At 69.5% G+C, this 56,218-nt stretch carries 55 protein-coding genes (1 of these 55 cut by a window edge); 10 read left to right on the forward strand and 45 right to left on the reverse strand.

Going from position 1 to position 56,218, the window contains the following annotated elements; genetic code table 11:
* Positions 1–369: 369 nt before the first annotated feature.
* Positions 370–2,265, reverse strand: coding sequence for an outer membrane protein assembly factor BamB family protein (locus tag QRN19_RS04795; protein WP_285025576.1), 1,896 nt, complete (start codon positions 2,263–2,265; stop codon positions 370–372).
* Positions 2,266–2,308: 43 nt separating this feature from the next.
* A complete protein-coding gene (gene tyrS, locus QRN19_RS04800) occupies positions 2,309–3,619 on the reverse strand; it encodes a tyrosine--tRNA ligase (RefSeq protein WP_285025578.1) in 1,311 nt (436 codons plus the stop codon).
* Positions 3,620–3,788: 169 nt separating this feature from the next.
* On the opposite strand from tyrS, the gene QRN19_RS04805 reads away from it, so the two are divergent.
* Positions 3,789–4,421 carry a DNA-binding protein gene (locus QRN19_RS04805; protein WP_285025580.1) on the forward strand — a complete coding sequence of 211 codons (633 nt, stop codon included), beginning with the start codon at positions 3,789–3,791 and terminating at the stop codon, positions 4,419–4,421.
* Positions 4,418–5,017 carry a hypothetical protein gene (locus tag QRN19_RS04810; RefSeq protein WP_285025582.1) on the forward strand — a complete coding sequence of 200 codons (600 nt, stop codon included), beginning with the start codon at positions 4,418–4,420 and terminating at the stop codon, positions 5,015–5,017. Before QRN19_RS04805 ends, QRN19_RS04810 begins: the two co-directional genes overlap by 4 nt.
* A gap of 9 nt (positions 5,018–5,026) precedes the next feature.
* On the opposite strand, the gene QRN19_RS04815 is transcribed toward QRN19_RS04810, so the two are convergent.
* The 9 genes from QRN19_RS04815 to QRN19_RS04855 form a co-directional block, all read right to left on the reverse strand.
* Positions 5,027–5,644 carry a DNA-3-methyladenine glycosylase gene (locus QRN19_RS04815; protein WP_285025584.1) on the reverse strand — a complete coding sequence of 206 codons (618 nt, stop codon included), beginning with the start codon at positions 5,642–5,644 and terminating at the stop codon, positions 5,027–5,029.
* Positions 5,645–5,659: 15 nt separating this feature from the next.
* Entirely contained in the window at positions 5,660–7,090 is a 1,431-nt protein-coding gene (gene argH / locus QRN19_RS04820; protein WP_285025585.1) for an argininosuccinate lyase, read from the reverse strand.
* A 69-nt stretch (positions 7,091–7,159) separates the two neighbouring features.
* Positions 7,160–8,101, reverse strand: a complete 942-nt coding sequence (gene argF, locus QRN19_RS04825; RefSeq protein WP_285025587.1) for an ornithine carbamoyltransferase — start codon at positions 8,099–8,101, stop codon at positions 7,160–7,162.
* Between the two features lie 35 nt (positions 8,102–8,136).
* Positions 8,137–9,321 carry an acetylornithine transaminase gene (locus tag QRN19_RS04830; protein ID WP_285025589.1) on the reverse strand — a complete coding sequence of 395 codons (1,185 nt, stop codon included), beginning with the start codon at positions 9,319–9,321 and terminating at the stop codon, positions 8,137–8,139.
* Positions 9,318–10,223 (reverse strand): acetylglutamate kinase, encoded by a 906-nt coding sequence (gene argB / locus QRN19_RS04835; protein WP_285025591.1) that lies wholly within the window; start codon positions 10,221–10,223, stop codon positions 9,318–9,320. The genes QRN19_RS04830 and argB overlap by 4 nt, the downstream gene beginning before the upstream one ends.
* Positions 10,224–10,225: 2 nt before the next feature.
* The gene (gene argJ / locus QRN19_RS04840; protein ID WP_285025592.1) at positions 10,226–11,395 is read right to left on the reverse strand and encodes a bifunctional glutamate N-acetyltransferase/amino-acid acetyltransferase ArgJ; all 1,170 of its coding nucleotides are present in this window, start codon (positions 11,393–11,395) and stop codon (positions 10,226–10,228) included.
* On the reverse strand, positions 11,392–12,435 hold the full coding sequence (gene argC, locus QRN19_RS04845; protein WP_285025595.1) for an N-acetyl-gamma-glutamyl-phosphate reductase: 1,044 nt from the start codon (positions 12,433–12,435) through the stop codon (positions 11,392–11,394). The genes argJ and argC overlap by 4 nt, the downstream gene beginning before the upstream one ends.
* Before the next feature lie 201 nt (positions 12,436–12,636).
* Positions 12,637–13,326 (reverse strand): response regulator, encoded by a 690-nt coding sequence (locus QRN19_RS04850; RefSeq protein ID WP_229939654.1) that lies wholly within the window; start codon positions 13,324–13,326, stop codon positions 12,637–12,639.
* Complete coding sequence (locus QRN19_RS04855) at positions 13,323–14,606, reverse strand: sensor histidine kinase (RefSeq protein ID WP_285025600.1); 1,284 nt, start codon at positions 14,604–14,606, stop codon at positions 13,323–13,325. The genes QRN19_RS04850 and QRN19_RS04855 overlap by 4 nt, the downstream gene beginning before the upstream one ends.
* A 140-nt stretch (positions 14,607–14,746) precedes the next feature.
* Here QRN19_RS04855 and QRN19_RS04860 point away from each other — a divergent pair, with 140 nt between their 5' ends.
* Together QRN19_RS04860 and QRN19_RS04865 are read left to right on the forward strand one after the other, a co-directional pair.
* Positions 14,747–15,394: a hypothetical protein gene (locus QRN19_RS04860; protein ID WP_285025602.1), complete on the forward strand. Its 648-nt coding sequence runs from the start codon at positions 14,747–14,749 to the stop codon at positions 15,392–15,394.
* Between the two features lie 36 nt (positions 15,395–15,430).
* Positions 15,431–16,990: a helix-turn-helix domain-containing protein gene (locus tag QRN19_RS04865; RefSeq protein ID WP_285025604.1), complete on the forward strand. Its 1,560-nt coding sequence runs from the start codon at positions 15,431–15,433 to the stop codon at positions 16,988–16,990.
* A gap of 73 nt (positions 16,991–17,063) precedes the next feature.
* Here QRN19_RS04865 and pheT read toward each other — a convergent pair whose 3' ends face one another.
* From pheT to infC, 10 genes are all read right to left on the reverse strand, one after another.
* A complete protein-coding gene (pheT, locus tag QRN19_RS04870; protein ID WP_285025606.1) occupies positions 17,064–19,577 on the reverse strand; it encodes a phenylalanine--tRNA ligase subunit beta in 2,514 nt (837 codons plus the stop codon).
* Between the two features lie 2 nt (positions 19,578–19,579).
* On the reverse strand, positions 19,580–20,620 hold the full coding sequence (gene pheS, locus QRN19_RS04875) for a phenylalanine--tRNA ligase subunit alpha (protein WP_064294511.1): 1,041 nt from the start codon (positions 20,618–20,620) through the stop codon (positions 19,580–19,582).
* A 91-nt stretch (positions 20,621–20,711) separates the two neighbouring features.
* A complete protein-coding gene (locus QRN19_RS04880) occupies positions 20,712–21,611 on the reverse strand; it encodes an amino acid ABC transporter permease (protein WP_086473860.1) in 900 nt (299 codons plus the stop codon).
* Entirely contained in the window at positions 21,608–22,255 is a 648-nt protein-coding gene (locus tag QRN19_RS04885; protein WP_079707378.1) for an amino acid ABC transporter permease, read from the reverse strand. The genes QRN19_RS04880 and QRN19_RS04885 overlap by 4 nt, the downstream gene beginning before the upstream one ends.
* A gap of 107 nt (positions 22,256–22,362) precedes the next feature.
* Entirely contained in the window at positions 22,363–23,259 is an 897-nt protein-coding gene (locus tag QRN19_RS04890) for a glutamate ABC transporter substrate-binding protein (RefSeq protein WP_137243216.1), read from the reverse strand.
* A gap of 91 nt (positions 23,260–23,350) precedes the next feature.
* A complete protein-coding gene (locus tag QRN19_RS04895) occupies positions 23,351–24,070 on the reverse strand; it encodes an amino acid ABC transporter ATP-binding protein (protein WP_079707380.1) in 720 nt (239 codons plus the stop codon).
* A gap of 221 nt (positions 24,071–24,291) precedes the next feature.
* A complete protein-coding gene (locus tag QRN19_RS04900) occupies positions 24,292–25,092 on the reverse strand; it encodes a TrmH family RNA methyltransferase (RefSeq protein WP_285025619.1) in 801 nt (266 codons plus the stop codon).
* 102 nt (positions 25,093–25,194) lie between these two features.
* A complete protein-coding gene (rplT, locus tag QRN19_RS04905) occupies positions 25,195–25,581 on the reverse strand; it encodes a 50S ribosomal protein L20 (protein ID WP_064294422.1) in 387 nt (128 codons plus the stop codon).
* A gap of 27 nt (positions 25,582–25,608) precedes the next feature.
* A complete protein-coding gene (rpmI, locus tag QRN19_RS04910; protein ID WP_056012069.1) occupies positions 25,609–25,803 on the reverse strand; it encodes a 50S ribosomal protein L35 in 195 nt (64 codons plus the stop codon).
* A gap of 15 nt (positions 25,804–25,818) precedes the next feature.
* Positions 25,819–26,484, reverse strand: coding sequence for a translation initiation factor IF-3 (gene infC / locus QRN19_RS04915; RefSeq protein ID WP_350224032.1), 666 nt, complete (start codon positions 26,482–26,484; stop codon positions 25,819–25,821).
* A gap of 230 nt (positions 26,485–26,714) precedes the next feature.
* Between infC and QRN19_RS04920 the strand changes: the two genes are divergently transcribed.
* Positions 26,715–27,086 carry a DUF1844 domain-containing protein gene (locus QRN19_RS04920; RefSeq protein ID WP_056012072.1) on the forward strand — a complete coding sequence of 124 codons (372 nt, stop codon included), beginning with the start codon at positions 26,715–26,717 and terminating at the stop codon, positions 27,084–27,086.
* 27 nt (positions 27,087–27,113) lie between these two features.
* On the opposite strand, the gene QRN19_RS04925 is transcribed toward QRN19_RS04920, so the two are convergent.
* The 4 genes from QRN19_RS04925 to hisB all read right to left on the reverse strand — a co-directional run bounded on the left by QRN19_RS04925 (position 27,114) and on the right by hisB (position 29,997).
* Positions 27,114–27,941 (reverse strand): SseB family protein, encoded by an 828-nt coding sequence (locus QRN19_RS04925; RefSeq protein ID WP_285025626.1) that lies wholly within the window; start codon positions 27,939–27,941, stop codon positions 27,114–27,116.
* A complete protein-coding gene (gene priA, locus QRN19_RS04930; protein ID WP_285025628.1) occupies positions 27,925–28,671 on the reverse strand; it encodes a bifunctional 1-(5-phosphoribosyl)-5-((5-phosphoribosylamino)methylideneamino)imidazole-4-carboxamide isomerase/phosphoribosylanthranilate isomerase PriA in 747 nt (248 codons plus the stop codon). The genes QRN19_RS04925 and priA overlap by 17 nt, the downstream gene beginning before the upstream one ends.
* 85 nt (positions 28,672–28,756) lie before the next feature.
* Entirely contained in the window at positions 28,757–29,392 is a 636-nt protein-coding gene (hisH, locus tag QRN19_RS04935; protein WP_137243219.1) for an imidazole glycerol phosphate synthase subunit HisH, read from the reverse strand.
* Positions 29,389–29,997 carry an imidazoleglycerol-phosphate dehydratase HisB gene (hisB, locus tag QRN19_RS04940; RefSeq protein WP_064294427.1) on the reverse strand — a complete coding sequence of 203 codons (609 nt, stop codon included), beginning with the start codon at positions 29,995–29,997 and terminating at the stop codon, positions 29,389–29,391. The genes hisH and hisB overlap by 4 nt, the downstream gene beginning before the upstream one ends.
* 110 nt (positions 29,998–30,107) lie before the next feature.
* Between hisB and QRN19_RS04945 the strand changes: the two genes are divergently transcribed.
* Positions 30,108–31,415 (forward strand): SufS family cysteine desulfurase, encoded by a 1,308-nt coding sequence (locus QRN19_RS04945; protein WP_285025631.1) that lies wholly within the window; start codon positions 30,108–30,110, stop codon positions 31,413–31,415.
* Positions 31,412–31,849 carry a Fe-S cluster assembly sulfur transfer protein SufU gene (sufU, locus tag QRN19_RS04950; RefSeq protein ID WP_191941341.1) on the forward strand — a complete coding sequence of 146 codons (438 nt, stop codon included), beginning with the start codon at positions 31,412–31,414 and terminating at the stop codon, positions 31,847–31,849. The genes QRN19_RS04945 and sufU overlap by 4 nt, the downstream gene beginning before the upstream one ends.
* A gap of 35 nt (positions 31,850–31,884) precedes the next feature.
* Here the strand turns inward: sufU and QRN19_RS04955 are convergent, their stop codons facing one another.
* From QRN19_RS04955 to QRN19_RS04965, 3 genes are all read right to left on the reverse strand, one after another.
* Positions 31,885–32,964 (reverse strand): histidinol-phosphate transaminase, encoded by a 1,080-nt coding sequence (locus QRN19_RS04955; RefSeq protein WP_285025634.1) that lies wholly within the window; start codon positions 32,962–32,964, stop codon positions 31,885–31,887.
* 31 nt (positions 32,965–32,995) lie between these two features.
* A complete protein-coding gene (locus tag QRN19_RS04960) occupies positions 32,996–34,456 on the reverse strand; it encodes an amino acid permease (protein WP_285025636.1) in 1,461 nt (486 codons plus the stop codon).
* Between the two features lie 89 nt (positions 34,457–34,545).
* Positions 34,546–34,938 (reverse strand): LysM peptidoglycan-binding domain-containing protein, encoded by a 393-nt coding sequence (locus QRN19_RS04965; RefSeq protein ID WP_285025638.1) that lies wholly within the window; start codon positions 34,936–34,938, stop codon positions 34,546–34,548.
* 271 nt (positions 34,939–35,209) lie between these two features.
* Between QRN19_RS04965 and lexA the strand changes: the two genes are divergently transcribed.
* Positions 35,210–35,908, forward strand: a complete 699-nt coding sequence (gene lexA / locus QRN19_RS04970; RefSeq protein ID WP_285025639.1) for a transcriptional repressor LexA — start codon at positions 35,210–35,212, stop codon at positions 35,906–35,908.
* An 84-nt stretch (positions 35,909–35,992) separates the two neighbouring features.
* On the opposite strand, the gene metE is transcribed toward lexA, so the two are convergent.
* Both metE and QRN19_RS04980 read right to left on the reverse strand, forming a co-directional pair.
* Positions 35,993–38,320 (reverse strand): 5-methyltetrahydropteroyltriglutamate--homocysteine S-methyltransferase, encoded by a 2,328-nt coding sequence (gene metE / locus QRN19_RS04975; RefSeq protein WP_285025641.1) that lies wholly within the window; start codon positions 38,318–38,320, stop codon positions 35,993–35,995.
* Positions 38,317–39,315, reverse strand: a complete 999-nt coding sequence (locus QRN19_RS04980; RefSeq protein ID WP_285025643.1) for a methylenetetrahydrofolate reductase — start codon at positions 39,313–39,315, stop codon at positions 38,317–38,319. The genes metE and QRN19_RS04980 overlap by 4 nt, the downstream gene beginning before the upstream one ends.
* A 236-nt stretch (positions 39,316–39,551) precedes the next feature.
* Here QRN19_RS04980 and QRN19_RS04985 point away from each other — a divergent pair, with 236 nt between their 5' ends.
* Positions 39,552–40,466, forward strand: coding sequence for a hypothetical protein (locus tag QRN19_RS04985; RefSeq protein WP_285025645.1), 915 nt, complete (start codon positions 39,552–39,554; stop codon positions 40,464–40,466).
* Positions 40,467–40,475: 9 nt separating this feature from the next.
* On the opposite strand, the gene hflX is transcribed toward QRN19_RS04985, so the two are convergent.
* Positions 40,476–42,080 carry a GTPase HflX gene (hflX, locus tag QRN19_RS04990; RefSeq protein ID WP_285025647.1) on the reverse strand — a complete coding sequence of 535 codons (1,605 nt, stop codon included), beginning with the start codon at positions 42,078–42,080 and terminating at the stop codon, positions 40,476–40,478.
* Between the two features lie 41 nt (positions 42,081–42,121).
* Between hflX and QRN19_RS04995 the strand changes: the two genes are divergently transcribed.
* Positions 42,122–42,745: a class I SAM-dependent methyltransferase gene (locus QRN19_RS04995; protein WP_285025649.1), complete on the forward strand. Its 624-nt coding sequence runs from the start codon at positions 42,122–42,124 to the stop codon at positions 42,743–42,745.
* Positions 42,746–42,750: 5 nt separating this feature from the next.
* Here QRN19_RS04995 and dapF read toward each other — a convergent pair whose 3' ends face one another.
* The 14 genes from dapF to QRN19_RS05065 form a co-directional block, all read right to left on the reverse strand.
* Positions 42,751–43,632, reverse strand: coding sequence for a diaminopimelate epimerase (gene dapF / locus QRN19_RS05000; protein WP_285025651.1), 882 nt, complete (start codon positions 43,630–43,632; stop codon positions 42,751–42,753).
* A gap of 9 nt (positions 43,633–43,641) precedes the next feature.
* Entirely contained in the window at positions 43,642–44,556 is a 915-nt protein-coding gene (gene miaA, locus QRN19_RS05005) for a tRNA (adenosine(37)-N6)-dimethylallyltransferase MiaA (RefSeq protein WP_285025653.1), read from the reverse strand.
* On the reverse strand, positions 44,553–46,154 hold the full coding sequence (gene miaB / locus QRN19_RS05010; RefSeq protein ID WP_285025655.1) for a tRNA (N6-isopentenyl adenosine(37)-C2)-methylthiotransferase MiaB: 1,602 nt from the start codon (positions 46,152–46,154) through the stop codon (positions 44,553–44,555). The genes miaA and miaB overlap by 4 nt, the downstream gene beginning before the upstream one ends.
* 35 nt (positions 46,155–46,189) lie before the next feature.
* Positions 46,190–47,068 (reverse strand): regulatory protein RecX, encoded by an 879-nt coding sequence (locus QRN19_RS05015; protein ID WP_285025657.1) that lies wholly within the window; start codon positions 47,066–47,068, stop codon positions 46,190–46,192.
* A gap of 26 nt (positions 47,069–47,094) precedes the next feature.
* Positions 47,095–48,237 (reverse strand): recombinase RecA, encoded by a 1,143-nt coding sequence (gene recA / locus QRN19_RS05020; protein ID WP_079707085.1) that lies wholly within the window; start codon positions 48,235–48,237, stop codon positions 47,095–47,097.
* A gap of 281 nt (positions 48,238–48,518) precedes the next feature.
* Positions 48,519–48,743: a DUF3046 domain-containing protein gene (locus tag QRN19_RS05025; protein ID WP_079707086.1), complete on the reverse strand. Its 225-nt coding sequence runs from the start codon at positions 48,741–48,743 to the stop codon at positions 48,519–48,521.
* A 92-nt stretch (positions 48,744–48,835) separates the two neighbouring features.
* A complete protein-coding gene (locus QRN19_RS05030; RefSeq protein ID WP_056012120.1) occupies positions 48,836–49,144 on the reverse strand; it encodes a helix-turn-helix domain-containing protein in 309 nt (102 codons plus the stop codon).
* 219 nt (positions 49,145–49,363) lie between these two features.
* Entirely contained in the window at positions 49,364–49,879 is a 516-nt protein-coding gene (locus QRN19_RS05035) for a CinA family protein (protein ID WP_285025665.1), read from the reverse strand.
* Positions 49,876–50,484, reverse strand: a complete 609-nt coding sequence (gene pgsA / locus QRN19_RS05040) for a CDP-diacylglycerol--glycerol-3-phosphate 3-phosphatidyltransferase (RefSeq protein WP_285025667.1) — start codon at positions 50,482–50,484, stop codon at positions 49,876–49,878. The genes QRN19_RS05035 and pgsA overlap by 4 nt, the downstream gene beginning before the upstream one ends.
* A 2-nt stretch (positions 50,485–50,486) precedes the next feature.
* A complete protein-coding gene (locus tag QRN19_RS05045) occupies positions 50,487–53,384 on the reverse strand; it encodes an FtsK/SpoIIIE family DNA translocase (RefSeq protein ID WP_285025669.1) in 2,898 nt (965 codons plus the stop codon).
* Between the two features lie 77 nt (positions 53,385–53,461).
* Positions 53,462–53,953, reverse strand: a complete 492-nt coding sequence (locus QRN19_RS05050) for a GNAT family N-acetyltransferase (protein ID WP_285025671.1) — start codon at positions 53,951–53,953, stop codon at positions 53,462–53,464.
* A gap of 58 nt (positions 53,954–54,011) precedes the next feature.
* Complete coding sequence (locus QRN19_RS05055; protein ID WP_285025673.1) at positions 54,012–55,250, reverse strand: ABC transporter permease; 1,239 nt, start codon at positions 55,248–55,250, stop codon at positions 54,012–54,014.
* Positions 55,243–55,947 (reverse strand): ABC transporter ATP-binding protein, encoded by a 705-nt coding sequence (locus QRN19_RS05060; RefSeq protein WP_079707092.1) that lies wholly within the window; start codon positions 55,945–55,947, stop codon positions 55,243–55,245. The genes QRN19_RS05055 and QRN19_RS05060 overlap by 8 nt, the downstream gene beginning before the upstream one ends.
* On the reverse strand, positions 55,944–56,218 hold the final stretch of the coding sequence (locus tag QRN19_RS05065) for an efflux RND transporter periplasmic adaptor subunit (protein WP_285025677.1). 718 nt of this gene lie beyond the right edge of the window; only the last 275 of its 993 coding nucleotides appear in the window; its start codon lies beyond the right edge, outside the window; the stop codon is at positions 55,944–55,946. The genes QRN19_RS05060 and QRN19_RS05065 overlap by 4 nt, the downstream gene beginning before the upstream one ends.

The following is a 56,218-nucleotide window of genomic DNA, read 5'->3' on the forward strand; positions in this document are numbered from 1 at the left end:
GATCGGATGCTCCTGCCTTTGGCCATCACGACCGCCCTGCAGGGCAACTTCTCTAACTTACCACTTCTTCGGTTCTTGTCAAGTCGAACCAGGAGCTGATCTGAGTGGACCGGAGTCTGTCTGATCCTCACCGCTTCGATGACCCGAGAGCTGGGAAGTTCCAACCTAGTCTTGAAGTGAGACGGTCTCAAGTGTGAGTTTGACTCACGTGGAGATGCTCGGCTTTTGGCTGGGTATCAGTCCCACTTGAGGCCGGGAAGCTCTTCCGCTTCCCGCACCTTTGGGGTGACGAGTGATTACTTTACGCAGAGCGCCAGGGGCTGGCAAATCATCACTGCATCCCGGGCGTGTCGCCCGGATCCACGCGCTTCAGTCGCGATCGGCGTCACCGATGCCGAGGACGGCCACCGCGTCGGAACCGGCCGCGACGACCGTCGCGACGGCGAGTGGGCTTCCGCCCCAGGCGGTGAACGAATACTCGTCTCCGGCGGAGTCGACCGACCAACCGCGCTCGCCCGTGGTCGCGTCTATCCCGACGAGCGTGTCGTCCAGCGTGAGCAGGAGGGTCCGGTCGCTGTACCCGACGAGGCTGCCCTCGGCGTCCTGCTCCTCGTATCGGATCTCGCCGTCTCGAGCGCCGACCCCGGTGTATCCGCCTTCGCCGTCACCGAGCATGATCGTGTCGCCCACGGTGTAGGCGCCGTCCCAGGTGCTCGTCAGTCCGCTGCGCCACTCGACCTCGCCGGATCGCGGGTCGAGGCGGCGGACCCGCTCCCCCGACTGGTCGGCGACGACCAACAGCCCGCTCGCGTCGAGCACCACCGGCAGCGCCCCGGTCGCCTTCCAGCGCTCGGCGCCGGTGCGGTCGTCCACCCCACGGATCGTGGTGTCGTTGCCGGAGTAGTCGATCGCGACGAGATCGCCGCCCACCTGCTGGTAGTACCAGGAGAGGTCACCCTGCCAATCGATGGTCGATCCGTCGTCGAGCGAGTACACCGCACCGTCGTAGAAGAGCTTGTCGCCCGCGGTGGTCGCCCGCTCGCCGGCGTCACCGCTGACCTCCCAGACCGGGTCGGTCAGGTCCGTCGACCGATAGCGGCCGACCGTCCCGGTGCCGTCGGCCGTGGTCGAGGAGATGAGCAGGTCGCCCTCGAGCCCCGGGACGAACGCCGCCGGCGCGGCGAAGTCGGCGAAGCCGATCCCCTCGACACTCGAGTGCTCTTGCGACGTGGAGACCACGTGCCCGTCGCGACGGCTCACGGCGACCATGAGGTCACCCTGGCTGAGCACGATCGCGGCCGCATCCGGTGGGGAGACGACCACCGGTGCGTCGAAGCGGTCGAACTCCGGAGAGAGCTCGGTGACGCGACGGTCCCAGAGCGTGTGGCCGTTCGCCGTGTTCACCAGGGAGACCACCGTCTCGCCCGGAGCGTCGTCGAGGGTCGTCTGATCCAGTGGCCGGTCGGTCGACCACACGAGCAGCGCGGTGTTGGGGCTCGCGGTGTACCCGTTCAGGTAGAGCTCGTCGCCCGCGGGCACCTCGTCATCCAGCGGATGCGTGAGTTCCCACGTTCCGACGGCCGGCTTCGTCGGGAGGTCGCGGAGGAGCGCGAGCCCCTCGACGCGGTGGGGAACGGCTGCGACCACGATGAGCACGACCGCGACGATCGCAGCGACCACGGCGAGTGCGAGTCCGCCGAGGAGGAACCATCGTCGGCGCGAGGGGGTCCGCTTGACCGTGGTGGGCAACGAATCAGGGTGCCAGAGGGCGCGGCGCGCGGTCGGTTCCTCCCGTGCCTCCCCCGCGGCGGTTGCCGAGGCCGGTTCGGCCGCAGCGACTGTCGCCGGGTGCGGAGTCGACGCCTGCGCCGGCGCCGGGTCGGTGGATTCGGGATCCGGGACCGGTGTCGGCACCGCGCTCGGCGCGATCGACGTCGCGGTACCGGGGTTCGTGGGCTCAGTCGTGTCGACGTCCGGCGACGGCAGTCGATCGGCTTCCGCTGCTGGGGCACCGGTCTCGACGTGGGGTGCATCGGTCTCGACGAGGTCGCCGTCATCGGCCGTCGTCGGCTGATCGTCCGTCGACTCCGACTCGAGCTCGTCCGTCGACTCGTCCAATGACTCCTGCTCCGGCACGGCCGCCGTCTCCACCGTCGACAGCTCGCCCGTGCGCAGCGGCAGCATGGCCCCACAACTCGGGCACACACCGTCGCGACGGTCGACGATCTCGGTTCCGCACGCCTCGCAGAGCTGCACTCGGAGCATCCCCTTCAGGTTCGATGACGACGACGATGCCGTCGTCGGCGGATCAGGCGGGAGCGCCGTCGAGGGACAGCCCGGCGAGGGTGCGCTTGCCGCGGCGCAGCACGGCCACCCCGCCCGTGAGGAACCGGTCGTCCAGGGTCGCGTCGACGTCGTCGATCTTGCGGTTGTTCACCGAAACCCCTCCCTGGGCGACCGCGCGTCGAGCCTCACCGAGGCTTGCACACAGCTCCGTGTCGACGAGCGCCTGGATGACGAGCGTCTCCGCGGCCACCCGCGCATTCGGCAACTCCGTGACGGCTGACCGCAGCGTGTCCGCGTCGAGCGCCTCCAGATCCCCCTGCCCGAAGAGCGCGGCCGACGCGGCGATGGCCGCATCGGTCGCGGCCTCCCCGTGGACGAGCGCGGTGACGGCGTAGGCGAGGGTCTTCTGCGCCTCTCGCTTGAACGGTTCCGACTCGGTCGCGGCCGCCAGTCGCTCGATCTCCACCCGATCGAGGAACGTGAAGACCTTCAGCCGGGCGATGACGTCCGCATCGTCGGTGTTGACCCAGAACTGGTAGAACGCGTACGGACTCGTCATGCTCGGGTCGAGCCAGATCGCGTTGCCTTCGCTCTTCCCGAACTTCGTGCCGTCCGAGTTCGTGATCAGCGGGGTCCCGATCGCGTGGACGGTGGCCCGCTCGACCCGGTGGATGAGGTCGGTGCCGCTCGTGAGGTTGCCCCACTGGTCGCTCCCGCCGGTCTGCAGGACGCAGCCGTACTCGCGGTACAGCTCGAGGTAGTCCATCCCCTGGAGGATCTGGTAGCTGAACTCGGTGTAGCTGATCCCCGCCTCCGAGTTCAGGCGGGCACTGACCGCGTCCTTCTTCAGCATCGTGCCGACGCGGTAGTGCTTGCCGATCTCCCGCAGGAAGTCGATCGCCGAGAGCGGTGCGGTCCAATCGAGGTTGTTGACCATGCGCGCGGCGTTCTCGCCCTCGAAACTGAGGAAGCGTTCGATCTGTGCGCGGAGGGACTGCACCCACTCGGCGACGGTGTCCGGCGTGTTCAGTGTGCGCTCGGCGGTCGGTCGTGGGTCGCCGATGAGGCCGGTCGAACCGCCGACGAGCCCGAGCGGGCGGTGTCCGGCCAGCTGCAGCCGACGCATGACGAGCAGCTGGACCAGGTTGCCCAGGTGGAGGCTCGCCGCCGTCGGGTCGAACCCGCAGTAGTAGGTGATCGGCGTTCCACCGAGCAGACGCTTCAGCTCCTGCTGATCCGTCGACACGTGGACGAGCCCGCGCCAGACGAGTTCGTCCCAGACGTCGTCGAAGGTCGGATCGTTGCGCTGGTCAGGAAGAGCGAGGTTCGACACGCTTGCAAGGCTATCAGCGCGGCATCGGCTGCTGAGTCGGGCGCATCGGCACCGGCGCGATCACGGCGATCGTGACACGTGCAGGAATTCCTATCATTTGTCGGAGTTGTGGAAATACCTGCATGTTGTGGATAGGGTGATCGAGCCGACCACCGCCGAGAGGAGAGCCGTGTACGTGCTGACCGTCGATCAGATCGCGAGCCGGACCGGCCCTGATCGCGCCGCCGGTGTCATCGAGTCGATCAACGATCGGTTCCCGGAGAGCCTGCTCCTCCAGGCCGAGCGCACGGCGGGCGACGAGTTCCAGCTCGCCACCGAGGACACCGAGGTCGCGCTCGGCATCGCACTCCACCTCCTCCGAGATCGCGGCTGGAGCGTGGGCATCGGACAAGGCGACGTCCGACGTCCGCTCCCCGACTCGACCCGAGCTGCGACCGGTCAGGCCTTCTACGCCGCGCGGGAGGCCGTCACGCGGGCCAAGCGCGCGCCCTTCCGGTTCGCGCTCGAGGCGGCCGACCAGCAGGGCGGCGCCGACGTCGAGGCGCTCATCGTGCTCCTCCTCCACCTCCGCGACCGGAGGACCGCCGGCGGATGGGAGGTCGCCGACCTGCTCGCGGCCGGCGTGACCCAGTCCGAGGCAGCGGCACGACTCGGCATCACCGAGAGTTCGGTCAGTCGCCGGGTCGCGGCCGCCGGAGTCCGAGCCGAAGCCGCCGCGATCACCGCGCTCATCCGCCTCCTGGCGAAGCTCGACCAGGACGCCTCCGTGCACCACCCCGACGACCGAAAGGACGAGCGATGAACCTCGTCACACTCACGCCCATCACCTGGCCGACCGTCATCGGCTTCCTCGGAAGCGCGCTCGTCTTCCTCCTGCTGGCCCGGGTGTTGAGCGCGCGTCTCGCGGATCGTCTCATGGTCGTGGCGGCTGCCCTCATGGTGATCGGGGCCCTCCTGGTCGCGCTCGTCCCCTCGGTCCCACCGACCGGTCCGGCACTCGTGCTCCTCGGCGTCTTCACCCTCGCTGTCGCGGTCGCCGGCGGTGGTCCGGTCGCCTCCTTCGTCCTCGCCCTCGCGACGAAGGGCAGCGTCGCCCCCGGGATCCACGGCGGCATCCTCGTGGAGCACCGGAACCCGAGCGCGTCACAGGTCGTCGGACGTCCCATCGAGGTGCTGCGCGGCGGGACCGCGATCGGGATCCTCGAACGGCTCGCCCTCGTCGCCGCGTTGTTCTCCGGCTATCCGGAGGCGATCGCGGTCATCGTCGCGGTGAAGGGTGTCGGACGCTTCACCGAACTCGACTCGGCCGAGGCGCGCGAGCGGTTCATCATCGGCTCGCTCGCCAGCCTCCTCTGGGCGGCCGGGGTGGCGTCGATCCTGCTGCTCGCGCGAGGCTGAGTCGGCGGGTCAGTCCATCGCCCGGGGCGACCGGCGGTAGGGCGAGACGGTCGTCTCCCCCGGCAGCACGAACCGCCACGGGTAGGCGGCTCCCCCACCGACCCCGCTGACGCCCGTCCGCGGACCGGTCGCCGAGGCGAGCGGGCGCTCGGGCAGGAGCACGTCGAAGGGCGGCTCGGCGAGGTCGTCACCCGACTGGTCGAGCGCGATCCCGAGCGCCACGGTGAGCCGCGCCGGTCCTCTGGCCAGGTCGCGATCCGGCACCCGTTCACCGCGTCGCAGCCGCGCGAGCTCCAGCCCCGCGACGACCTCGCCGGCACGCAGGAGGACGGCCGACGCCGTGCCGACCGGTGAACACACGACGTTGATGCAGACGTGCATGCCGTAGCTGAAGTACGCGTACAGATGCCCGGGCGGACCGAACATCGGACTCGTGCGCGGGGTCGGACCACGGTGCGCATGGGATCCGGGATCCTCGCCGACCCCGAGATAGGCCTCGACCTCCGTGAGGCGGACCGACACGGTGCCCTCGGGCGTCGTGTGGGACAGCACCGCTCCGAGCAGCGCGGGCGCGACCTCGAGGGCCGATCCCGAGGTCAGCGCCCGCAGCGGACCGGCCGTCGTCATCGGACCCCGCCCCGTCTAGAGCGAGAGGGCCTGCGACAGCGCGCCCACCCGCCCGACGAGTGTCGTGAGCTGGTCCTGGACCCGCTCCGGAGCCGTCCCGCCGGCGCCGAGTCGGCTGCCGATCGAGCCGTCGACGGTCAAGACGCTCCGCACGGCCGGTGTGAGATGCTCCGAGACACCCGCCAGTGCGGCGTCGTCCGGTTCGTCGAGTGCCAGCCCGCGCTCCTCGCAGTACCGCACGAGCTCGCCGCTGATCTCGTGAGCGTCGCGGAAGGCCACACCCTGCTTGACGAGCCACTCGGCGACGTCCGTCGCGAGGGAGAACCCCTCCGGTGCGAGCTCGCGCAGCCGTGCCGTGTCGAAGCGGAGCGTCGCCACCATCCCGGTGAACGCCGGCAGCAACACCTCGAGCTGGTTCACGGAGTCGAACACCGGCTCCTTGTCCTCCTGCAGGTCGCGGTTGTACGCGAGCGGCAGCGCCTTCAGCGTCGCCAGCAACCCGGTCAGGTTCCCGATGAGTCGCCCGGACTTCCCGCGGGCGAGCTCGGCGATGTCGGGGTTCTTCTTCTGCGGCATGATGCTCGAGCCGGTCGAGTAGGCGTCGTCGAGGGTCACGAACCCGAACTCGCGGGTGTTCCAGACGATGATCTCCTCGGCGAACCGGGACAGGTTGATCCCGATGAGCGAGGTGATGAACGCGAACTCGGCGACCACGTCGCGGCTGGCGGTGGCGTCGATCGAGTTCTCGGTCGGCCGGTCGAGCCCGAGCTCGTGCGCGACGAGCACCGGGTCGAGCCCGAGGGAACTGCCTGCGAGCGCTCCGGAACCGTACGGCGAGGCGCTCGCCCGGGCGAGCCAGTCGCGGAGCCGTTCCAGGTCGCGGGTGAGCGGCCAGGCGTGCGCGAGCAGCTGGTGGGCGAGCAGCACCGGCTGGGCGTGCTGCAGGTGCGTGCGGCCGGGCATCACCGCGTCGGGGTGTGCTTCGGCCTGGGAGACGATCGCGTCGATCAGGTGGATGACGTCTCGGGCGATCACCCGTCCGTGATCGATGAGGTAGAGCCGCACGAGCGTCGCGATCTGGTCGTTCCGGCTTCGTCCGGCGCGCAGCTTCCCACCGAGTTCCTTGCCGGCCCGTTCGACGAGCCCGCGTTCCAGCGCCGAGTGGACGTCCTCATCGCTCTCCGCCGCGACGAACGTCCCGTCGGCCACGTCGGCGTCCAGGACGTCGAGGGCGGCGAGCATCCCGCGGAGTTCGTCCTCGTCGAGGTACCCCGCCGACGCGAGCGCTTTGGCGTGGGCACGGGAGCCCGCGATGTCGTATGCGGCGAGGACCCAGTCGAACTGGGTGGACTTGCTCAGACGCGCGAGTTCCGGCGACGGGCCGCTCGCGAAGCGTCCACCCCAGAGTGCCCCGGATTCGCCTGCTCGGTTCTGCTGATCTGCCACGATGGGCCTCCTGTACTGCTGGCGTCCGGAGTACTCCGGACTGGTCGGTCGGCCGCAGCCGGGGAAGGGTCAGGCCGCGGAGCCGGCGTGCTGCTGCTCGAGCAGCCACACCAGCAGGGCCTTCTGCGCGTGGAGGCGGTTCTCCGCCTCGTCCCAGATGATGCTCTGCGCTCCGTCGATGACCTCGGCCTCGACCTCGAAGCCGCGATCGGCGGGCAGGCAGTGCATGAAGACGGCGTCGGACGCGGCGAGCCCCATGAGCCTGCGGTCCACGCGGTAGCCGCCGAAGATGGCGACGCGTTGCGCCTTCTCGTCCTCCTTGCCCATCGACACCCAGGTGTCGGTGATCATCACGTCGGCACCCGCCGCCGCCGTGTCGGGGTCGGTGGTCACGAGCACGGAGCCGCCCGTCGTCGCGGCGATGCGCTCCGCGTCGGCGACGACGTCCGCAGCCGGAGCGAACTCGGCCGGTGCGGCGATGCGGACGTGCATCCCCGCCGTCGCGCCGGCCAACAGGTAGGAGTGGGCCATGTTGCTCGCTCCGTCACCGAAGAACGACATCGTCAGACCGGCGAGCTCGCCCTTGTGCTCGCGGATCGTGAGGAGGTCGGCGAGCAGCTGGCACGGGTGGAAGTCGTCGGACAGCGCGTTGACGACGGGCACGGTCGTCCCGGCCGAGATCTCCTCGAGACCGGACTGGGCGTAGGTCCGCCAGACGATCGCGGCGACCTGACGTTCGAGGACGCGAGCGGTGTCGGCGGCCGTCTCCTTGCCGCCGAGCTGACTGTTCGCCGTCGAGATGATGAGCGGTGATCCGCCGAGGTCGGCGATCCCCACGGCGAAGGAGACGCGTGTCCGCGTCGAGGACTTGTCGAAGATGACCGCGACGGTCTGCGGGCCTTCGAGCGGCTTGCGCGACCAGCGGTCGCGCTTCAGTTCAGTGGCGAGGTCGAGGATCTCGGACTGCTCGGCCGGGCTGAGGTCGTCGTCGCGGAGGAAGTGACGGGTCATGTCTGGTGGTCCTGTTCGTGTGGGTCGATGGCCGGTCAGGCCTGGACGGCGTCGAGCGCCGCGCGGAAGAGGGAGGTGAACTCGTCGATCTCGGCGTCGCCGATGATGAGCGGCGGCGCGATCCGGATGCTCGTCGCGTTGGGGGCGTTGATGATGAGCCCTCGCTCGAACGCAGCGGTCGACAGCTCCGCGGCCACCGGGGCGCTCAAGCCGATGCCGATGAGCAGCCCGTGTCCGCGGACCTCCTCGACGAGCGGGGAACCGATCGCGGTGATGACGGCCCGCAACTGCTCACCGCGCGCGGCGGCGTTCTGCACCAGCCCGGCGCGCTCGATCTCCTCGAGCACCGCGTTCGCCGTCGCGGTCGCGAGCGGGTTGCCGCCGAAGGTGCTGCCGTGCTGGCCGGGGCCGAACAGCTCGGAGGCGGCGCCGAAGGTGACGAGGGCGCCGATCGGCATGCCGCCGCCGATCCCCTTGGCGACGGTGATCGCGTCCGGTACGATGCCGTCCCGCTGGAACGCGAACCACTCCCCCGTCCGTCCGGCCCCGGTCTGGATCTCGTCGATGATGAGCAGCACGCCGTGCGCCTCGGTGAGGGCCCTGGCACGGGCGAGGTAGCCCTCCGGCAGGTCGATGACGCCGGCTTCACCCTTGATCGGTTCGAGGATCAGCGCGGCGACCCGGTCGTCGATCGCCGCCTCGAGCGCCTCGATCGTGGTCGGGATGTGCTCGACGCCACCCGGGAGCGGGTGGAACCCCTCCTGCAACGCGGGCTTGCCGGTCAGGGCGAGGGCACCGAAGGTCCGCCCGTGGAAGGAGTTCTCCAGGGTGAGGACCCGTGTCCGCGATCCGTCGCCGTGGTTGAGCCGGGCGAGCTTGAACGCCGCCTCGTTCGCCTCTGCACCGGAGTTCGCGAAGTACACCCGGCCGCCCTCGTCCGCTCCGGCGAGACGCTTCAGTCGGGCCGCGAGCTCGAGCTGCGGCGGACTCGAGAAGTAGTTGGAGACGTGCGCGAGCGTGCTCGCCTGTCGCGTGATCGCCGCGACGAACGCGGGGTGTGCGTGTCCCAGCGCGTTCACCGCGATGCCCGCGAGGAAGTCGAGGTAGCGGTTGCCCTCGGCGTCCCAGACGTGGCATCCCTCACCGCGGGTCAGCATGGCGATCGGCGTGTTGAACGTGCGCATCATGTCGCGTTCGACGCGGCTCTTCCAGTCGCTCATGAGTCCTCCGGGACGACCTCGGTGCCTGAGCCGTTCTGGGTGAACACCTCGAGCAGGATGGAGTGGGGTACGCGGCCGTCGATGATGGCGGCCTTGGCGACCCCGCCGTCGACGGCGTCGAGGCAGGCGGTCATCTTCGGGATCATGCCCGATTCGAGCGAGGGCAGCATGGCTCGGAGCTCGCTCGTCGTGATCTGCGAGACGAGCGAGTCGCGGTTCGGCCAGTCGCTGTACAGCCCGGCGACATCGGTCAGGATGACGAGCTTCGCGGCGCCGAGGGCGACGGCGAGCGCCGCGGCGGCCGCATCGGCGTTCACGTTGAGCGTCTGGCCCGGTTGGTCGAGGTCGGGGGCGATCGAGGAGACCACCGGGATGTTGCCGGCGTCGAGGTAGGCCTGCACCGAGGTGGGGTCGACGCTGACGACGTCGCCGACGAGCCCGATGTCCACGGTCTCGCCGTCGACGACGATCGAGCGACGACGTCCGCCGAACAGGCCCGCGTCCTCGCCGGACAGTCCTGCGGCGAGCGGGCCGTGTTCGTTGATCCGCCCCACGAGCTCGGGGTTGACCTGACCGGTGAGGACCATGCGGACGACCTCCATGGCCTCGGGCGTCGTGACCCGGTACCCGCCGCGGAACTCGTTGTGGATGTCGAGCCGCTCGAGCATCGCCGAGATCTGCGGGCCGCCACCATGGACGACGACGGGCTTCAGCCCCGCGTAGCGCAGATAGACCATGTCCTCGGCGAACGCCTGCGCGAGCTCCTCGCTCACCATCGCGTTGCCACCGAACTTCACGACGATCGTCTGGTCGCGGAAGGTCTTCAGCCAGGGAAGCGACTCGATGAGGGTGGCGGCCTTGATCGCCGCCTCCTCGGGAGAGTTGTCTCGATACTGGGTCATCATCAGCTCGCGTAGGCGCTGTTCTCGTGCACGTAATCGTGCGTGAGGTCGTTCGTCCAGATGGTGGCTCCCGTGTCACCGGCGTGGAGGTCGATGAGCACGTGCACGGCGCGCGGCGCGAGGTCGACGAGGTCGCGCGACTGATCCGGCTCGCCGGCCGTGCACACCTGGACGCCGTTCATTGCCACGTCGATCCCGTACGGGTCGAACTCGGCGCCCGTGGTCCCGACGGCCGCGAGCACCCGGCCCCAGTTCGGGTCGTTGCCGAAGATGGCCGCCTTGAAGAGGTTGCTGCGGGAGACCGCACGGGCGACCTCGACCGCGTCGTCCTCGGACACCGCGCCGACGACCTCGATCGCGACGTCGTGGGCCGCACCCTCGGCATCGGCCTGCAACTGCAGGGTGAGATCGCGACACACCTCCGTCAGCGCCTCGGTGAAGGCGGACAGCTCCGGGGTGACACCGCTGGCGCCGGAGGCGAGCAGTGAGACCGTGTCGTTGGTGGACATGCAGCCGTCGGAGTCGAGGCGGTCGAAGGTGACACGGGTCGCGCTGCGGAGCGCCTGGTCGAGCTGTGCCGGCTCGAGCACGGCGTCGGTCGTGATGACGACGAGCATCGTCGCGAGCCCGGGGGCGAGCATGCCGGCACCCTTCGCCATGCCGCCGACGGTCCAGCCGTCCGCGCTCCGCACGGCCTGCTTCGGCTTCGTGTCGGTCGTCATGATCGCGGTCGCCGCGGCGAGCCCGGCCGATTCGCTCGCGCCATCCTCGTCGGCGACGGCGCGGGTGGCGTCCCACACGCCCGCGGTCAGCTTGTCGAGGTCGAGCTGTTCGCCGATGAGCCCCGTGGAGCAGACGAGGACGTCGCCGGCCGAGATCGCGAGTCGCTCGGCGACGGCCTCCGCGGTCGCGTGGGTCGTCTGGAAACCGCGCGTCCCCGTGTAGCAGTTCGCGCCGCCGGAGTTCAGGACGATCGCCGAGACGATGCCGTCCTGCATGACCTGCTCGCTCCAGAGGATCGGGTTGGCCTTGCACCGGTTGCTCGTGAACACCGTCGCCGCGTGCTGCAACGGACCGACGTTCTGGACCACCGCGAGGTCGAGGCCCCCGGAGGTCTTGAGGCCGCAGGCGACGCCCGCCGCGAGGAACCCTGCTGCTGCTGTCACACTCACGGTGCCACTCCATTCACACTCAAGCCGGTCGTCTCGGAAAGCCCGAGCGCGATGTTCGCCGATTGGATCGCCGCGCCGGCGGTCCCCTTCACGAGGTTGTCGACGGCGGTCACGACGACGACCCGTCCCACCGTCTCGTCGACGGCGAGTCCGATCAGCGCGGTGTTGGCGCCGAGGACGTCGGCCGTCCGCGGGAACGAGCCCTCGGGCAGCACCTGGACGAACGGTTCGTCGGCGTAGGCCGTCTCCCAGGCCTCGCGGACCGCTGCCGCCGTGGTGCCCGGGACGATGCGTGCCGTCGAGGTGGCCAGGATGCCACGCGACATCGGGACGATGACCGGGGTGAAGGAGATGGACGCGCGATCGGCACCGGCCGCCCGGAGGCTCTGCGTGATCTCGGGGATGTGCCGGTGGGTACCGCCCACGGCGTACGGGTTGGCCGTGCCGAGCACCTCGCTCGCGAGCAGGTTGACCTTCAGGCTCTTCCCCGCGCCGGACGGCCCGACGGCGAGCACGGAGACGAGGTCGAGCGGCTCGATCACCCCCGCGGCGATGCCGGGCGCGAGGGACAGGGCGACGGTGCTCGCGTTGCACCCGGGAGCGGCGATCCGCTTGGCGCCCACGAGCGCGTCGCGCCCCCGACCGGTGGCGGTCTGCAGCTCCGGGACGCCGTACGCCCATGCGCCGAAGTAGTCGCCGCCGTAGAAGGCGTCCCAGTCGGCTTCGTCGACGAGCCGGTGGTCGGCTCCGCAGTCGACGACGAGGGTCTCCGGCGGAAGCGACGCCGTGACCTCGCCCGACTTGCCGTGCGGCAGGGCGAGGAAGACGACGTCGTGTCCCGCGAGCACCTCCGGCGTCGTCGCCTCGAGGACGAGATGCCGGAGCGATCGGAGGTGTGGCTGGTGGTCGACGAGCGGTTGACCGGCGTTCGCGTGCGCGGTCACCGTCCTGACGTCGAAGTCGGGGTGGTCGGCGAGCAGCCGAAGCAGCTCGCCTCCTGCGTAGCCGGATGCTCCGGCCACCGCTACAGAGAAGGACATGGCTCTACCTTATTGAGTGGACGCTCGAGGGGCGGAGGCGGCGACTCCTGGACGACTGCACGGTCACCTGGACCGTGCGAGCACCGGGGTCGCCTATCGTCGCTCTGCGGTAGCGCGTGCGGACACGGGACGGCGGAGGGCGCGGAGCGTGACCGCCCGCGAAGAACCCTGTGCCTGGAAACGTGCCATGTCGAGAGCGTACTACGACGACGAGGATGCCGACGAATCCGCGCCCGGAGCAGCCCGCTCCGCGATGAGCGCGGCCTGGACCCGCGACCGTGCGTCGAGCTTCACGAGGATCCGGGACACGTGCGTGCGGGCCGTCGCCTCGGACAGCCCGAGCGCGGTCGCGATCCCGGCGTTGCTCAGCCCCTCGCGCAGCTGCTCGAGGACCTCACGCTCCCGCGGTGTCAGCGTGGCCAGACCGGGGTGCGCCGGCGCCGGCTCCGGCACGACCGGAGGTCTGGCCGCGGCGAGACGTTCGAGGACTCTGCGGGTCACCTCGGGGGCGAGCACCGCCTCGCCCGCGTGCACTCGTCGGATCGCATCGACGAGGCCGGCAGCGGAGACCGTCTTCACCAGGAAGGCGTTCGCCCCGGCCGCCAGCGCCTCGTCAACGTACCGGTCGAGGGCGAAGGTCGTGAGCATGATGATGCTCGGCGGTGGGGTGACCGCGGCGAGGATGGCCGGGATCGCGTCGATCCCCGAGGCACGCGGCATCTGGACGTCGAGCAACACGACGTCCGGTCGGTGTCGCACGGCTTGCGCGACGACGGCCTCCCCGTCCGCCGCCTCGGCGATGACCAGGATGTCGTCCGGCTCGTCGAGCAGCGCTCCCAGACCCGCTCTGACGGCCGCATGGTCGTCCGCGATGAGGACCGTGATGGTCATGACGCCCCTCCTGCGGTGACGACCGCGGGGGTGGCCGGCGACACCGGGGTCGGCACGGTGAGCGCCGTCCGCCAGTCGGGACCGTCCGGCCCCGCGACGAGGTCGCCTCCGACCAGACGTGCCCGCTCGGCCAGGCCTACCAGGCCGACCCCACCGGACCCGGCGAGCACCGAAGACGAGGTCGCCGTCGGCAGTGGGTTGCTGAGCGTAACGGACAGGGCACCGGGCGGGAGCGAGACCTCGACCCGCACGGAAGCACCCGGTGCGTGCTTCGCCGTGTTCGTCAGGCCTTCGACGAGCGTGCGGAGCCCGACGATCGAGGTCTGCGCGGGGACTTCGGCGAGCGCCGCGTCGTCCGGAGCCCGTACCTCCACCTCCAGTCCGTTGGCACGGGCGACCTCGACCGCGCGGCGGACCGACTCGGCGGTGAGTCGGTCCGGTGCCTGGGCCAGGTCGTCGGCCGACTGGTCACCGCGGAGCACGTCGATCATCGTGCGCATGTCGGCGAGCGCGTCGAGACTGCTGGTCCGGACGAGTGCGAGGCTGCGCCGCAGCGCCACCGGGTCGGTGCCGTCGCGTCGTTCCAGGGCAGCCGCGGACTGCATCGCGATCGCCGAGAGGTGACCGGCGATGACGTCGTGCAGCTCCCGGCTGAGCTCGAGCCGTTCACGGGTCACAGCGTCCTGCCGCAGGGCAGCCGCCGCCTGCGTGATCGTGTCGGCGCGCTCACGCTGTCGTTCGGCCTCGAGGCGCGGGTACCGCACCATCCTGCCGAACCAGATCGAACTCGCCAGGACGACCGGCACGGTGATCAGCGAGCCGAGGAGGACACCGCTGCCGAGCCGGGCGACGGCTTGCACGTCGCCGGTGAACCAGACCACCGCGAAGACACCGACCGACACGACGGCGAGCGCGGTGCAGGCGAGCGCGGCGACGTCCATGACCCGGGACCGCGAGTACAGCGCCGCCGCATAGGCGAGGTCGGACACGACGATGAGCATCCCGAGGCCGCTGCCCCCGGTGGTGAGTGCCTCGGCCAGGGCTATCAGGATGCCGACGGCCAGCGTGGTCAACGGGCGTCGACGGCGGAGCAGGTGCACCGCCAGGATGGCCGCGAGGAAGACGAGGGTGAGGATGAGCGGCGGTTCCGACACGGTCGTCCCCCAGGGGACATGGATCCCGAGGAGGGCGAACAGGAGTCCCATGGCCGCGCACACCGTGGTGATGACCGGCTCGCGGTGTCGGCTCACCCATGCACGCGGTCCTTCGAGAGCAGCCATACCTCCATCACACCAGCTCGCGCCATGCGGCGCGAGCGCCGGAGGGACGAGCCCGCGTACGCAGTTCCGCTGACCCCGTCGCCGGAGGATCAGCAGCACGGTCGATGTGGCACGGCATCACCCCGCGACACCATCGGAACATGGACAGCTTCACTGAACTCTTCGGCACGAGCCCACTCATCTGGGCCATCCTCGGCGCGGAGGCCGCGTTCTGGATCCTCCTCTTCGGCGGGCTCGCGGTCCGCTACCTCCTCCGGCGACGCCGGCTCAGCGCGATCATGTTGATCGGTGTGCCGGTCGTGGACCTCGTCCTCCTCGTCCTGACCGCGACCGACCTCGCGTCCGGCGAGGAGCCCAACGTCACGCACCTCCTCGCGACCATCTACCTGGGCTTCACGGTGGCGTTCGGCCACGCCCTCATCACGAAGGCGGACGTCTGGTTCGCGCACCGGTTCGCGGGCGGTCCAGCACCGCGGCCGAAGCCGAAGTCCGGGCCGGCGTACGTCCGCGCCGCCTGGTCGGAGTGGCGTCGGGTGGTCCTCGCCGTCGCGATCGCGGTCGCCGGGCTCCTCGCGATGCAGGCCATGGTCGGCTGGACCGTCCCCGCGTCCTTCGCGCTCGCGAACGAGGACGTCATCTGGGGCATGATCATCAAGCTCGTCGCGATCACCGCGATCTGGTTCGCCGCAGGCCCGGTGTACGCCGTTCTCTTCCGGAGCTCCGCACCCGCGCCTGACACCACGGAGCGGGTTTCGGATTCCATCCACACGCCTCAGGGTCGTCCCTAACGGCGCACTATCTCATATCTGAGATAGAGTGACGGCATGGAAGACACGGCAACCTTTGAACGAACGGATCCCGCGGCACCGCTCCGGCAGGTCGGGGCACTCATCCGCGGCGCCCGACAGGGACGCAAACTCACCCAGGCCCAGCTGGCGGAACGCGTCGGCACGAGCCAGAGCGCGATCAACCGGATCGAGCAGGGCAGTCAGAACATCAGCATCGACCTCCTGAGCCGGATCAGCACCGCGCTCGAGAGCGAGATCGTCAGTTTCGGCGAGCAGAAGAAGAACTCGCACCTCCGTGTGCAGGGCGGCCGTCAGCTGCACGGCACCATCGCGGTGCGTTCGAGCAAGAACGCCTCGGTCGCGCTCCTCTGCGCCGCGCTCATGAACCGCGGCCGCACCACGCTGCACGGCATCGCCCGGATCGTCGAGGTCGACCGCATCATCGACGTCCTGCGCAGCCTGGGCGTCTCCGTGGTCTGGTCGCCCGACGGCCAGGACGTCGAGATCCACGTACCGGATAACCTGTCGCTCGAGAGCATCGACGAGGACGCCGGCCGTCGAACCAGGAGCGTGCTCATGTTCCTCGGTCCGCTCCTCGGCCGCTACGACACCTTCGCCCTCCCCTACGCCGGTGGTTGCGACCTCGGGACCCGCACCGTCGAACCGCACCTCATCGCGCTCCGGCCGTTCGGCCTCTCCATCGAGGCGACCGCCGGCTGGTACCAGGCCACCGTCGCACCGGACGTGCCCGAGGAACTGAGCGTCGTGCTCACCGAACGCGGCGACACCGTGACCGAGAACGCCATCATGGCCGCAGCGGTGCGCGACGGCGTGACGATCATCCGCAATGCGAGCCCGAACTACATGGTGCAGGACCTGTGCTTCTACCTGGAGCTCCTCGGCATCACCATCGAGGGCATCGGGAGCACGACGCTCCGGATCACCGGCCGCAGCGTCATCAACGAGGACGTCGACTACTGGCCGAGCGAGGACCCGGTGGAGGCGATGAGTCTGCTCACCGCCGGGATCGTCACCGATTCGGAGATCACCGTCACGCGCGTGCCGATCGAGTTCATGGAGATCGAGCTCGCGACGCTCGGCGAGATGGGACTGCGCTACACCCGCTCCCCCGAGTACGCGGCGGCGAACGGCCGAACCCGACTCGTCGACGTCACCGTGCACCCCTCCAAGCTGCACGCCCCGATCGACAAGATCCACCCCATGCCGTTCCCGGGGCTCAACATCGACAACCTGCCGTTCTTCGCGGTCATCGCGGCCTGCGCCGAGGGTGACACGCTCATCCACGACTGGGTGTACGAGGGGCGGGCGATCCACCTCACCGACCTGACGCGACTCGGCGCGAACGTCCGCCTGCGCGACCCGCACCGCATCGACGTCTCCGGGCCGACGCACTGGTCCGGCGCCGAGGTGAGCTGCCCTCCGGCGCTGCGACCGGCCGTCGTCATCCTGCTCGCCATGCTCGCCGCGAAGGGCACAAGCGTGCTCCGGAACGTCGACATCATCGCTCGGGGGTACGAGCAGCTGCAGGAGCGGCTCATCACCCTGGGTGCGTCGATCGAGACCTTCCGCGACTGAGTCCGTCCCGTCCGACGGACGCGGCCCCGCAGATCATCGATCCGCGGGGCCGCTGTCGTCCGGTACGACCGGCTCAGTCCCGGATGCTCGCGCCGAAGCGCTCGGCCGCCACCGCCGCGCCGGCCAGCTTCGCGTCGCTCGCCTCCGCCGCGGTGAGCGTGCGGTTAGGCGCGCGGAACCGCAGGGCGAACGTCAGGCTCTTGCCGCCCTCGGGCACGCCCGAACCTCGGTAGTCGTCGACGAGGCGGATGTGCTCGAGGAGCGAACCGGCTCCGACCCGGACGGCCTCGAGGACCTCACCGGCCGAGACCGTCGCGGGGACGAGCAGGGAGAGGTCCTGCGTCGCCGCGGGCAGGGTGCCGATACCGACGGCCTCTGGCAGTGCGTCGCCGAGCGCGATGATGCGATCCAGGTCGAGTTCCGCGACCGCCACGACGCGCGGCAGGTTCGCCTCCTCGGCGACGGCCGGGTGCACCTCCCCCGCGTACCCCACCAGGACGTCGCCGACATGCAGCGCCGCGGTCCGTCCGGGGTGCAGTGCCTGGTGGCTGCCCTGCGAGACGGTGATCTCGACGCCGGTCGCTACCGCGACGGCCTGGACGGCCTCGAGCGCGTCCGCGATACCGGCCGCGACCGCGGGCTGGCCCGGCTGCTTCGGGACGGCGTTGCCGACCGCGAGGAAACCGAGATGACGCGGTTGAGCCGGAACGCCCGCCTCGAGCTCCTCGAGCTGGGCCTCGCTCGGCCGGACCGCCGCCTGTGGGAGTTCCGCCTGGCCGAACGCGCCGTGGCGGGACGGACGGAAGACCGCGCCGACCTCGAAGATCGAGAGGTCGGTCAGACCACGCGAGACGTTCCGGTGGGCCACCGCGAGGAGACCGGGCAGGATCGACGCGCGGAGGAACGGCGCCTTCGCGTCGAGCGGGTTCGCGAGCTTCACGGCTGGGAACGCACCGGGCTGCGGTGCTCCGAACCGGGCGTTCTCCTCGGCGGAGACGAACGGGTAGGCCAACACCTCGGTGGCGCCGCCGTAGGCGAGCGCGTCGGAGACCCCACGGCGCAACCGCTGCGAGCGGGAGAGGCCGCGTCCCGGAGGCGCGACGGGGAGCACCGACGGGATGCGGTCGTATCCGAGGATCCGCGCCACCTCCTCGGCGAGATCCTCCTTGCCGGTGATGTCGTGGCGCCAGCTCGGCGGCGTCACGAGCAGGCCGCCCTCGCTGGACTCGACGGCCGCGCCGATCTCGGCGAGCGCGGATAGGGTCTCGTCCGCTCCGAAGGTGACGCCGATGAGGCTGTTGATGTAGTCGTCGGGGAGCAGGATCGGCTCGCGATCCGGCGCTGCGGTGACGGTCGAGCCGAGGTCGTCCGTCCGGCCTCCGGCCAGGTCGACGAGCAACTGTGCGACGCGACCCGCGGCGGCGACGGCGATCTGTGGATCGACACCGCGCTCGAACCGCTTGGACGCCTCACTCGGCAGCTTGTGGCGGCGCGCGCTCCGTGCGATCGACACCTGGTCGAAGTTCGCGGCCTCGATGAGGACATTGCGCGTGGCATCGGTGATCTCGGTGTCGAGGCCACCCATCACACCGGCGAGCCCGATCGGGCCCGAGTCGTCGGTGATCAGCAGGTCCTCGTCGTGGAGCTTCCGCTCCTGGCCGTCGAGCGTGACGAAGGTCTCGCCGGAGCGCGCGCGCCGGACGACGATGCCGCCCGTGAGCTTGTCGAGGTCGTACCCGTGGATCGGCTGCCCGAGCTCGAGCATGACGTAGTTCGTGATGTCGACGACGAGCGACAGCGAGCGGATGCCGGCGAGCTTCAACCGGGCCACCATCCACGGCGGGGTGGGCTTCGTCGGATCGACGTCGCGCACGACGCGCGCGACGAACACGCTCGACCCGACGCGACCGCGGACCGGCGCCGCATCGTCGATCGTGACGGGGAAGCCGTCGAGTGGACCGGTGAACGCCTCGGGGACGCTCGCCGCCGGGTCGCGGAAGGCGGCACCGGTCGCGTGCGAGTACTCGCGTGCGACCCCTCGGATCGAGAACGCGTACCCGCGATCGGGCGTCACGTTGAGCTCGACCGCGGCGTCGTCGAGGCCGAGCAGGCTGATCGCGTCGGTGCCGACGGGCGCCTCGACCCCGATCGTCGAGAGGCGCAGGATCCCGTCGTGGTCCTCACCGAGACCGAGCTCGCGAGCCGACGCGATCATGCCGTCCGACACGTGGCCGTAGGTCTTGCGAGCCGCGATCGGGAACGGACCGGGCAGGACGGCGCCGGGCAGGGTGACGACCACCTGGTCGCCGACGAAGAAGTTGCCGGCACCGCAGACGATGCCCCGTACCGCCCCGTCGGCGTCGCCCTCGGCGACGCGGACCTGGCACCAGCGGATGGTCTTGCCGTTGGACTGCGGCTCCTCGACGAACTCGAGGACCTCACCGACCACGATGGGACCGGTCAGTTCGAAGCGGTGGACGTCCTCCTCCTCGAGCCCGACGCGCACGAGCGCGGCGTGGACGTCTTCAGGGGTGGTCCCCGGGGCGAGTTCGACGAACTCCCCGAGCCAGCTCAATGGAACACGCACGACTACACCACCATCCCGAACTGCTGGGAGAAGCGGACGTCGCCCTCCACCATCTCTCGCATGTCCTGCACGCCGTCGCGCAGCATCAGGCCGCGCTCGACACCCATCCCGAAGGCGAAGCCCGAGTAGACCTCGGGGTCGATACCGGCGGACCGGAGCACGTTCGGGTTGATCATGCCGCACCCACCCCACTCGATCCAACGCGGTCCGTCCTTGAAGGTCGGGTGCCAGAAGTCGAGCTCGGCGCTCGGCTCGGTGAAGGGGAAGTAGCTGGGACGCAGACGGACCTTCGCGTCGTCGCCGAAGACGCTCTTCACGAAGTGGTCGAGCGTTCCGCGCAGGTGCGCCATCGTCAGGCCCTTGTCCACGGCGAGCCCCTCGAACTGCATGAAGACGGGCGTGTGCGTCGCGTCGAGCTCGTCGGTGCGGTAGACGCGCCCGGGGGCGAGCACGTACACGGGGAGCTCACGCTCGAGCAACGAGCGCACCTGGACCGGCGAGGTGTGCGTCCGCAGGACGAGGTGCGACTCCAGCGGCTCCACGAAGAAGGTGTCCTGCATCGCGCGGGCCGGGTGGTCGGCGTCGAAGTTCAGGGCGTCGAAGTTGAACCACTCGCTCTCGACCTCGGGCCCCTCGGCGATCTCCCACCCCATGCCGACGAAGATGTCGGACACGCGGTCCTGGAGCAGCGTGAGGGGGTGCCGGGCACCGGGCACGCGTCGCAGCGGGACGGCGGTGACGTCGATCGCCTCTGCGGCGAGGCGTGCCTCCGTCTCGGCGGCGACGATCTCGCCCTCGCGCTCGCTCAACGCCTTCGAGACGCGCCCACGAGCCTGACCGACCAGCTTGCCGAGCGCGGCCTTCTGGTCGTTCGGCACGCTGCGGAGCGATCCGTTGAGGGCGGCGAGCGGTGACGCTTCGCCGGCGTGGGCTGATCGGACCGCTTTCAGGGCGGCCGAGTCGGTGGCTGCGGCGATCGCTTCGAGAGCGGCGTCGACCGCGGCGTTCACCGCTGGTTCGGAGATTGGGGATGCGTCGGACACGAGAGCCAAGTCTACCCAGGCGGTCGGCCCGCATGGGCGACCGTCCTCACCCCGACGGAGACCCGGTCGCCCGGGCTCCGTCGGGAGGACGTCAGATGCTCGCGCCGGACGACTGGTTCCCCGCCTGGATGCCGAGGATCTTGGTCGTCGTGTCCTCGGTCACGGCCTGTTCCTTCGGCGTCCGCGGCGAGCGTCGGGTACGCACCTCGACGATCTTCGCGACGCCGGAGAGGATCAGGCAGAGCACGATGTAGATCGAGCCCATCACGATGATCGAGGGGATGATCGGGCTGCCGTAGAGCGCCTGCGACCCGAACTGCTTCGCGAGGTAGAGGAGCTCCTGGTACGTGATGAGGAAGCCGAGCGCCGTGTCCTTGAGGGCGACGACGAGCTGGGCGATGATGACCGGCAGCATCGCGCGGATCGCCTGCGGGAACAGGATGAGGCGCAGGACCGCGGACTTCCGCAGGCCGATGGCGTAGGCGGCCTCGCCCTGCCCCTTCGGCAGCGATTCGATGCCCGCTCGGAAGATCTCGGAGAACACCGCGCCGTTGTACAGCGTCAGCGCGATGGCGACGGCGACGAACGGCGTCACGAAGGTGAAGCCGAGGGGCGGCAGCCCGTAGTACATGAGCATCATCAGGATGAGGACCGGGACCGCCCGGAAGAACTCGATGAAGATCGTGAAGGGGACGTTGATGACCTTGTGGTCGGACAGTCGGCCGATCGCCAGCACCAGTCCGAGGACGACGCTGCAGACGGCGGCGACCGCGAACGCGGACAGGGTCGCGCCCGTCGCCTGGAGGATCTGCTCCCAGACGCGCGGGAAGGTGAAGAGCTTCCACTTCGAGGCGGTGAACTGTCCGGTCTCGATGAAGCGGAAGACGACGAAGGCGAGGATGCCGGCGACGACGAGCACCGTCGCCACACCGATCCAGCGGTAGCGGACGATGGCCTTCGGGCCGGGGGTGTCGAACAGGACGGAGCTCATCGCGCGATCCTCCACTTCTTCTCGAAGGCCCGTTGGGCGAGGGACAGGAGCGAGACGAGGGCCACGAAGATGAGGGCCACCCACAGCAGTCCGATGAGGAGCGGTTCGCCGCGCTCGGACAGGTTCGCCCGGATCGCGCCCGCTTCGGCGACGGAGAAGCCGGCGGCGACCGTCGTGTTCTTGAGCAGGGCGATCAGCACGCTGAACAGCGGAGGCAGGACGGCCCGGAACGCCTGCGGCAGGATGACGAGCGTCATGGTCTGTCCGAACGGCAGGCCGATCGCGCGTGCGGCCTCGGCCTGCCCGATCGGTACCGTGTTGACGCCGGACCGCAGGACCTCTGCGACGTAGGTCGCGGTGTAGAGGCTCAGCCCGATGATCGCGAGCGTCGTGTAACTCACTTCGGGGAGCCCGAGCTTCGGGTAGCCGAAGGCGAAGAAGAAGAGGATGAGGGTCAGCGGGGTGTTGCGCACCGTGTTGACGTACACGGTGCCGAAGAGGCGCATCGCCGGGACCGGCGAGACCCGCATGGCACCGACGATGGTGCCGAGGATGAGCGCGAAGAACCCCGACACCACGAAGAGCAGCAGGGTGTTGCGGAAGCCCGTGACGAAGAGGTCGAGGTTGTCGAGCAGGACGTTCATGTCGCGCACGCCTTTCGGGAGGGGGACGCCCGTGGCGGGCGCCTGGGCGGAGTCGACGGGACAGCTCCCCCGGACGGCCGCTGGTCGGCGGCCGCCCGGGGCGCTGCTTAGTAGTCGTCGACCGCCGGCTGGGTCACCTTGGTGCCGGAGGCGCCGAGGGTGGCGTCGTAGATCTTGGTCCAGGTGTCGCCGCCATCGGTGAACATCGTGTTGATGAAGTGGCGGAGGGCGTCGTCACCCTTCGGCAGACCGATGCCGTACAGCTCGGTGCTGAACGGCTCGCCCACGACCTTGAGGTCGTCGGGGAACTGCGCCGCGTACCCGATCAGGATCGCCTGGTCGGTCGTGACCGCGTCGACCTTGCCGTCGTTCAGGGCCTCGACACACTGCGAATAGGTGTCGAACTCCTCCGTCTTGGTGTCGGGGAAGTTGTCCTTGATGTTCTGGATGGGCGTGGAGCCCGTCGCCGAACACACGGTCTTGCCGGCGAGGTCGTCCTCGCCCTTGATGTCGTCGTTGTCCGCGGCCACGAGCAGGCCCTGGCCGGTCTCGAAGTACGGTCCGGCGAAGTCGATCTGCTCCTTGCGCTTGTCGGTGATCGAGTAGGTGCCGACGTAGTAGTCGATGTCACCGTTCACGATGGCCGACTCGCGGTTGGCGCTCGGGATCGCCTTGAACTCGATCTTGTCGGCGTCGAAGCCGAGCGACGCGGCGATCCAGGTGGCCATCTCGACGTCGAAGCCGGAACGCTCGCCGGTGGCGGCGTCGAGGTAACCGAGACCGGGCTGGTCCTCCTTGACGCCGATGCGGACCTTGTCGGCCTTCACCATCGCGTCGTACGTGGGGCTGCCCTCGAGCTGGACGTCGGTGGCGACCTCGAAGAGTGCGCCGCCGTCGGACGCACCGTCGGTCGATCCGGTGCCGGCGTCGCCGCCGCTGCACCCGCTGAGCGCGAGCGCTGCTGCAGCGACTCCCGCGGTGATGAACATGAGCCTCTTGCGCATGTTTTCCTTCCTTCCTTGGTGCCCGGGACGGGCCGATCGGTTGGTCAGTTCCGGGTCGCCGCGCGGGTCGCGCGATCCGGAGTCGGATGGGTCAGTGGGTGAGGAGCTTCGACAGGAAGTCCTTCGCCCGCTCGGACTGCGGGTTGGTGAAGAACGACTCGGGGTCGGTGTCCTCGAGGATCTCGCCGTCGGCCATGAAGACGACGCGATCGGCGGCCTTCCTGGCGAAGCCCATCTCGTGGGTGACGACGATCATCGTCATGCCCTCGCTGGCGAGCTGCACCATGACGTCGAGGACCTCGTTGATCATCTCGGGGTCGAGGGCCGAGGTCGGCTCGTCGAACAGCATGACCTTCGGCTTCATCGCGAGGGCGCGCGCGATCGCGACGCGCTGCTGCTGCCCGCCGGACAACTGTGCCGGCAGCTTGTCGGCCTGCACGCCGATGCCGACGCGCTCGAGCAGCACCTTCGCCGCATCGTCGGCGTCGCGCTTCTTCTGCTTGCGCACCTTGATCGGGCCGAGGGTGACGTTCTCGCGGATCGTCTTGTGCGCGAACAGGTTGAACGACTGGAACACCATGCCGACGTCGGCGCGCAGCTCGGCGAGCTGCTTGCCCTCCTCCGGCAACTTCTTGCCGTCGATCCGGATCTCCCCCGAGCTGATCGTCTCGAGCCGGTTGATCGTCCGGCAGAGCGTCGACTTGCCGGACCCGGACGGTCCGATCACGACGACGACCTCGCCCTTGTTGACGGTGAGGTTGATGTCCTTCAGGGCGTGGAACTCGCCGTAGTGCTTCTCGACGTTCTCCATGACGACGAGGGGCTCGCCGCGCCCCGCCTGGATCGGGTTGCTCGTGGTCTCGTATGCGCCGGCGGCACCATGCGAGGCTGCTGCATCGGGTTCCGTCGGGCCGGAGTTCGGGGACACTGTTGGCTCCATGTAACCCAAACTAGGTGACCGTGTGTTTCGTGCGCATGACGGAAGCGCTACGGTTACCGTTTCGTAACCTCGACGGTCGACGCCTCAGTCGCTCAGGCGTGCTGCGCGAACGCGCTCTCGAAGACGCACACCGACGCCGCCGTCGCCAGGTTCATGCTCTCGGCACGGCCGTAGATCGGTACCGTAACCGCACGGTCGACGAGCTCGAGGTGTTCGTCGGTGAGCCCCCTGGCCTCGTTGCCGAACACCCATGCCGTCGGCCGCGCGAGCACGCCTTCCGACCGGGCCACGAGGAGGTCCTCGCCCTTGATGTCGGCCGCGAGCGTCTGCATTCCCGCTGCACGGGCCCGCTCCAGTACGGCGGGCAGCTCGACACCGACCGCGACGGGCAGGTGGAAGAGCGAGCCGGTCGTGGAGCGCACGACCTTCGGGTTGTAGAGGTCGACGGTCCGTCCGCTCAGGACGACGGCGTCCGCGCCGGCGGCGTCGGCTGCTCGGATGATCGTCCCGAGGTTGCCCGGATCGCGGACCTCCTCCAGGATGACGACGAGCTGCGGCTCTCCGGCGAAGATGTCCTTGATCGAGGTCGGGAACTGCTGCGCCACCGCGATGAACCCCTGTGGGGTGACGGTGTCGGCCATCGACTCGAGGACCTGCTCGGTGACGAACTCGACCTCGAGTCCCGCGACGGTGGCCGCGGCCCCGATGTCGGTGTAGCGCTCGAGGGCGGTGGGCGTCGCGTACAACTCGAGGATCAGGTCGGGTCGGAACTGCAGGGCCTCCGAGACCGCCTGTGGTCCTTCGAGGAGGAACAGGCCGGTCTCCTGTCTCGCCGGACGCTTGGCGAGTTTGGCGACGGATCGGACGCGCGGTGACCGCGGATTGTCAAGCACGCACCCATCCTATGGGTCGCACTCCGGGCAGACGAAACGGCCCGATCCCATCAGGGATCGGGCCGTTCGAACACGTCGTCCGGGCGGACGCAGGGCTTCCGACTACGCGGAGACCTTGGGTGCCGAGGTGTCGGCGGGCAGTGCGGCCTTGGCCGACGCGACGAGGGCCGCGAAGGTGGCGGGCTCGTGCACCGCGAGGTCCGCGAGGATACGGCGGTCGACCTCGATCCCGGCGAGGCCGAGACCCTGGATGAAGCGGTTGTACGTCATGCCGTTGGCACGCGATGCGGCGTTGATGCGCTGGATCCAGAGGCGACGGAAGTCACCCTTGCGCGCACGACGGTCGCGGTACGAGTAGACGAGGGAGTGAGTGACCTGCTCCTTGGCCTTGCGGTACAGACGCGAACGCTGACCGCGGTAACCGGCGGCGCGCTCGAGGATGACGCGACGCTTCTTGTGAGCGTTGACCGCCCTTTTGACTCTTGCCATGTTCCTAGTTCCTTACGGGTAAACGGTCTAGCGACCGAGCAGCTTCTTCATGACCTTGGCGTCGGCGGGCGCCAGCACCTGGTCCTGGTTCAGGCGACGGGTGCGACGGCTGGACTTGCTCTCCAGGTTGTGTCGCATACCGGCCTGCTGCTTCATCAGCTTGCCGCTGCCGGTGACCTTGAATCGCTTCTTGGCCCCGGAGTGGGTCTTCTGCTTCGGCATGGGATTCCTCGTTTCTTATCGGTTCTCGTCGGCGGATGACTCCACCGGAGCGGCCTCGTCGGCGACGTCGGCGTCAGCCGGACGTGCCTTGGATGCCGCACGTTGTGCGTTGGCTTCGGCTTTCGCCTCGGACTTGTTCTTGAGTGGACCGACGACCATCACCATGTTGCGACCGTCGACCATGGGGGTGGACTCGACGGTGCCCCACTCGGACACGTCCTCGGCGAACTTCTGGAGCAGGCGCACGCCCTGCTCTGGGCGGGACTGCTCGCGGCCGCGGAACTGGATCATGGCTTTCACCTTGTCACCGGCCTTGAGGAAGCCCTCGGCGCGCTTGCGCTTGGTCTCGTAGTCGTGCTGGTCGATCTTGAGGCGGAACCGGACCTCTTTGAGGATCGTGTTCGCCTGGTTGCGCCGGGCCTCTTTGGCCTTCTGCGCAGCCTCGTACTTGAACTTGCCGTAGTCCATGATCTTCGCGACGGGCGGCTTGGAGTTGGGTGCGACCTCGACGAGGTCGAGATCCGCTTCCTGCGCGAGGCGAAGGGCGACCTCGATTTTGACGACGCCGACCTGTTCTCCGCCGGGACCGACGAGTCGGACCTCCGGGACGCGGATACGGTCATTGGTACGGGGATCGCTGATGCGGAGCTCCTCTGACTGGGTGGGATGCCACGCGACCAGGTCCGATACCTGCGACGCGACGAATTCGGTTCACCACACACCCGTACCCTCCGCCGGTGTTCAGAACACCTGTCGGAAGGCACCACGCCCTGCTACCCGAAGCGGTGAAGCGACGGGCGGAGCGTGACAACCCGGTAACCTTGTGAAGCGGTCAAGCGCGGGTGGGAGAATCTCCTCTTTCGTACCGAGACATGTCTCGGAGCACCGCACGAGTCTAACAGAGGATCCACGTGAACAACACCACCAGCCCGTACGACCACGACGACGAGTCGGGAGGGGCCGATCAGGCCACCCGCGACATCGCCGACGTCCCCGCCGTCGAGGTCATCACCACCGCCGCCGTGCACCTCATGAGCGCTGCAGCGGTCAAGTGCGGCCTCGCGGACGCCCCCGACGCCCAGACGGACCTCGACGAAGCACGCAAGCTCATCAACGCCCTCGCCGGGCTCATCACCGCGGGCGCCCCGGAGATCAGCGACATGCACGCCCGCTCGCTGCGCGACGGCCTGCGATCCTTGCAGCTCGCCTTCCGGGAGGCGTCCACCATCCAGGACCCCATCGGCAAGGGTCCCGGCGAGAAGTGGACCGGCCCGGTCACCTGATCGACGCGCGTCGCTGCGACTCGCCGATCAGTCGGCTGGGCGCAGCGACACCGCGAGCGAATCGACGCGCGTCGCGATGACCTCGTCCGCGGCCCAGCGCTGAGCGAGCCGCGCGAGCACCGCGTCGAGCTCCTGCTGGGTCAGTCCCTGCAGCAGACCGAGCTCGACCACGAGCTCGGATCCGGCGAGCTTCGCCTCCGGATCTCCGGCCCGCAGGCGCACGCTCACGACCGCGAGCTCCTGCTCGATCGAGCGCTCGAACGCGCCGCGCACCAGCGGGTCAGCGAAGCTGGGCGTCCACGGCTGCGACTGCGCGATCGCCCACAGCGCGGGGCGGCGCACGGCGAACTCGGTATTCGACGTCGGATCGAGGACCACGACGTCCGTCTGCTCGCTCGCGGCCGCCAGCGCGACCCGGACGCCGTCGGCCGGGATCGGCCTCGCCGTCCGGTTCCACGCCGACATCGCCTGCACCGAGCTGAACACCGGGAGCACGGTGCGGCCGTCCGGGCCCGTCACGGTCACGATGGACAGCTCCTGCGACTTGTCGACCAGCTGGCCGTGCTCGTTCTCACCCGCCTCACCGAGGTGGGCCACGAGTGGGATGAGCAGGCGGGAGTCCCGGAAGGCATCGACGACCTCGGCCTCGCCGACCTCGCCGGTCCGGAAGCGTCGCAGGGACTCGATCAGCCGCTCAGGCGCACTGCCGTCGTCACCGGAACTCGCGTTCGGTTGGAAGCTCCGACCCGCCCAGGGCTGGCCCGCCGAATCGGCGCCACCCACCGCACGGTGGGCATGTCCGCCCGACGGACCGTGCCGATCGGGCGCCGAGGACTCGTCAGCGGCCCGAGACATCCAGCGCCTCGGCCAGGGTGAACGCGCCGTTGTAGAGCGCCTTCCCGATGATGGCCCCTTCGAGCCCGAGCGGCACGAGCTCGCGCAGCGCGACCAGGTCGTCGAGGCTCGAGATGCCGCCGGAGGCCACCACCGGCCGTTCCGTGCGGTCGAGCACCTGTCGGAGCAGCTCGATGTTCGGCCCCTGCATCGTGCCGTCCTTCGTGACGTCCGTCACGACGTAGCGAGCGCAGCCCGCCTCCTCGAGGCGGTCGAGGACCGTCCACAGGTCGCCGGCGTCCTGCGTCCAGCCGCGAGCGGCGAGCGTCGTGCCGCGGACGTCGAGGCCGACCGCGATCGCCTCGCCGTACTGGGCGATGACGCTGGCGGCCCACTCGGGGTTCTCGAGCGCCGCGGTCCCGAGGTTGACGCGTGCGACACCCGTCTCGAGCGCCTGCTCGAGGGAGGCGTCGTCGCGGATGCCGCCCGACAACTCGATGTTGACGCCGCGCGCTTTCGAGATGACCTTGCGGATGATCGACCGGTTGTCGCCTCGCCCGAACGCTGCGTCGAGGTCGACGAGGTGGATCCACTCAGCCCCCTGGCGGGCCCAGTCCAGGGCCGCGTCGACGGGCTCACCGTAGTTCGTCTCCGAACCGGCCTCGCCGCGCGTCAACCGGACGGCCTTGCCGTCCACGATGTCGATCGCGGGGAGCAGCGTCAGTCCGGCCGTCGTGTTGAACTCGTTCATGATCCACCGTCTCTTCGCGAGCTGCGAGCCCCTCGGTTCCCGGCGCACAGCATGCCTCGCGGCACAAGCACCTGATCCTAGTCGGCTACAGGGTGCCGAGCCAGTTGGACAGCAGGCGGATGCCGGCGTCGCCCGACTTCTCCGGGTGGAACTGCGTCGCCGACAGCGGACCGTTCTCGACGGCCGCGAGGAACGGCACCCCGTGCGTCGCCCAGGTGAGCCGTGGCTCGGGGAAGGGAGGCATGACCTCGAGGGTCCACTGCTGTGCGGCATAGGAGTGGACGAAGTAGAAACGTTCGTCGGCGAGGCCGTCGAAGAGCACGGACCCCGCGTCCGGCGACACCGTGTTCCAGCCCATGTGCGGCAGGACGGGCGCCTCGAGTTCCGTGACCGCTCCGGGCCACTCCCCCAGGCCCTCGGCCTCTGACCCGCGCTCCAGGCCGCGCTCGAACATGACCTGCATCCCCACGCAGATGCCGAGGACCGGACGACCTCCCGCGAGACGACGGTCGATGACCTCGTCGCCGTGGGAGGAACGAAGGGCGCCGATCACCGCGTCGAAGGCGCCGACCCCTGGCACGACGAGACCGTCGGCGGCCTGGGCCGCCTGGCGGTCGCCCGTCAGCACGACGTCGGCACCGGCGAGCTCGAGGGCCTTGACGGCGGAGTGGACGTTGCCGGAGCCGTAGTCGAGGACGACCACCGAGGGGCGTGCGCTCACAGCGCGCCCTTCGTGGACGGGATGCCCTGGACCAGGGGGTCGAACGCCTTCGCCTGCCGGAACGCTCGCGCGAACGCCTTGAACTCCGCTTCGGCGATGTGGTGCGGATCGCGCCCGCCGAGGACGTTCACGTGCACGGTGAGGCCGGCGTTGAAGGTGATCGCCTCGAAGACGTGGCGCACCATCGAACCCGTGAAGTGTCCGCCGATCAGGTGGAACTCGAAACCGGCCGGTTCACCGCCGTGGACGAGGTAGGGACGACCGGAGATGTCGACCACGGCCTGGACGAGCGCCTCGTCGAGCGGGACCAGCGCGTCGCCGTACCGGGAGATGCCGGCCTTGTCGCCGAGCGCCTGACGGATCGCCTGGCCCAGGACGATCCCGACGTCCTCGACCGTGTGGTGGACGTCGATGTCGACGTCGCCCGTCGCCCGGACGGTCAGATCGGTCAGCGAGTGCTTCGCGAAGGCCGTCAGCAGGTGGTCGTAGAACGGGACGGAGGTCTCGATGCTGCTCGTGCCGGTGCCGTCGAGGTCGAGTTCAAGCTCGATGCTGGACTCGCTCGTCGCGCGCTGGATCCGGGCCGTGCGCTGCTGGGTGGTCATGGGATCCAGTGTATCGAGCGCACCGACGCTGCACGCCGTGTGTCGACGGGTGTGCATCGTCGCGTCATCCGGCTGCACCAGGCCGTGCCGACGCCTATCGTTGAGAGGTCATGACTTCCACACCCAGCATCGCCCCGGCCGTTCCACTCGACGCAGCGGAGATCACCGCTCTCCGTGAACGGTTCCCGATCCTCGCCCGGGAGATGAACGGACACCCGCTCGTCTATCTGGACTCCGGCGCCACCTCGCAACGCCCGATCGAGGTCATCGACGCGGAGCGCGACTACGCGACGCACCGGAACGCCGCCGTCCACCGGGGAGCCCACCTCCTCGCAGCCGAGGCGACGGAGCTCTTCGAGGACGCGCGCGCGACCGTCGCCGCGTTCATCGGTGCCGACGAGCGGGAACTCGTCTGGACCTCCGGAGCGACCGCAGCCCTCAACCTCATCGCCGGGGCCATCGGGAACGCGAGCGCCGGTCTCGGCGGTGCTGCCGCCGAACGGTTCCGACTCGGTCCGGGCGACGAGATCGTCGTGACGGAACTCGAACACCACGCGAACCTCATCCCCTGGCAGCAACTCGCCGCACGCACCGGTGCGACCCTCCGTCACCTCCCGGTCGACGACCACGGCGTGCTGCGCTTGGACGCCGTGGACGACATCATCGGCGAACGCACGCGCATCATCGCCTTCGCGCACGTGTCCAACGTCACCGGAGCGATCGCGCCGGTCTCCGAGCTCGTCGCCCTCGCCGAACGCGTCGGCGCGCTGACCGTGCTCGACGCCTGCCAGTCCGTGCCGCACCTGCCCGTCGACGTCGCGTCCCTCGGCGTCGACTTCCTCGTGTTCTCCGGTCACAAGATGCTCGGTCCGAACGGCATCGGGGCCTTGTGGGGTCGCCGCCGGTTGCTCGACGCCCTTCCCCCCTTCCTCACCGGCGGGTCGATGATCACGACCGTCACGCTCGAGGGCGCGGAGTTTCTGCCGGCCCCGCAACGGTTCGAGGCCGGGACCCAGCCGGTGTCGCAGGCGATCGCCCTCGCGAGCGCCGTCCGATTCCTGCAAGCGGTCGGCATGGACCGTGTCCACGCCACCGAGGCGGCCTACGGACAGCGACTCGCGGCCGGACTCGCCGCCATCCCCGGCGTCACGCTCATCGGCCCGCCACCCGGGACGCCTCGCGCCGGGCTGGCGAGCTTCGACCTCGCCGGCGTGCACGCCCACGACGTCGGTCAGTTCTTCGACGATCGCGGAATCGCGATCCGCGTCGGTCACCACTGCGCGCAACCACTCCACCGCCGCTTGGGCCTCACCGCGTCCACCCGTGCCAGCAGCTACCTCTACACGACGGAGGCCGAGATCGACGCCTTCCTCGAGGCTGCCACCCTCGTCGGTCCGTTCTTCGGGGTGTCCCGATGAGCGGCTTGGAGAGCCTCTACCAGGAGCTCATCCTCGACCACGCCCGCCAGCGCCACGGCTTCGGCTTGCGGGACGCGCCCGCCGCCGAGTCGCACCAGCTCAACCCCACCTGCGGCGACGAGGTGACCCTGCAGCTCCATCCCGGGCCCGACGGTCGTCTCGCGCCGATCGCATGGGAGGGACACGGCTGCTCGATCTCGCAGGCGTCGAGCTCCTGCCTGAGCGACCTCGCGGCAGGCCTGACGCCGGCCGAGCTCCAGGCGCTTGTCGACGAGTTCCGAACGGTCATCCGCTCGCGGGGCACGCTCGAGTTCGACGAGGAACGGTTCGGAGACGCCGCGGCGTTCAGCGGCGTCTCGCGCTACATCGCCCGCGTGAAGTGCGCCATGCTCCCCTGGGTCGCGGCCGAGGAGGCCATCTCCCGCCTGCCGTGAGCGGTCGCGGCACCTCCGCCTGGACGATGCCCTGATCAGGCGGGGCTGATCGCCGCCAGGGCCTCGAGGAACGCGGTCGTCTCCGCTTCGGTGCCCGCCGTCACCCGCAGGTGGTTCGGGATGCCGACGTCACGTATGAGGATCCCACGCGCGAAGAGCGCCTCGAACGCCGCGTGCGGATCGACCACGCCACCGAACAGGACGAAGTTGGATCCGCTCCGCTTCGGGTCGTAGCCGAGACGCCCGAGCTCGACGACGAGGCGATCGCGCTGGGTCCGGATGTCGTCGACCATCGCCAGCATCTCGTCGGCGTGCCGGAGCGCGGCGGTCGCGGCCGCCTGCGTCAGGGCGCTCAGGTGATACGGGAGCCGGACGAGTCTCAGCGCGTCCACGACCGCGGGGTCGGCGGCGAGGTACCCGAGACGGACCCCGGCGAAGGCGAAGGCCTTGCTCATCGTCCGGGAGACGATCAGGCGCGGACGCCCCTCCAACAGGGTGAGTGCACTCGCCTCGTCGTCGGGCGCGAACTCCGCATACGCTTCGTCGACGATCACCATGCCCCGCGAGGCCTCGTACACCGCGGCGATGGTCTCGAGCGACAACGGCGTCCCGGTGGGGTTGTTGGGCGAGCAGAGGAACACGAGGTCGGGATCCGCCTCGGCCACCTGACGCGCGGCGGTCTCGGGTGAGAGCTCGAACTCGGCGTCGCGCGTCGCGGGGATCCACCTGGTGCCGACGCCGGCGGCCAGGAGCGGATACATCGAGTACGTCGGCGTGAACCCGAGGAGCGATCGCCCGGGACCACCGAAGGCCTGCAGGATGTGCTGCAGCACCTCGTTCGACCCGTTCCCCGCCCAGATCTGCTCCGGGGACACCCCGTGGCCCAGGTATCCCGCCAGCGCCTCCCGGAGCTCCGTGAACTCGCGATCGGGGTACCGGTTCACCGTGAGGACCGCCGAAGCGAGCGAGGCGACGATATCGTGCGCGACCGCTTCAGGGATCGGGTGCGTGTTCTCATTGACGTTGAGCGCCACCGGCACCAGGGCCTGGGGAGCGCCGTACGGGCGCTGGCCTCGGAGATCGTCGCGGATGGGGAGGTCGTCGAGAGCGGTCACTCCACAATGCTAGCCACTCCGACGGGCGCGCTCACTCCGCCTGACGCTCCCGACGGAGGACCTCGTGCCGGGGGCTCGCCGGGTTCAACAGCGAGTGGCGTCGCCCGTAGGCGAAGTACACGATGAGACCGATCACGAGCCAGACCCCGAACCGCAGCCAGGTCTCCCAGTGCAACTGCAGGATCAGGAAGCCGGACGCCAGGACGCCGAACGCCGGGACGAACGGCATCAACGGCAACCGGAAGGAGCGGGGCTCGTCCGGCTTCGTGTACCGGAACACGATCACCGACACGCAGACCACGATGAAGGCGGCCAGGATGCCGATGTTCGTGAGGTCGGCGACCTGCTTGATCGGGAAGACACCGGCGAAGACGGCTGCCGCGCCGCCGGCGATCCAGGTCACCCGCTGCGGCACGCCTCGCCGGTCCGTGCGCGAGAACCACCGAGGAAGGAGACCGTCGCGACTCATCGAGAACCAGACGCGGGTGACGCCCAACAGGAACGTCAGCATCACGGTGAGGATCGACAGGACGGCGAAGACGGAGATGATCGTCGCCACCACGGGCAGGCCGACACTCTGGAACGCCGATGCGAACCCGGCGGTGGGGTCGATGTCGGTGTAGTTCTGCATGCCGGTCAGGACGAGGGTGGCCGCGACGTACAGGAGCATGGCGATGATGAGGGAGAGGATGATCGCCTTCGGCATGTGCTTCTTGCCGTCCTTCGCCTCCTCGGCCGCCGTGCTCATCGCGTCGTATCCGAAGACCGCGAAGAAGACCGTCGCGGCACCGGCGAACACCGGCCCGAAACCGCTGGGGAGGAACGGATCGTAGTTCTCCCCGTTGATGTAGAAGACCCCGAGGCCGATGATGAACAGGATGAGCAGGACCTTGATGCCGACCGCGACGAGCTCGAACCGACCGAAGGCCTTCGTCCCGCGGCTCAGGATGAAGGTCACGAGGAGACAGACGAAGATGGCGGGCAGATTGACGAGGCCGCCCTTCCCCTCGTCGGCGGTCGAGGTCATCCAAGCCGGCATGTGGATCCCGATGCCGGACAGGAAGGCGTCGAAGTAGCCGGAGATCCCGATCGCGACCACCGCGACGATCGCGATGTACTCGAGCAACAGGTCCCAGCCGATGAACCAGCCGATGATCTCGCCGAGCGCCACATACCCGTAGGTGTAGGCGGACCCGGCTCTCGGGATCATGCCGGCGAACTCCGCGTACGACAACGCCGCGGCCGCGGAGGCGAGACCCGCGATCAGGAACGAGAAGAGGACGGCCGGCCCGACGGCGGGCGAGGTCTCGCTCCCATGAGCGACGAGTCCGGCGAGTGAGAAGATCCCCACCCCGATGATGCCACCGACCCCGATGGCCGTGAGTTGCCAGAGCCCGAGGCTCTTGAACAGCTTCGAACCGGAGGTTTCATCCTCGATCTCCGCGATCGGCTTCTTTCGAAGCAGCGAGCGGCTCCGATCGTCTGTACTCATGCTTGCCTCCGACGATGCTGCGGGCGTCGTTGCACCGCGCCATCGACGATAGCTGAGAACCAGCGCGGAGTGACCCGCCGATTGTCGGCCTACTCGGCCGCGTACCGCTGCGGGATCGCCAGGCGCTGCCCGGGCTCGACACCGGCGGTGCTGAGCTGGTTGAGGTTCATGATCTCGGCGATGACGTCGCGCGGGTCGGCGTCGGGCGCGATGGACTCGGCCAGCTGCCAGAGCGACTCGCCCGGGTCGACCGTGATGTACGTGAACGTGGCTCCCGCCGCTGCCGTGTTCGCCGCGGCACCGCCTGCGGAGAGTCCGACGACCGCGACGCCGATGACCAGCGGGATGGCGGCGAGTGTGGTGAAGACGACGCGACCGCGCTTCGTCAGGCGGAGCTTGCGCGTCGGCTGCGCGCCCGACAGCGGTGCCTGCACGGTCGGTGCGGGAATCGCTGCGTGTGACCCGATCAGTGCTGCGCTCATGTCAACCCTCCAAGAGTGTGCTCATCATGTGATGAGGACTCGTACCCGGCACTCGACCAGGAGTGCCGGATACGAACCTGTGTTCCGAATATATCTTCGATTGTTCGAATACTCAACCCTGTCTTCGTACCTGTGCCACGCGGGATCGGCGACACGCTCGAACAGATGTTTGTCTGGACGAGCTGGTACGGATACAGTTTCGAGTGTTGGAAGCAGTACACCACCACCCACCGACATCGGTCACCGACAGCCGATCAGGGCAGGAGCGAAGATGGCAGCGAACACGGCGGGCGACGGAGCCCGGGAGCGCCAGGTCGGCGGCACCCGGCGACGGAAGAGCCTGAGCGACAAGCAGCTGGCGATCCTCGACGTCATCCAGCGCTCGGTCTCGCAGCGCGGGTATCCACCGAGCATGCGCGAGATCGGCGATGCCGTCGGGCTCGCCTCGCTGTCGAGTGTCACGCACCAACTCGGACAGCTCGAACTCAGCGGCTACCTCCGACGCGATCCCAACCGTCCCCGCGCCATCGAGGTGCTCATCGACCTGCCGAGCGCCGTCGAGGGCAGCGATCCCGACTCCGCTCCGCCGGTCGGCGACGCCGCCATGGTCCCGCTCGTCGGTCGTATCGCCGCAGGCATCCCGATCACGGCCGAGCAGCAGGTCGAGGAGATCTTCCCCCTGCCGCGTCAGCTGGTGGGCAAGGGCAGTCTGTTCATGCTGAAGGTCGTCGGCGACTCGATGGTCGACGCCGCGATCTGCGATGGCGACTGGGTCGTCATCCGCGAGCAGAAGACCGCCGAGAACGGCGAGATCGTCGCGGCCATGCTCGACGAGGAGGCGACCGTCAAGGTGTTCCGCCAGCGCGACGGTCACACCTGGCTGCTCCCCCGGAACTCGGCCTTCGAACCGATCCTCGGCGACCACGCCGAGGTCCTCGGCAAGGTCGTCGCCGTGCTCCGGACGGTCTGACCGCCCGGACCACTCCGCGACACCGACGAGGGCCGGGCCGATCCGTGGATCGTCCCGGCCCTCGTCCGTGCCGGGCCGACGACGTCAGCCGGCCGCACCGACCCGTGCTCGGACCACACGCGTGGCCTCGACGATGTTCGCGAGCGAGGCGACCGTCTCCTCGTACCCTCGCGTCTTGAGTCCGCAGTCCGGGTTCACCCAGACCTGACGCTGCGGGATCCCCTCCAGTGCGATCTCGAGCAACGCGGTCACCTCCGCGACGCTCGGCACCCGAGGCGAGTGGATGTCGTAGACGCCCGGGCCGATGCCGTGGTCGAACCCACTCGCCCGGATGTCGGACACGACCTCCATCCGAGAACGTGCCGCCTCGATGCTCGTCACGTCGGCATCCAGTCGTCGGATCGCGTCGATCACCACCCCGAACTCCGAGTAGCAGAGATGGGTGTGGATCTGCGTGTCGGTGCGCACCCCCGCGGTCGCCAGCCGGAAGGAGCCCACCGACCAGTCGAGGTAGCGCCCCTGGTCGGTCCGCCGGAGCGGGAGCAGTTCGCGGAGTGCGGGTTCGTCGACCTGGATGATGCGGATGCCGGCCCGCTCCAGGTCGGCGATCTCGTCACGCAGGGCGAGCGCGACCTGGTTCGCCGTCTCGGCGAGCGGTTGGTCGTCGCGCACGAACGACCAGGCGAGGATCGTCACCGGGCCCGTGAGCATGCCCTTCACCGGCTTGGTGGTCAACGACTGCGTGTAGGCCGACCACTCGACCGTGATCGGCGCCGGCCGCGAGATGTCACCCCACAGGATCGACGGACGGGTGCATCGCGAACCGTAGGACTGCACCCACCCGTGCTCCGTCACGGCGAACCCGTCGAGGTGCTCGGCGAAGTACTGGACCATGTCGTTGCGCTCGGGCTCACCGTGGACGACGACGTCGATGCCGAGGTCCTCCTGCAGCGCCACGACGCGCCCGATCTCCGCACGCATCGTCTCGACGTAGGCCTCCTCGTCGAGCGTCCCGGCGACCCGCTGCGCGCGGGCACGACGGATGTCCCCGGTCTGCGGGAAGGAGCCGATCGTCGTCGTCGGGAGGAACGGCAGACCGAGCGCCTGCTCCTGCGCCGCGGCGCGCTCCTGGTAGTCGTCTCGGGTGAAGTCCGCTGGTGCGAGCGCTGCCGTCCGTGCGCGGATGGCGGCATCGACCACCCCGGGCGCGGCGAGCCGATCGTCGAGCGCGGCCGACGCTGCGGTGAGCTCGGCCGCGATGGCTGCGCGCCCTTGAGTGAGACCGCGTGCGAGGACCGCGATCTGATCCACCTTCTGGTCGGCGAAGGCGAGCCAGCTCCGGAGACGGGGGTCGAGCTTCGTCTCCACCGACACGTCGTGCGGGACGTGCAGGAGGGAGGTCGAGGTGGACACCGCGAGCTGCGGGAACCGCTCCGCCGCGCGCGCCAGGAGATCGGTCGCGGCCGCCAGGTCGCCACGCCACACGTTGTGGCCGTCGATCACCCCGGCGACGACGGTCTTCGTGGCGAGTCCGGGAGACGAGTCCGGCAGGCCTCCCCGGACGAGGTCGACACCGACCGCCTCGACCCCCGAGGCGGCGAGCACCGGGAGGGCATCGCCCAAGTCCCCGTAGGGAGCCGCGACGAAGATCGCCGGGCGGTCGGATACGGCGGACAGGACGGCCGTCGAGCGTTCGATCGCCGCGAGGACCGTCGACCTCGGCACGTCGAACGTCTCTGAGACGAGCGCGGGTTCGTCGAGCTGCACCCAGGGCGCGCCGGCAGCGGCCAGGCGCTGGAGGAGTTCCGCGTAGACGGGCAGCAACGCCTCGAGTCGGTCGATCGGGGCGAACCCCGCGGGTGCCCCGCCGGCCGCCTTCGACAACAGGAGGAACGTCACGGGGCCCACGATGACCGGCCGCGTCACGTACCCCTCGGCGAGGCCCTCGCGGAACTGTTCGACCACCCGGTCGTCGGAGAGCGCGAACGGCGTCGACTCGCCGATCTCCGGGACGAGGTAGTGGTAGTTCGAGTCGAACCACTTCGTCATCTCGAGCGGGGCGAGGTCGCCGGCGCCACGAGCGATCGTGAACGCCCCGGCGAGGTCGACCCGACCGTCGGCCCCGACGAGCGACGAGAAGCGCTCCGGGACGGCACCGACGGTGAGCGCGGCGTCCAGGACCTGGTCGTAGAACGAGAAGCTCTCGGGGATCGCGGCGTTCGTCGGGTCGAGGCCGAGCCCCGCGAGGCGGGCACGCGCGGCGGCGCGCAGCTCAAAGGCCGTCCGCTCGAGCGCCTCGGCGTCGATCCGGCCGGCCCAGAAGGACTCGACGGCGCGCTTCAACTCCCGGTTCGGCCCGATGCGCGGGTAGCCGAGGATGGTGCCGACGGGGAATGCGGAGGTGGGGTTCATCGTGCGTCCTTGCTGGTGAGTGGATCGGGGATGGGATGACGGACCGGTCGGTCGTCCTGCACGGGGATGCCGGCACGGTGCAACACGTCGAGCACCGTCCGATGCTGGTTGAAGGCGTAGAGGTGAACGCCCGGCGCACCACCCGCGACGACGTCGCGGATGAGCCGCGCGGAGTAGTCGGTGCCGATGTCGATCCGTCCCGCTTCGTCCGGCTCGACCTCGAGCGCGATGGCAAGGTCACTCGGGAGCGCCTCGCCGCTGAGCTCCAGCACCCGACGCAGCCGCGCCGGACTCGTGATGGGCATCACGCCCGGCAGGATGGGCATGGTGATGCCATGGCGTCTCGCCCGTTCGGCGAAGGCGAGGTAGTCGTCGGCATGGAAGAAGAGCTGGGTGATGGCGAGCGTCGCCCCCGCCGCCTGCTTGGCCAACAGGGTGTCGAGGTCCTGCGTCGTCGACCGTGAGCGCGGGTGGCCGTTGGGGAACGCGGCGACGGCGATCCGCGGCCGATGGCGTCGCCCGAGCTGCACCGCGCCCGGGAGGCCGACCAGCGACCCCTCGGCGTACGGCTCGTGCTCGGCACTGACCCGGCCGATGAGCTGCACGAGTTCCGCAGCACTCCCCAGATCACCGAGGAAGGCGTCCCCCACGACGGCTCCGGCGGGCGGGTCGCCGCGGAGCGCGAGGAAACTGTGCACCCCGGCATCGAGGAAGTCCTTGATGAGTCGGCTGGCCTGCGCGTGCGTCGAACCGACGCAGGTGAGATGGGCCATCGGGTCCACCGAGGTCGACGTCCGGATGCTCCGCAGCACGTCCAGGCTCGCCGTTCGCGAAGAACCACCGGCGCCGAAGGTGACCGAGATGAACTCCGGACCAGCGGCGGCCAGGTGCTCGACCGTGCGTGCGAGCGCGACGCCGCCGTCGAGCGTTTTGGGTGGGTACAGCTCGAAGGAGAAGGGGGTAGGCCCGGGACAGGCGGGCTCCGTCGTGATCATGAGGTCTCGTCTCGGTGACAGCGGATCGAGAGCCGGCGACCACGCAGCACGCAGCGGTTCCGCTGGTGTGTCGTGGGCGGGTGCCGGGCTCGGCTGTCGCTCCGATTCCGCCGGTGAGGGCGGTTACGATGCGCACGACGATAGCAACGCCCGGGGATCCGCGCGACGGACGTCTGTCCGACAGCGTCATCCTGCGACACATTCCCCCGGCGGCGCTCGAGTCCTACGCTGATGCCATGACCGTGGGCACCAGGCACCGGGGCGACGAGCGCCGAGCACTCGGCTCGCGCGTCATCGCGTCCTGCGTGGCGGTAGTGATCGCCCTGTCCGGGTGCACGACCGCCGGTCCGCCCGTGCCGCGGGCGACACGCGCAGCCTCAGCGGATGACCTCGTGATCGAGTTCCGTCAGAACCGGGACCAGGTCGCGAGCGACGCCGCGATCGTCCGGATCGGGAACGGCGGCGACCACGACATCACGATCGTCGGACTCGAGCTGTCGGGGTCGGCGTTCACCGCGCCGACCGTCCGGGACCGATCCTCGACGATCCGCGCTGGACAGACCACGGATCTCGCTGTCGAGCTACCCCCGATCGACTGCGACGCACGCGACGGCGACGTCCAGGTCGATCTCCAGCTTCGACTCGACGACGGCTCGGTCCTCACCGCATCCGAGCTGTCTGATCCGACGAACGCCCTCCAGCGGATCCACACCGCCACGTGCACGGTGGCGGCGGTGCAGCGCATCGCCGAGGTGGCAGCCGTTCCCGGAATCCGCCTCGAGGGTGCCGGAGCCACGACGGTCGCCGTCCTGACGATCAGCGTCGTGCCCACCGGTGCTCCCGGACGGCTGTTGCTCGTCGCGCTGCGCTCGACGGTGCTGCTGCAACCAGCACCGTCCGACATCGGAGGTGCCCCGCCCGAGGCATGGCCGCTCAGCCTGACCGTCGACCCCGCAAGCGGCCCGCAGTCCATCGAACTGCGGATCGTGCCGACCCGGTGCGACCCGCACGCCCTCGCGGAGGACAAGGTGGGAACGCTCTTCCCACTCGTCGTGCGCATCGACGATGGCCCCGAGACCGTCATGACCCTGCCGCTCGGCGCCGGCACGGCGGAGGCGCTCAAGGATGCCGTCCGCGCGCGCTGCGCGTGAGGGGTCGGGTCAGCCGGTCACGGCGGGTGCCGGGACGACCTCGGCGAACGGCGCGAGGGCGGCGGCGAGTTCGGCACCGACCAGGGCGTGCACGATCGTGCCTCGCTCGTCGTAGTCCGTCGACAACACCTTCCCGCGTTCGTGCAGCAGCGTGACCAGGTCTCCGCGGTCGAAGGGCACGATCACGTGGACCTCGTTGCTCGGCGACGGGATCAGCGCCTCGATGCGCCCCATGAGTTCGTCGATCCCGAGACCGGTCCGGGCCGACACGAAGACGGCGTCCGGGACGAGACCGCGGAGGACGAGCAGCTGGCCGTCGTCGACGAGGTCGGCCTTGTTGAACACGACCAGCTCGGGGATGTGCCGAGCTCCGACCTCACCGATGACATCACGCACGGTGGCGATCTGGCCGGCAGGGTCGGGGTGCGCGGCGTCGACGACGTGCACGATGACGTCGCTGTCGGCGACCTCTTCGAGCGTCGAGCGGAAGGCCTCGACCAGCTGGTGCGGCAGGTTGCGCACGAAGCCGACGGTGTCGGCCAGGGTGTACTCGCGTCCGTCGGAGGTCACGTTGCGGCGGACCGTCGCGTCGAGCGTCGCGAAGAGCGAGTTCTCGACCAGGACGCCGGCCTTCGTGATGCGGTTCAGCAGGCTGGACTTGCCGGCGTTGGTGTACCCCGCGATCGCGACCGACGGCACCGTGTTGCGGCGACGGTTCGCCCGCTTGGCCTCGCGTGCCGGCTTCATCGCCGTGATCGACTTGCGCAGTTTCGCCATCCGGGTGTGGATGCGGCGCCGGTCGAGTTCGATCTTCGTCTCACCGGGACCCCTCGACCCCATACCGGCACCGGCACCACCGACCTGACCACCGGCCTGACGGCTCATGGACTCACCCCAGCCGCGGAGGCGGGGCAGGAGGTACTCGAGCTGGGCGAGTTCGACCTGGGCCTTACCCTCGCGGCTCTTCGCGTGCTGGCTGAAGATGTCGAGGATGACCGCCGTGCGGTCGATGACCTTCACGCCGACCGCGTCCTCGAGGGCGCGACGCTGGCTGGGTGCGAGTTCCGTGTCGGCGATCACCGTGTCGGCGCCGAGCGCCTGGACGATGGACTTCAGTTCCTGGGCCTTGCCTCGACCGAGATAGGTGCTCGGGTCGGGGTGCGGTTTGCGCTGCAGGAGCCCGTCGAGGACGACGGCGCCGGCGGTCTCCGCGAGCGCTGCGAGTTCGCGCAGGGAGTTCTCCGCGTCGTGGAGCGCACCCTGCGGGTAGACGCCGATGATGACGACGTTCTCCAGCCGGAGCTGCCGGTACTCGACCTCGGTGACGTCCTCGAGCTCGGTCGAGAGCCCGGCGACGCGACGGAGGGCCTGTCGGTCCTCGCGGTCGTACTGCTCGCCGTCGTCGGAGCTGCCGCCCGAGGCGTCGCCGGTCTGCAACGCCGCGGCACCGCTGCCGAACAGGGTGTACCCGCTCGATCGGGACGCGGCGCTCGTGAGCACGCGTGCGACGACGTCGTCGGGATCGGTGACCGAGGCGTCGTCCACCACCGCCTCGACATCGACATCGGTGTCGTCTGCGGGGTCCTGGGGTGCGTCCATCGGTGGTCTAGGCATCGCGTTAACCCTACTTCCTCCTGGTCCGGTACCGTTCCTGTATGTCGAACGAGCACTACTTCACCGCCGAACCCGCGAGCGAGTTGCAGCTCAAATCGATCACCGCACGCCTCGGCGGCGTCGACCGTTCGCTCGTCTCGGCTGGCGGCGTCTTCAGTCCGGGCCACCTCGATCAGGGCACGCAGGTGCTACTCGCGAACACCCCTCCTCCCCCGCCGACCGGTGACCTCCTCGACATCGGCTGCGGCTGGGGCCCGATCGCCCTGTCGCTCGGGCTCGCGTCGCCGGACGCGACCGTCTGGGCGGTCGACGTCAACGAACGGGCCCTCGACCTGACACGGATCAACGCGGAACGACTCGGGCTCGTCAACATCCGTGCCGTCCTCCCCGACGACGTCCCGGAGGCGGTCCGTTTCGCGACCATCTGGTCGAACCCGCCGATCCGCGTCGGCAAGGACGAACTGCACCGCATGCTCATGCACTGGTTGCCACGGCTCGAGGACGAGGGTGACGCCTGGCTCGTCGTGCAGAAGAACCTCGGCTCGGACTCACTGCAGAAGTGGTTGCAGGAGCAGCTGCCGACGTCGTTCCACGTCGGACGTGCGGCCATGGCCAAGGGCTTCCGCGTCCTGCACGCCCGGCGCCGGGAGCTCCGTTCGGCCTGACCGGCTCAGGCCAGCGTGATCGTCCCGGAGTAGACGAGCGTCGCCGGACCGGCCAGCACCACGTGCTCGCCGTCTGCGCCGGGAACCATGCGCACCCCGAGCGCTCCGCCCGGCACCTCGACGCGCCAGTCGTTCGGAGCCGCCGCGCCCGCCCAATGGCGGAACGCGAGCGCCGCGGCAGCCGTCCCGGTGCCACAGCTCAGGGTCTCACCGCTCCCGCGCTCGTGGACGCGCATGCGGATCCGGGCCACGCCGTCGGCGATGAGCGGCTCACCCGGGACGACCAGCTCGACGTTGGCACCGTGCGGCGGCACGGGGTCGAGCTGTGGGACGTACTCCAGTTCCGCTCCGTCGAGTTCGGCGGCGTCGGCGACCGCGACGACGATGTGCGGGTTGCCGACGTCGATCCCGATCCCCGGGCGTGCCACGGGCAGCCCCTTCACCCGGACGAGTGTCTCCCGCTCGTCGAGGCTCCAGCGGCCGAGGTCGACGACGTAGCCGAGCGGGTCGTAGCCGACCATCCGGACGCCGGCGCGGGTGCCGATGGCGAGCTGTTCGCCGGGGGCCAGCGCCACGAGCCCGCTCTCGAGCAGGTAGTGCAGGAACACCCGGATGCCGTTGCCGCACATCTCCGCGACCGAACCGTCGGCGTTGTGGTAGTCCATGAACCACTCCGCGGCAGGGTCTTCAGCGAGCACGGCCGCCCCGGCGTCGAGGTTCGCGGACCGGACGGCGCGGATGACGCCGTCGGCCCCGATTCCGAAATGCCGGTCACAGAGCGCTGCGATCTGGCCCGGATCGAGGGCCTCCTGGCCGTCGGGATCGGAGAAGAGCACGAAGTCGTTGCCCGTGCCGTGGCCCTTCGTGAAGGAGAGTGTCGACGCCATCCGACCAGTCTACGGGCGCACTCGGCGGGCCAGCTCACTCGCCTCGGCACTGCCGCCCTCCACCCAGGTGATCGCCGGGTAGCGCTTGAACCAGCTGACCTGACGGCGCGCGTACCGCCTCGTCAGACGCTGGGTCTCGGCGATCGCCTCCGCTTCGGTGAGCTCCGACCGCAGTTGCCCCACCGCTTGGGCGTACCCGATCGCGCGGCCGGCGGTGACGCCCTGCTCGAGGCCGTGCTCGAGCAGCTCGGCCGTCTCCGCGACGAGTCCCGCGTCCCACATCATCTCGACGCGCCGGTCGAGGCGCTCGACGAGGACCTCTCGCGGCGTCGAGACCCCGATGACCTCGACCGGCCGCCACGGGACGGGGCGCTCCGGAAGTGCTGCACCGTGGCCGCGCTCGGCCAACTCGTGGACTTCGAGTGCGCGCACGACCCGGCGGGCGTTCGCCGCATCGATGCGGTCGGCGGTCGCGGGATCGGCCAGGCGGAGCCGCTCGATGAGCGCCGGGAGCCCCTCCTCCTCGAGTTCCCGTTCCAGGCGCTCGCGCAGGGCGCGGTCCCTCGGGGGGAATCGGAAGTCGTGGATGACGCTCGAGACGTACAGTCCGGAACCGCCGGCGAGGATCGGCGTCACCCCGCGCGCGGTGAGCTCGTCGATCACCGCACGAGCCGTCGGCTGGTACCAGGCGACGGACGCCTCCTCCGTGACGTCCAGGACGTCGAAGAGGTGGTGCGGGATCCCGCGCCGCTCCTCCATGGGCAGCTTCGCTGTCCCGATATCCATGCCGCGATAGAACTGCATGGCATCGGCGTTGACGATCTCGGCTGGACGCCCCGCCTCACGGAGAGCGGTCGCCAGCTCGAGCGACAGTGCGGACTTCCCCGTCCCGGTCGCTCCGACGACCGCGAGGAAGCCGGTCACCGACGTTCGCCGTCGCTCGGGTCGTAGATGGGCGACGTGGTCACGCCGACGGTCGGTGCCCCGATGCGCAGTCCCGGCAAGCCGAGGGAGACTCGGCCTGGCTCTGCCGCGGCGGCCGTCGTCGGCACACCGCAGGAATCGGCCTGAGCTCGGTCCCAGGCGTCTCCGGCACGCGTCCGACGGACCCGCAGGGGCACACCGCCGGGTGCGTCGGCGATGAGGTGGAACGACGCGGCCTCGGTGATGGTCACGGTCACGACGTCGCCCGGTCGCGGCACCTCGGAGCCCGCCGGCACCTCGAAGTGGACGAGCCGGGAGTCCTCGGCCCGCCCGCTCAGTCGATGCGTGGCATCGTTCTTACGACCCTCGCCGACCGCGACGAGCAACTCGACCTGGCGGCCCACCTGACGCTGGTTCTCCTCGAGACTGATGCGGTCCTGCAACGCGATGAGGCGCTCATACCGCTCCTGCACGACGGCTTTCGGGACCTGATCGGGCATGGTGGCCGCCGGCGTCCCGGCACGGATCGAGTACTGGAAGGTGAAGGCGCTGGCGAACCGGGCGGCCTCGACCACGCGGAGCGTCTCCTGGAAGTCCTCCTCCGTCTCGCCGGGGAACCCGACGATGATGTCGGTGGAGATGGCCGCATGCGGGATCCTGGCACGGACCCGGTCGAGGATCCCGAGGAAACGCTCGGACCGGTAGGAGCGACGCATCGCCTTGAGGATGCGGTCGGAACCCGATTGCAGTGGCATGTGCAGTTGCGGCATCACGTTCGGCGTCTCGGCCATCGCGTCGATCACGTCGTCGGTGAAGGCGGCCGGGTGCGGGCTCGTGAACCGGACGCGCTCCAGCCCCTCGATCGTGCCGGCCGCGCGCAGGAGCTTGCCGAACGCCTGACGATCGCCGAACTCGACCCCGTAGGAGTTGACGTTCTGCCCGAGCAGCGTCACCTCGATGGCGCCGTCCTCGACGAGCGCACGGAGCTCACCGAGGATCTCCCCGGGACGACGGTCCTTCTCCTTGCCCCGGAGCGACGGCACGATGCAGAAGGTGCACGTGTTGTTGCATCCGACGGAGATCGAGACCCAGCCGCTGTAGCTGGAATCGCGTTTGGTCGGGAGGGTGGAGGGGAAGGTGTCGAGCGACTCCAGGATCTCCAGTTGGGCCTCGTCATTGTGCCGTGCCCGCTCCAGCAGCGACGGCAACGAGCCCATGTTGTGCGTCCCGAAGACGACGTCGACCCACGGGGCCTTCCGGAGGATGACCTCCTTGTCCTTCTGGGCCAGACAACCGCCGACGGCGATCTGCATGCCGCTGCGTTGCTTCTTGATGGATGCCAGGTGGCCGAGGTTGCCGTACAGCTTGTTGTCGGCGTTCTCCCGAACCGCGCAGGTGTTGATGACCACGATGTCCGCCTGCTCGCCGTCCGCCTTGACGTACCCGGCGGCCTCGAGCGACCCGCTGAGCCGCTCGGAGTCGTGCACGTTCATCTGGCACCCGTAGGTGCGGACCTCATAGCTCCGCTGCCGACCTGACTCGTCGATCGCGGCGGGTGAGGCGCTGATGACCGTGGGCGTCTCGACGATGCTGCTCATACCGGCAGTCTACGCGCGGCCCGAGATGCCACCGGTCAGCGGAAACTCACGCCGGAACGCTTCGACCCCGACAGGGCGCGCGAGCACGCCTCACGGATGATGGTCGAGCCGTATCCGCGTCTCGCGAGATAGGCCGACAGACGTCGCTCGGCTGTCGCCTGATCGAGGGAGCGGAGCTGACCGGCACGCTTCTCGGCGACCACCAGCGCTCGCCGGAGCTCGTCGTCGTCGTCGATGGCTTCGAGGGCCTCGGAGACGATCGAGGCGTCGATGCGTCGCGAGGAGAGTTCGCGGCCGATCACCGCACGGGACTGCCCCTTGCGGGTGTGCAGGCTCTCGACGAGTTGACGCGCGAGTTCGGCGTCGTCGAGGTAGCCGCGTCGGCGGAGTTCCGCGAGGACGTGCTCGACCTCGTCGGGTGTCGCGTCGTGCCCACGGAGGAGTTCCGCGACCTGCCACTCGGAACACCCGCGGCGGGCGAGTCGTCGCACCGCCAACAGGTCGAGTTCGGCCAGCCGAACCTCCGGATCGACCGGAGCCTCGACCTCATCGGCTTCGGCGCGGTCGTCTGCATCGTCGTCTTCCAGCGCTTCGACGGCCGAGGTCCAGATGAGGGGCCGAGGGACGGGCCCCGGTGAGGTCGGCGGAGTCATCGCCGCGGGGGCATCGCTCGATGCTTCGCCCGGCGTCGTGGCCTCCGTCTCGGTGCGCTCGATGGACGTCCGCCGCAACGGAGCGACGGGACGCGCGACGGGCGCGGCCACGACCGGAGCGTCGTCGGTCTGCCCGACGAACCAACCGTCGGGCTCGGCCTCTGCATCAGGTGCCGGACGGCGACCGAACAGCGAGGTCACGGGGGCCAGGTGCTCCGACGACTCGTCGGCCGGACCGGCGGGAGGGAAGGAGACGACCATGGTGACCTCGCTGTTCGGGGTGCGCGCTACGCGCTGCGCTTCGCGGCGGACTTCGGTGCGCCGGCGGCCGCGAGCTGCGGGGCTCCGCCGGTCGCCGCCTCGAGCGCGGCGGCCTCGGCAGCAGCGACCTCGGCTGCGGCGGCATCCGCGGCCTTCTTGGTGGCGGCGCCCTCGGCCCCGACACCGAGCTTGCCGAGGATCCGGCGCTCGATCTCAGCGGCGATGTCCGGGTTCTTCAGCAGGAAGTTCCGGGCGTTCTCCTTGCCCTGACCGAGCTGGTCGCCCTCGTAGGTGTACCAGGCGCCGGCCTTCTTGACGATGGCGTGCTCGACACCGAAGTCGATCAACGACCCCTCGCGGGAGATGCCCACGCCGTACAGGATGTCGAACTCGGCCTGCCGGAAGGGCGGAGCCATCTTGTTCTTGACGACCTTCACGCGCGTGCGGTTACCCACGGCCTCCGTGCCGTCCTTCAGCGTCTCGATGCGACGGATGTCGAGGCGGACCGAGGCGTAGAACTTCAGGGCCTTACCACCGGCGGTCGTCTCGGGGCTGCCGAACATCACGCCGATCTTCTCGCGTAGCTGGTTGATGAAGATCATCGTCGTGTTCGTCTGGTTCAGGCCACCGGTCAGCTTGCGCAGTGCCTGTGACATGAGGCGGGCCTGCAGACCGACGTGCGAGTCGCCCATGTCGCCCTCGATCTCAGCGCGGGGCACGAGCGCCGCGACGGAGTCGATCACGATGAGGTCGATGGAACCCGAGCGCACGAGCATGTCGGCGATCTCGAGCGCCTGCTCACCCGTGTCGGGCTGGGAGACGAGCAGCGAGTCGATGTCGACGCCGAGCTTCTTGGCGTACTCGGGGTCGAGTGCGTGCTCGGCGTCGATGAAGGCGGCGATGCCGCCGGCACGCTGGGCGTTCGCGATGGCGTGCAGCGTGAGCGTCGTCTTACCCGAGGACTCAGGCCCGTAGATCTCGACGATACGGCCGCGCGGGAGCCCTCCGATGCCGAGCGCGACGTCGAGCGCGATCGAGCCGGTGGAGACGACCTCGACCGGTGCGCGCTCGTCGCTGCCGAGGCGCATCACGGAGCCCTTGCCGAACTGACGGTCGATCTGGGCGAGTGCGGTTTCGAGGGACTTCTCGCGTTCAGCTGGACTTGGCATGGTGTGCTTCTCTCTGCTCGGTGTCGGGTGCCTATAGGCTGTCGCCGCGTGTTCCGGGACCCGCTTCTGCTGAAGGTCGGGGCCCGAGGGCGACAAGGCGTCGGTCGTTCCTGATGTCTCCGACGGTACGCGCCACCACCGACATGCACCGGTGGACGGCCCGATCCGTGCAGAACGCACTCACGAATGATCCTGTGGAGGACACTAGCACCACTAGAACGGATGTTCGATACCGATCGGGCGGCGTGTCGAAGACCGCTCCACCCGTCACACGGAACGGGCTACGCGCCCGGCTGCAGCCGTCCGACACCGTGGCGTCGTTCGTCCGGCACGTCGGTCGCGGTACAGAGCGCGATCCAGACGTCGCGAGGCGGGACACCGGCGCGTAGCGCCTCCTCGGCGGTCTTCGAGCCGAACTCGGTGAGCCCGAGGTCTCCGGTGAGCACCGCTCCGTACGCCGCGCCGAACTCGTCGGCGACGGCCGTCCTGAACTCACTCAGCTTCATTCCAGCTCCTGTCCCTTCCTCCGTCGTCCGTCCGGACGCGGAAACGCCCCGGGAGAGGGATCCCGGGGCGTTCTGCTACCGTGCTCGTCTGATCAGCGGGAGACGAGTTCGTCCAGCTCGTTGACCAGTTCGTCCGGAACCGTGTCCGGGATGTTCGGGGAGAGACCCTCGATGACCGCGAGGCGGTCGCCGACCTCTCGCATGATGACGGAGATGGGGGTGTCGAGGGCGTCGGCCACCGAAGCGAGGATCTCGCTCGACGCCTCCTTCTGGCCTCGCTCGACCTCGCTCAGGTATCCGAGTGCGACGCTCGCCTTGCTCGCCACCTGGCGCAGCGTGCGACCCTTCTGCAACCGGAAGTCCCTCAGCACGTCGCCGATCTCTTGACGGACTAGAACCACGTGACCCTCCCTCTGTGCTCTACGACCTCGTGTCGTACAGCGCTCTGCTTCTGCAACGCGGATTCACGTCGTCCCAGCTGATCGCCGTCTCGTTCGTGGATGGCCAACATTACAACCACCGTACGCCGAACAGTAACCAGGATCACTGGGCTTTTCTTGTGAATACGTCATCTGTAACGCGATGGAAACGGACGGTATTCCGCTGATCTGCGACGGCGTTCACCCGAGTGCGCCGAGTTCGCGCACGAGCGCTTCCAACGCCAGCTCGACGGTCCGGTGTCGGATCTCTTGACGCCCCCCGTCCAGCGTGAGCGGCACCACCCGTCCACCCGCTCGCGTCACGATGCCGACGAAGACCGTCCCGACGGCTTGGCCGTCCTGCGGATCGGGTCCGGCGACGCCGGTCGTGGCGATACCGACGTCGGCCGGAAGTCCGTCGATCGCCATGGCACGGCGCACGCCGTCGGCCATCTGGAGGGCCACCTCCGGGTGCACGGCGCCGTGGAGCGCGAGGAGTCCGGCGTCGACCCCGAGCAACGAGTGCTTCAGGCGGGTGTCGTACGCGACCACACCGCCTCGGACCGTCGCGGACGCGCCGGGGACGTTGATGAGTGCCGCGGCCAGCAGCCCGCCGGTCAGGGACTCCGCGACACCGATCGTCAACCGGGCGTCGACGAGCGCGTGGACCGCCGAGGTGGCATCGGCGTCGGCCGACTCGACCGCATCGGGCGTCATCGCTTGACCCGCCGGTCGGCGCGCGACCCCCGCACGGCCGTGACGACGTAGTCGATGCCGCTCGCGATGGTCAGGAGCACGGCGATGGTCATGAAGACCGCGTTCACCCAGAGCACCCAGTCACCGAGGAGCACCCAGAACGGCGCGAGGGCGAGCGAGATCGCGACGGCCTGCGCGAGTGTCTTGAGCTTCCCCATCCACGCGGCGGCGACGACATGGTCGGAGATCACGATGAAGCGGTGCACGGTGATGCCGATCTCGCGCACGAGCACGACGATCGTGACCCACCACGGCAGTTCGCCGAGGATGGACAGCGCGACGAGCGCACCGCCCGTCAGCACCTTGTCGGCGATCGGGTCGAGGATCTTGCCGAGGTCCGTCACGAGGTTGCGACTGCGGGCGATGTGTCCGTCGATGCCGTCACTCGCGATCGCGACGACGAAGAGCAGAGCCGCCCACCACCGCAGTGCGCCGTCGGAACCGTCGTCGGCCAGCAGCATCCACATGAACACCGGCGCGAGCACGATCCTCGCGACGGTGATCGCGTTCGGGAGGTTCCAGTTCGAGATGCGCGGCTCAGCAGCCGACGCGTTCGATGCCGTCATGTCTACTCCCGACCGGTGAGACTCCAGGCGTCTTCGTCAGAACCGCCCTCGACCTCAGGATAGTCCTGGAACTGGGCCTCGACCGGGTCCGCACCGTAGGGGTCGGGCTCGAGACCGCCGGCAGCGCCGACGACCGGAGGAGCTGCCGCAGCGGCAGTCGGCGCCGCCGCTGCGGGCACCGGAGCGGCGGAACCGTCGTCCTCGCCGCGCAGACGGGCCAGGACACCCGGCAGCTGCTCCGCGGTGACGCGGACGTCGCGGGCCTTCGAGCCCTCGGACGGGCCGACGATCTCTCGCGACTCCATGAGGTCCATGAGCCGGCCGGCCTTCGCGAACCCGACCCGGAGCTTCCGCTGCAGCATCGAGGTCGATCCGAACTGCGTCGACACCACGAGCTCCGCTGCGGCGAGCAGGAGTTCGAGGTCGTCGCCGATGTCCGCGTCGATCTCCTTGCGCTCAGCGACGGCCTGGACGTCCTTCCGGTACTCCGGCCGCGCCTGGTTCGTGACGTGTTCGACGACCCGCTGGATCTCGTTCTCGCCGACCCATGCACCCTGCACGCGGATCGACTTGTTCGCGCCCATCGGCAGGAACAGGGCGTCGCCCTGACCGATGAGCTTGTCGGCGCCCGGCTGGTCGAGGATGACCCGCGAGTCGGTGACGCTCGTGACGGCGAAGGCGAGGCGGGAGGGCACGTTCGCCTTGATGAGGCCGGTGACGACGTCGACCGACGGACGCTGCGTCGCGAGGACGAGGTGGATACCGGACGCACGGGCCAGCTGCGTGATGCGGACGATGGAGTCCTCGACGTCGCGGGGGGCGACCATCATGAGGTCGGCGAGCTCGTCGACGACGACCAACAGGTAGGGGTAGGGCTTCAGGACGCGTTCGCTGCCCGCGGGGAGGACGATCTCGTTGGCCACGACGGCCTTGTTGAAGTCGTCGATGTGCCGGTAGCCGAAGCTCGCAAGGTCGTCGTACCGCATGTCCATCTCCTTCACGACCCACTGCAGCGCTTCCGCCGCCTTCTTCGGGTTCGTGATGATGGGCGTGATGAGGTGCGGGACACCCGCGTACGGCGCGAGCTCGACGCGCTTGGGGTCGATGAGGACCATGCGCACCTCGCTCGGCTTGGCGCGCATGAGCAGCGAGGTGATCATCGAGTTGACGAAGACCGACTTGCCGGAGCCGGTCGACCCGGCGACCAGGAGGTGCGGCATCTTCGCGAGGTTGGCGACGACGTACCCGCCGCCGACGTCCTTGCCGACGCCGATCGTCATCGGGTGGTTGCTGTTCGTGGCCGCCGTCGAGCGGAGGATGTCGCCGAGGGTGACGATCTCGCGGTCGGTGTTCGGGATCTCGATACCGATGGCGCTCTTCCCCGGGATGGGCGAGAGGATGCGCACCTCGTTGGACGCCACGGCGTAGGAGAGGTTCTTGCTGAGCGCCGTCACCCGCTCGACCTTGACGCCTGGGCCGAGCTCGATCTCGTACTGCGTCACGGTCGGGCCGCGGGAGAACCCCGTGACCTTCGCGTCGACGCCGAACTGGTCGAGGACGCTGGTGATCGCGGCGACCGCTTCGTCGTTGGCCGCGCTGTGGGTCTTCGCGGGCTCCCCCGCCGCAAGTGTTCCTGCGGACGGCAGACGGTACGGCGTGTCGTCCTGGCCCTGCTGCGCCATCGGGCGCGCCGAGAAGTCGATCTGGTCGGGTGCGCCGAGGAGCGCCGGGTCGAGGTCTTCGATGACCTCGGTCGCGCCGGGGATGCTGTCGTCGTGCAGGCCCGTCTGCGGCTTGATCTCGCCCGTGTTGAAGCGCTTGACGGCGCTCTCCGCCGCTTCGAGGTCGCCGAGGAGCTCGGAGCCGAAGGCGTCGTGCACCGGCGCGGCCTTCGGTGACGCGGCTGGCACGGCCACCGGTTCGAGCGGCGAGTCGAACCCGCCGGACGGCTTCTCGAGGCCGAGGAGCTCGGTCATGTTGTCGCCCATGAGCGGGTCCTCGAACGTCGGGTCGTCCTCGCGACGGCTCGTGTTGCGTCGCCACCACGGCAGGGCCGCCGGCTCGTCCGGCTCCTCGTCGAGGTCGTCGAGTCGCTTCGTCCTCGCGCCCTTCGGCTCTGCGGTCTCTCCTTCAGGCGCCTCCGGCTGCTCGCCGAACATCCAGGTGGAGAACTGTCGCACGCGGGCACCGACGCGGTTCGGGGGCGTCTTGGTCACGATGAAGAGGCTGAGGAGGATCAGGAGCGAGATGAGGACGGTCGCGCCGATCGGGGTGATGATCGCCGCGAGCGGGGCGCCGAGGATCCACCCGAGGAGACCCCCGGCCTGCGCCAGCGCGGGCAGGCCCTGACTCGGGTTCGGCTGACCGCCGTGGATGTGGCAGAGCGCCGAGATGCTGATCAGCAGCAGACCGAGGCCGATGCTGATGCGGCCGTTGTCGTCGACCGAGGCCGGGTGCCGGAACAGCCAGACAGCGAACACGATCATGATGACCGGGAGCACGAAGGCGAGTCGGCCGAAGAGGCCGCCGAACGACCAGGCGTCGAAGGTCTGGGCGACCGGGTCGGCCGCGCCGAACCACTCGACGACGGCACCGACGACGGCCAGCAGGAAGAGCAGGAAGGGGAAGCCGTCGCGGCGGTCCTCCTTCGCGATGCGCTCGGGACCGAGGGCGCGGACCGCGCCACCGACGCCGTGCGCGAGACCGAGCCACATGGAGGTCAGCACACTGCGCTGCTCCTCGGCCGCCGGATAGGCGACGGTCTTCTGCTGCTTCGTCGTCGACGCACCCGACTTGGGGCCGGGCTTGGTGTTCGTCTTCGTGCTCGTGGTGCGCGACGAAGCGCCACTCGGCGAGGAAGCGCTGCGCGAACGGCTGGTCGAGTTGGAACGTGCGGCCATGCGTTCACGGTACTCGTCGCCACCGACGCAGCCCGGCAAGCTGGCGGGGTGTCCACGATCCGCGCTCCGCCGGGCGGTCAGCGCAGATTCAGGACCATCGTGTCGCGGGTCCCCAGCCGGTCCACGATCGCGAACCCCTCGGTGCGGTACAGGGAGACGGCGTGGTTCGCCCGCTCCACGCTCAGGCTGATGCGCTGGTACCCGGCTGCTCTCGCGAGCTGCACGGTCGCACGGAGCAGCTGCCGTCCGACGCCCTGGGCGCGGTGGATCGGGCTGACCCCGAGGATGAGTTCGGGGACCCCGCCCGCCACGTACCCGAACCCGGGTGCATCGGAGGGGAAGAGTCGATACCAGCACGCTCCCACGGGCGCACCGTCCGGCCCGACGGCGACGACCCCGGCGTCGCCGGGACGACGCCAGCCGTGCACGTATCGGGTGTGCTGCGCATCGGCGAGGACGGCCGACCGGGGACGGGGCGCGACAGCGTTCCAGTTCGCCGCCTCGACCATCATGTCGGTGAGGACGCGCACATCAGCCACCGCGGCTTCGCGGATCGAGTAGACCGCCATGGACGGATGGTACGCCACCGGTGTTTCGAGCAGATGACGCGTGAGCCGTCGCCGGCGCTCAATACCGGATCGCGTCGATCACCTTCACGCGCACGGCGACGAGCGCCGGGAGGAGCCCGGCGATCGCACCGACGGCCGTGGCGCTGACCAGCCCGAGGACCGCGGCCTCGATCGGGAACGGCGGGAAGTCCGTCACGAGTCCTTGACCGATGAACTGCTCGACGATCGGACTCTTCACGACGGCGACGGCGAGCATGACGCCGATGACCCCGGCGACGAAGGTGGCGACGACGCTCTCCATCATCACGGCGAAGAACACCCTCGGCGCGGTGGCACCGAAACTGCGCCGGATCCCGATCTCGCGGATGCGCTGGCGGACGGTGACGAGCGAGAGGTTGATGAGCCCGAGCGCCCCGAGCAGGAGGATGAGTCCGGCGACCGCGCCGACCACGAGTTTCAGCGAGAGGAGCGGGTCCTCCCCCGTCTGGCCGAAGTCGTTGCGGAACACGTCGACGCTGTACGCGTCACCGAGTTCGGCACGCAGGTCGGACTGGATCCGCTGGGTGAAGGCCTCGGCGTCCGCGTTCGGAACCCAGAACTCGAACTGCGGGAGCTGACCGGGCTGGCCCATGCCCTCCTCGGCGCCAGGCACCGGACCGATGAGCGCCGTCCCCGCGGGCAGGATCGACAGCTGCGGTTCGGTGTCCCACTCGTTGCTCGCGTACACCCCGACGATCACGGCCGTGACCGGGTGCTCGCCGTGGACCGTGACCGTGGGGTGCGTCTCGATGGGTGGTGACCCGAGGCGCTGCCAGAACGCCGGGTTCACGACGATCGCGGGTGCGAGGCGGTCGCCGTCGTCCTCCTGGAACCAGGCGCCCTCGTCCAGTCTGATGCGGTGCATCTCGCCGTACGGGACGTCGACGACGGTGGACTGCACCGGTACCGTCCCGTCGGCGAACTGCACGTTCAACTGGGTGCCGCCGGATTGCGAGACGTACCCGATGCCGTACCGCTCGGCGAGGTCGTGCACCGCCGTGATGTAGGTCTCCGGGTCGGGTTGCTCCGTTCCGGTGCCGTAGGCCGACGCCATGAGCGTGGCGGGCCGACCACCGTATCGCTCCTGTGACTCGGTCTGGGCCTGCGCCGCGAGCGACGACATGCCGACCATGCTCGTGAGGGCGCACACGGCGACGCCGACGCCGATGAGCGAGAGGATGACCCGGCCACGATGGATCCGCAGCTCCTGGGCGGCCTCGACGACCGCTCCGACGATCGAGGTCAGGATCCTAGACATCCGCAGCCTCCAGTTCGTGGTCGGGGGTGAGCACGCCGTGGTCGAGACGGTGGTGGGTCGTCGCGAGTCGGGCGATCGCCCGGTCGTGGGTGATCGTCACGAGGGCGGCACCCGTGGAGGTCGCCACCTCGTCGAGCAGGGACATGACGGAGGTGCCGGTCTCGACGTCGAGCGCGCCGGTCGGCTCGTCCGCGAGGATGAGCCGTGGCCCGCGGACCAACGAACGAGCGATGGCGACGCGCTGCTGCTCGCCGCCGGACAGTTTCGTGGGCATCGCGTCGAGGCGGTCACCGAGTCCGACGCGTTCGAGCATCGCGGCGGCGATCTCCCGGCGACGCCAGAACGAGCGTCCGCTCGCATAGAGGAGCGGCGTCGTGACGTTCTCGAGCGCGGTCCGGCCCGGTAGGAGGTTGAACTGCTGGAAGACGAAGCCGATCTGAGCGCCGCGCAGGCGGTCGCGCGCACCGGACCCGAGGCGTTCCGCCGGCCGTCCGTCGAAGACGAGCGACCCGGAGGTCGGTTTGTCGAGCAGGCCGAGGAGGTTCAGGAGCGTCGACTTGCCCGAACCCGATCGACCGACGATGGACACGCGATCGCCCTCATGCACCTCCAGGTCGACGCCGTCGAGGATCGTCAGCGGCGGCGCATCGGGGATCTGGACGACGCGGGTGACCCCGCGGAGTTCGAGGAGCGTCACCCGACCGACCCGTCGCAAGCCATGCTGCCGTCGGGCAGCGTGGTGCACCCCTCGGGGGCAGGTGCAACGGCTCCAGGGACGAACTGGAGCACCGAGTCACCTTCGGCGACACCGTCGACGATCTGCACCTGCTGCCCGTCGTTCAGTCCGAGCGTGACCGGCCGTTCCTCCTGCGCACCGTCGGCGCCGACGACCCAGACGGTCCCGGTCCCGGCCGACCCCTTGACCGCGGTCGTCGGGAGCACGAGGACGTTCTCGGCGACGCCGCCCG

The organism is Plantibacter sp. ME-Dv--P-122b (genome assembly GCF_030209375.1).
Lineage (GTDB): Bacteria > Actinomycetota > Actinomycetes > Actinomycetales > Microbacteriaceae > Plantibacter.

Bases quoted from the DNA above. Each gene is read 5' to 3' on its own strand.
- recA (WP_079707085.1), bottom strand. From the start codon at position 48,237: ATGCCAAGTCCAGCTGAACGCGAGAAGTCCCTCGAAACCGCACTCGCC.
- QRN19_RS04980 (WP_285025643.1), bottom strand. From the start codon at position 39,315: ATGATCACGACGGAGCCCGCCTGTCCCGGGCCTACCCCCTTCTCCTTC.
- QRN19_RS04860 (WP_285025602.1), top strand. From the start codon at position 14,747: ATGGACAGCTTCACTGAACTCTTCGGCACGAGCCCACTCATCTGGGCC.
- QRN19_RS04830 (WP_285025589.1), bottom strand. From the start codon at position 9,321: ATGAGCGACTGGAAGAGCCGCGTCGAACGCGACATGATGCGCACGTTC.
- argF (WP_285025587.1), bottom strand. From the start codon at position 8,101: ATGACCCGTCACTTCCTCCGCGACGACGACCTCAGCCCGGCCGAGCAG.
- metE (WP_285025641.1), bottom strand. From the start codon at position 38,320: ATGAACCCCACCTCCGCATTCCCCGTCGGCACCATCCTCGGCTACCCG.
- lexA (WP_285025639.1), top strand. From the start codon at position 35,210: ATGGCAGCGAACACGGCGGGCGACGGAGCCCGGGAGCGCCAGGTCGGC.
- QRN19_RS05045 (WP_285025669.1), bottom strand. From the start codon at position 53,384: ATGGCCGCACGTTCCAACTCGACCAGCCGTTCGCGCAGCGCTTCCTCG.
- QRN19_RS04890 (WP_137243216.1), bottom strand. From the start codon at position 23,259: ATGCGCAAGAGGCTCATGTTCATCACCGCGGGAGTCGCTGCAGCAGCG.
- QRN19_RS04885 (WP_079707378.1), bottom strand. From the start codon at position 22,255: ATGAACGTCCTGCTCGACAACCTCGACCTCTTCGTCACGGGCTTCCGC.
- hisB (WP_064294427.1), bottom strand. From the start codon at position 29,997: ATGACCACCCAGCAGCGCACGGCCCGGATCCAGCGCGCGACGAGCGAG.
- QRN19_RS04985 (WP_285025645.1), top strand. From the start codon at position 39,552: ATGACCGTGGGCACCAGGCACCGGGGCGACGAGCGCCGAGCACTCGGC.
- dapF (WP_285025651.1), bottom strand. From the start codon at position 43,632: ATGGCGTCGACACTCTCCTTCACGAAGGGCCACGGCACGGGCAACGAC.
- QRN19_RS04925 (WP_285025626.1), bottom strand. From the start codon at position 27,941: ATGTCTCGGGCCGCTGACGAGTCCTCGGCGCCCGATCGGCACGGTCCG.
- QRN19_RS04855 (WP_285025600.1), bottom strand. From the start codon at position 14,606: ATGGCTGCTCTCGAAGGACCGCGTGCATGGGTGAGCCGACACCGCGAG.
- sufU (WP_191941341.1), top strand. From the start codon at position 31,412: ATGAGCGGCTTGGAGAGCCTCTACCAGGAGCTCATCCTCGACCACGCC.
- QRN19_RS05015 (WP_285025657.1), bottom strand. From the start codon at position 47,068: ATGGTCGTCTCCTTCCCTCCCGCCGGTCCGGCCGACGAGTCGTCGGAG.
- QRN19_RS05025 (WP_079707086.1), bottom strand. From the start codon at position 48,743: ATGAAGCTGAGTGAGTTCAGGACGGCCGTCGCCGACGAGTTCGGCGCG.
- QRN19_RS04810 (WP_285025582.1), top strand. From the start codon at position 4,418: ATGAACCTCGTCACACTCACGCCCATCACCTGGCCGACCGTCATCGGC.
- QRN19_RS04995 (WP_285025649.1), top strand. From the start codon at position 42,122: ATGTCGAACGAGCACTACTTCACCGCCGAACCCGCGAGCGAGTTGCAG.
- argB (WP_285025591.1), bottom strand. From the start codon at position 10,223: ATGACCCAGTATCGAGACAACTCTCCCGAGGAGGCGGCGATCAAGGCC.
- QRN19_RS04865 (WP_285025604.1), top strand. From the start codon at position 15,431: ATGGAAGACACGGCAACCTTTGAACGAACGGATCCCGCGGCACCGCTC.
- pgsA (WP_285025667.1), bottom strand. From the start codon at position 50,484: ATGACGGCATCGAACGCGTCGGCTGCTGAGCCGCGCATCTCGAACTGG.
- argC (WP_285025595.1), bottom strand. From the start codon at position 12,435: ATGTCCTTCTCTGTAGCGGTGGCCGGAGCATCCGGCTACGCAGGAGGC.
- QRN19_RS05035 (WP_285025665.1), bottom strand. From the start codon at position 49,879: ATGACGCCCGATGCGGTCGAGTCGGCCGACGCCGATGCCACCTCGGCG.
- QRN19_RS04960 (WP_285025636.1), bottom strand. From the start codon at position 34,456: ATGAGTACAGACGATCGGAGCCGCTCGCTGCTTCGAAAGAAGCCGATC.
- priA (WP_285025628.1), bottom strand. From the start codon at position 28,671: ATGAACGAGTTCAACACGACGGCCGGACTGACGCTGCTCCCCGCGATC.
- rpmI (WP_056012069.1), bottom strand. From the start codon at position 25,803: ATGCCGAAGCAGAAGACCCACTCCGGGGCCAAGAAGCGATTCAAGGTC.
- miaB (WP_285025655.1), bottom strand. From the start codon at position 46,154: ATGAGCAGCATCGTCGAGACGCCCACGGTCATCAGCGCCTCACCCGCC.
- QRN19_RS05050 (WP_285025671.1), bottom strand. From the start codon at position 53,953: ATGGCGGTCTACTCGATCCGCGAAGCCGCGGTGGCTGATGTGCGCGTC.
- QRN19_RS04815 (WP_285025584.1), bottom strand. From the start codon at position 5,644: ATGACGACGGCCGGTCCGCTGCGGGCGCTGACCTCGGGATCGGCCCTC.
- rplT (WP_064294422.1), bottom strand. From the start codon at position 25,581: ATGGCAAGAGTCAAAAGGGCGGTCAACGCTCACAAGAAGCGTCGCGTC.
- QRN19_RS04880 (WP_086473860.1), bottom strand. From the start codon at position 21,611: ATGAGCTCCGTCCTGTTCGACACCCCCGGCCCGAAGGCCATCGTCCGC.
- QRN19_RS04850 (WP_229939654.1), bottom strand. From the start codon at position 13,326: ATGACCATCACGGTCCTCATCGCGGACGACCATGCGGCCGTCAGAGCG.
- QRN19_RS04795 (WP_285025576.1), bottom strand. From the start codon at position 2,265: ATGCTCCGAGTGCAGCTCTGCGAGGCGTGCGGAACCGAGATCGTCGAC.
- QRN19_RS04895 (WP_079707380.1), bottom strand. From the start codon at position 24,070: ATGGAGAACGTCGAGAAGCACTACGGCGAGTTCCACGCCCTGAAGGAC.
- QRN19_RS05055 (WP_285025673.1), bottom strand. From the start codon at position 55,250: ATGTCTAGGATCCTGACCTCGATCGTCGGAGCGGTCGTCGAGGCCGCC.
- QRN19_RS04945 (WP_285025631.1), top strand. From the start codon at position 30,108: ATGACTTCCACACCCAGCATCGCCCCGGCCGTTCCACTCGACGCAGCG.
- hflX (WP_285025647.1), bottom strand. From the start codon at position 42,080: ATGCCTAGACCACCGATGGACGCACCCCAGGACCCCGCAGACGACACC.
- QRN19_RS04965 (WP_285025638.1), bottom strand. From the start codon at position 34,938: ATGAGCGCAGCACTGATCGGGTCACACGCAGCGATTCCCGCACCGACC.